The sequence below is a fragment of the Trichocoleus sp. DQ-U1 genome (genome assembly GCF_039961925.1).
GTDB lineage: Bacteria > Cyanobacteriota > Cyanobacteriia > Cyanobacteriales > FACHB-T130 > FACHB-T130.
This window is the reverse complement of the sequence record NZ_JAMPKB010000010.1, coordinates 57,672-114,003: the sequence shown is the minus strand read 5'-3', so window position 1 is coordinate 114,003 and position 56,332 is coordinate 57,672. Positions and strand designations below refer to the sequence as shown.

Here is a 56,332-nt window from a genome sequence, read left to right as displayed (position 1 = left end):
AAATCCCGGCGCTGGCACTGCTCAACGGCACCATCCGCCTATTACCGGGAACGGTGGGGAAAAAAGAGTCTTTAAAAGCAGAAAGTTTCGAGGCGGGGTTGTTAGATTATCCTCAATACACCCGTCCTGCTGACTTTCGCGGGTGGAAGGTGCCGGATGTTTTACTATCGGGGAATCATGCGGAGATTGAACGCTGGCGGCGAGACAGACAAATCGAGAGAACGCGCGATCGCCGTCCCGATTTATTTGCTGCTTGGTTGCAAGATTCCAGTTCTAACCAAAAACCAAAAACCATGAATCAGAATGAGCTTGAAAATGATATCGTCACCGTTAGCACACTACAGATAGCGCTAACAGCCCAAGCTGGTACGATTCAATCAAAATTGTCTGAATTAAGTCTTACGGCTAATACTCAAACCCAGGAAGGGTTGATGCAGCTACTACAAGCATCTGTGCAAGCACTGCTAGAAAATTCCGAATGCTGGACTCATCTGTTGGGGAGTTCACAGACAGTTTCTAGTCGGGAGGAAGCTGAAACAGTCTTCAACAAACTTTCGTTACAAGAACGTAGCAAATTTACGGCTGAAACCCTCTCTAACGTAGATGGCAAAGTTACCCAGCAACAAGTTGAACTCGATCCAGATGAAGAACAACCTGCATACATCGTCGTAACATTGCTAATCGGCACGGCTGACGATCAGCCGTTATTTGAAAACCTCAATTCTGCACATACTGTAAAGCTTGCTTTAGAGAAAGTTACAGCCATCAGCCTCGACTATCTAATGGTGTTTGAACTACTCTGGAGTCCTCAGGTAGAAACTGATGCACTTACTCAAGAGGAACTTTTGAGCGAGTACCGTGACCTGGTAGCGATCGCTTAATCTCAAGTTTTACAACTGACTGCTTGCAGGCTAAAAAGCTTAAATTATGGAGAAAATCAGCCGGGTTTAGTTTGTTCCAAATTATGATTTTCTCAGGTTGAAGTGGAGTCGTCCCGGTGTTAAAAAAGCTTTTCAAATATGTACTGGTAGGTGTAGTGCTGGTGCTGGGCTACCACGCGATCGCTTCTGCCATTAGTGCGGCATCGACTCGTCAGCCTGTGTGGTCAGTAAACCTACACGCTAGTACGGCACCAATCGCAACAGAGAACCGATTGCTGGTGCCAACGGGGAATACAAAGCCCTCAGCACTTCAATCACTCGATCCGGCAACCGGGAAGGTGCAATGGCTCAGTCAGCAGCCGATTGGCAGGGTGTTTGCTATAGAGGGTAATACTATCTATGCCAGCGATTTCGGGCTACTGCCACTAGTTGACGATCCCAAAAACCTGGTGACGCTTGATGCCAACACAGGCAAGACAAAAGCAGTATTGCCACTTGACAATTCAGACTTTGCGGGAGCAATTGGAGTATTTCAGGGAGCCTTCATTCTCAACAGTTATGTCAAACAGGGAGTAGAGAGCGATCGCAACGAAATTTCTGCCCGTACTCCAGATAAACTGCTCTGGAAGTTTGTCACCCCCAAAGACAGTATGGTTTCTACCTTTGAGAGTGTGGACTCCAAATCGCCTGTGGTTCAAAATGGGGTAGTGTTTTTGCCCATCTTAGTTAATCCCAGTACACCGCAAAGAGGATACCAACTCACCGGATTGGATGCCGCTACCGGAAAAGTCCTCTGGACTTGGAACACCTCAGCCGAGCTAACGGATGTCACAGTTTTAGGAGACACTGTATATCCGGCAGTGTATAGCAAAGACCGTGCAGGAAAGGAACCCGGTTGGGTCAAGGCACTCGATTTAAAAACGGGCAAGGAACGCTGGACTCATACGATGCGGGGCGGTGAAGCCAAGCTAGCGAGCGATCGCGAAGTCTTCATCTGGGATGGTGATGCCAAGACGAGTACGCGATTTGTCGTTTTGGATTGGCAGACTGGGGCTATGCTTCGGCAATTTACCTTATCTCGCCAGGATCGGCAAGAACCCAGACCCATCGCTCTGGCAGACAATATTATTTACACGGCTGATATGGAAATCGAAGGTGTCAGCGCTCTTGGTTTCTATGGTTCAGCAAAGAACCATAGTCGGGTGAATGCCTTCGATGCCACAAGCGGACAGGTGCTTTGGCACACCCCGACACTCCGTGAAAGCCATATTTATCGATTTGTTCTGAATGGCGATCGCTTGTTCTTAAGCAGTAACGGGCTAGAAAACAATGTCCAGAGTGTTGTGCAGTCCTTTTCTACTCGCTAGAACCGCTGACGCAAACTCCAGACCAGAAACCCGCCTGAGATCGCAGCGTAAAGCACAACGCTGACAGATGCGATCGCCCAAAAGAATGGATTCCAAGCACTCTGGCTGACATCAATCCCCATCGGGCCGATAAACCTTTGCAGCACATCGATACCGATACTACTTGCGATCGCGCCAGCACCACTGATTATCACCCACCAACCTGCTTGCGGCACTTTTGTTCTCAGCACCAGCCACTGTGCTACCCCCAGCAAGATGCCGTAGATGCCATCAAACAAAAACTGAGGCAGCACAGACATCGTGGGCATCATGCCACCTATCAAGCCGGAAGCTGGGGGCATAAGAGTCACTGCCCATAGCCCGTTAATTACCGCCAAGGCGATCGCACTTCCCAAACTGGTTGCCAGCACCCAGGAGCGAATAGATGGGAGCCACTGCTTTAAAACCAGCCATTGAGCAGTTCCGCCTAAAGCACCGCCGATCAGTCTAAACACGATGAGGATCAACAAAAGGCTAGTGCTACCCCCAGTGAATCCTCCCCCTGTCGCTGATGCAACCGCTCCGGCAACTCCGTCCACAATGATTTGCAGCAGTTTAGCCACGACGCAGGCAACTAACCATTGCCACAAAAGTTTCTTCCATGCCAAAGATTTGTCGATCGTCACGCTCAATCACTCTTTAAGTCATTTATTCTGTCAAATGTGGCTTATTTTAAGGGCAGATTATTGGCGACAAACCCCCATTTGCCGTCGTGATAAACAGCTGCCAGACCTTCAGAAAACTTTGTCGCTACATCAAATTGAGGGGTAATCATAAACTTGCCAGTTTTATCAATAAAACCCCATTTACCACCCTGAGCAGCGGGTGCCAGCCCCTGAACAAATTGGTCTGTCTCTTCAAACTGCGGTGAAATAAGGATTTTCCCTGTTTTATCGATGTAACCCCATTTACCCGCCTGATTGATGGCTGCCAGTCCTTCAGAGAAATTTATCGCTTGGTCAAACTGAGGAGAGATAATCATCTTTCCTGCTTTATCAACATAGCCCCATTTTCCCTGTTTTTGGACAGCAGCTAATCCTTCAGAAAAAGGAGTACAGTCATTAAACTGGAGTGGGATAGCAACCTTACCTTTACTGTCAATATAGCCACATTTCTTGACTTGTCTGACGGCTGCTAAACCCTGAGAATATGCGACTGTCGCCTCAAATTTGGGTGGAACAATAAACTTGCCAGTTTTATTAATAAAGCCCCATTTCTTGCCCTGCTGAACCTCTGCCAATCCCTCAGAAAAAGGCATAGCGGGTAAAATCTGGGCATCAAACTGAGGAGGAATAATAAACTTGCCAGTTTTGTCAATGTAGCCAGTTTTGCCACCCTGCCGGACGGCTGCCAGCCCTTCGGAAAATCCACTACAACGCTCAAACTGTAACGGGATGGCAACTTTACCTGTTTTACTGAGATAGCCACATTTGCCAGTAAAACCGCCCAGTTGAACATCTACCAGTCCCTGAGAAAACGAGCCAACAATATCAGGTGCTTCCTCTCCTTCGCCATTGTCAGGTCCAACCCTAAATTTGAGAGGAATGATGAACTTACCAGTTTTGTCGATAAAGCCCTTTTTGCCCTGTTGTTCAACCTTAGCCAGCCCATCAGCAAATGGGTAGACATCATCAAACTGAGGAGCGATCGCCAGATTCAGAGTTGCTTTGGTTACAAACATCTGCTCATCTGTTACATCGGCGGAAGCTTTTTGAGTTTGAGGACACAGACTTATAGCCAGTAGCAAGAATCCACCAGATAGGACAGCTCCACTTAAGGGATGTATAGATGTTTTGTTCACAAGCAAAATCTCTCAATGTTGCAGATGATGGATTGAAGAATCATCGTTGTTTTTTACCTTGATTTTTCCCTTGAGTAGATGCTAATTGTTTCTCTGCCTGTTGCAGACTCTGACGCGCATCTGCATCGTTAGGGCTGAGTTTTAGACCTTGCTTAAAAGCTGCGATCGCTTCCGGTAACTTTTTCTGTTTCATCAAAGCTATTCCCAAAAGGCAATAGATGTCACCATTTTTATCTTTCTTTTTAGATTTCCATTCAATCCCTTTACGGTAAGTAGCAACTGCCTCATCTAATTTGTTTTGTTTAACTAGAACCTGTCCCAACCCTTGATAAGCATCTGTATAGGAAGGATAGAGTTCAATCGCTTTGCGGTAAGCCGCGCTCGCCTCATCTAATCGGTTTTGTTCAGCCAGTATCCACCCCAGCCCTTCGTAAGGTGGATGGTAATTAGGTACAACCTGAATTGACTTTTGGTAGGCAGCAATCGCTTCTTCTGGTTTTTTCTGTATAGCCAAAGCATCGCCTAAACGCAGGTATGTCAGGTTGGCCTTTGGGTCTAACTCAATCGATTGGCGATAAGCTGCTACTGCCTCATTTGTTTTTTCTTGTGCCAGCAAGGCGTTACCTAAGTGGTAGTATGCATCGTCATTCTTCGGTTCTAGTTCAAGCGTTTTGCGAAAACTTGCCTCTGCTGCGACCCATTGACGTTCGTAAGTGAGAGCAAGCCCCAACCATAGATGATTCTTAGCTTTTGTAGGTTGCTGTTTGGCAGCTTTGCGACAAGGTGCGATCGCTTTTGCACTTTCTCCTTGTTCCACTAACGCAAAACACAGACCAAAGTGGGCATCAACCAACGTTGGGTCAAGTTGCAGAGCTTTGTTATAAGCTAATACAGCTTCGCTGAGCATCTTCGGTTTGGTGAATAGCCACTCCCATGCCAAAGATTGTTGTTGTAACTGGCTAGCGATCCGAATACCTTTACCTGAACTTTCCCAGAATGTCATGTAGGCATTGCCAAGGTTAAGAAAGGCTTGAGGATCTGTAGGCATCGCTTGAGTCTTTTGGCGATAGGCAGCAATCTTTTTTTGATCTGCTTGCACCTGCCTCAAGGTCTGGTAGTCTCTGAGAAAAAACCAGCCGTAGTAAGCTCCTACCGCTAGACCCAAACCAAGAATAGAGAAAATAAAAATTTTCCGAGGTTGCTTTATTTTAAAAATCATAATTATTTTTTAATATTTACTGACTCTAATCCGATTATCCGAAAAAGTTCAGGAATTGGTAAGATAATAGGTGAAAATTATTTTTGATGTATAGATTTAATAGATTATTAAGTATTCTTTGATTTTAATGAACTAAACTAAAAAATAATTTATTTTTCCTAAGCGTGAGCTTTTTCTCGACTCATTGAAAATTTTGCCGCCGGGTTTTATTCACATAATAATCTCCGCTTTATTGTAAGTGTCCACTCACCCAGAATTCTGATATCTAGCCATTAATCTAGCACTCCGAACCTAAATTAATTCTAAAATCTTCTTTTAATGAATTAATGTAAAGATATCCGCAGATTGACTGCAACCTTATCACCTCGACAATAGCGGCAAGGAAAAGCTAGCGTAGAGGAGAAGAATGGAACGGCGAAAATGCTACGAAACGTAAAACTTCAGTTGCTTTGGGCTACAGTCCTGAGTTTCACGGTAGTCAACAGTGTGAATATTCATCTGCCCATTGGCAATCAAGAAACCGGGCTGAAGATTGGCAATGAAGCCGAGGCTAGAAGTAGTGGTGGACGAAGCGGTGGCGGCTCTTTTCGCTCTTCACCGTCACGTTCTAGTTCCAGCCCCAGTCGCTCCAGTAGCGGTAGTAGCTCCTCTCCCAGAAACTCTACACCGTCGCAGTCCAGTAGGGGCAGTACAGGTGGGCGAGCAGGCGGCGGCTCTTTTCAAAGAACCACTCCCCCGCCGTCCTCAGTGAGAACTCAACCGACGCGCCCGAACTCGTCTTGGAATGAACCTTACTATAGACAACCGGGAAGCACTGTCATCGTGCCGGTTCCCGTTGCACCGCCGCCCGTCTATACCTATCCCAACAGCGTTCCGCCGAATTATTATCCCAATAACGTTCCGGCGAATCAATCAACCTACCCTCAAACTGCGCCGGGAACTGCAAATTCTGTTCCTGCTCAAGTACCAACCAATTCTGGCTATTCTTCTACCGCTAGTAACTCATCGAGTGACTTTCCTTGGCTTTTCTTATTGATGTTGTTGGCAGTTGGGAGTATTGGGCTTTGGGCTTATTTCATCTTTTTGAAGAAGAAGGGTGGGAGTGCGGCTCAAGAGCTAGAGAATGATACGGTTACGGTCAGCAAGATACAGGTGGCATTGCTGGCTCAAGCTCGAAGTATTCAATCTCAGCTGACGGAACTGAGCCTGAATGTGGATACCGACACTTCTGAAGGGTTGATGCAGCTGCTACAAGAATCAGCTTTGGCACTATTGCGATCGCCCGAAAATTGGACTCATGTATTAGCGACTTCGCAGACGGTGAAAAGTCGAGAGGACGCCGAGGCAATTTTCAACCAAGTTTCTATACAAGAACGCAGCAAATTTAGTGCGGAAACCCTTACAAATGTGGGTGGTAGAGTCAGACAACAAAAACCCGCGATGCCTGACTTGGATGATGGCCCAGCAGCTTATATTGTGGTCACGTTGCTCGTCGGAACAGCGGATGACAAGCCGTTATTTGAAGAAATTCGCACCGCTGAAGCTTTGAAGTCAGCTTTAGAGAAAGTAGCGTCCATCTCCCCTGACTACCTGATGGTGTTTGAACTGCTATGGAGTCCCCAAGCGGAAACCGATAGCCTTACCTACGATGAGCTATTAACTGAATACACGGATATGGCGCAGATATAGTCGCAGCGTTTAGTCCTACCGCTTGCAAAAGTCCTTCGATGCCCTCAGACTGTAAGTTTGGGGCTATACAAACAAAGCCTGCCGACCCAGGCTTCAAGCCGAAATAATTTTATAGTCTCGCGTTGCGCGGACTTCGTTTGTGTAGCTGCGGCTTCGAGTCGCCAAGCCAAGTATTTTTGCTGAAATTTTGCTGAAAACGGATAAATGGCTAAGATTCGCATCGGAAACGGTTACGATATTCACCGCTTAGTTACTGGGCGTCCTTTAATTCTGGGAGGAGTGAAGATTGAGCATGAATTAGGATTGCTGGGGCACAGCGATGCCGATGTGCTGACTCATGCGATTATGGATGCGATGCTCGGTGCCCTGAGTTTAGGCGATATTGGTCATTATTTTCCCCCGACAGATCCCCAGTGGGCAGGGGCTGATAGTCTGGAACTGCTCAAGCAGGTGCATCAGCTAATTCGGGAACGAGGTTGGCAAATTGAGAATATTGACTCAGTAGTAGTGGCAGAACGTCCGAAACTGAAGCCGCATATTGAGAAGATGCGCGATCGCTTATCCGATGTCCTAGAATTAAAACCCGATCAAGTAGGCATCAAAGCCACTACAAATGAAAAGTTAGACTCAGTTGGGCGCGAAGAGGGAATCGCAGCTTATGCTGTAGCCTTACTGGTAGCTTCTGATTAACTTGGCTCAAAGCTATCGAGTCAAAAGGTTGAAAATGTCTAGGATAGGAATGAACGAGAGGCGGATAAGACAGAGACTCTCAACGCGCTGGGAGCATTAAGGCAATGGAAGCTGGAAGATTTGAACTGGCTCAGGGCGATCGCACTTTGCAATATCGTCCTGATATTATTGCCCGCAACTGTAAAGGGCAAACGGTTTTAGTCGTTGAAGTCGCAGCTACTAAACTTAAAAAGAGTAAAGCCAAAAAACAATGGGCGATCGAGTACCTCAAGTCGTACCTGCAAATTGGGAACCCGAAAATTCCCTTTGCTATGCTGGCTGATCTTGAAAACATTGAAATTTTTCAATGGGACGGTGCTAATTTATCGGAACCCGTTATTCTACTTAAGACTGCTGCGGTGCTTAGCCATTATGACCGCGAATTTAGCAGTAAACGGATATTTGAGCGATACTTGACGACGCTCGTGCAAGCGTGGGTGCGAGACTTAGCCTATCATTGGAAGTCAGAAACCCCGCCAGCATCAAAAGAATTGGCAGCTATCGGTTTATTGCCGGTGCTGGAAGATGCAGAGACTTACTTTGAAGGTGGCGCTTCTTGGTGATACTTTACGTTGAGACTAATTTCTTGATGAGCATTGCCACAGGACGCGACTCCCAAGCGAATACTTTGCTACAGAATCCGACCGCATCAGTCCAGATAGCGATACCAAGTATTTGCTGTATGGAATCTCTCTCAGCGTTAGAGGACGAAATAAAGCGCCGCAATCGTTTCATGAATGAACTGAATAATCAAATCAGCCAGTTACGTCGAGATGTCACCTCATCCCACGCCAAGTCTCTCCTTTCCCATTTAGAACAGTCCCTAATTGAGAATGAGGCGTTACTAAATGATGTCGAAAATCGTCTCTTCCAAGTCCTCGATCATCTCAACACCAAAGCAGAGATGATTCCATTAACTGGCGATATGCTTCAGGAAAGCTTGGATACACGTTTGATCGAAAAAGACCCTACGGATAACTTGATTTTGCACTGCATTCTTAATCATGCACGCCTGCATCCCACAGATAGGAAAGTGTTTCTCAGCGCCAATGTCAAAGAATTTAAACTGCTGCAAGTACAAGCGGCTTTGCAGAATGCTGGTGTGGTTAAGTATTTAACTTGCACACAAGATTTCTTCGGTTGGCTACAGACTCCCTAAGTTTTAATTAATACTCTTACAGACAAAAATTATGAAATTCTCTGCTACTATTCCCCTAATCTGGGGTCGTTTGTTAGCTCTCATACTGGCGATGATAAGCGCGATCGCGCTCCATAGCTGTAGCCTGAATCAATTTAATACAAAAGCCGCTCAGGTGCCGCAGTTGGTGGACAGTATTCTGCAAGATCCAAAAACTTTTAACTATGTTCTAAGTCAAGAATCACCCAACGTTTTTAGCTTAATTTACGAAGGGTTAATTACTGAAAACGGCAATGGTGAACTTGAACCCGCCTTAGCTGAATCTTGGGAAGTCGCCCCAGACAAAAAGCGAATTGTTTTTACCATGCGGGAGGGCTTGAAATGGTCTGATGGTCAACCACTGACCGTTGATGATGTCATCTTTACTTACAATGAACTCTATTTCAACGAAAAAATTCCTACTGATATTAGAGACATTCTAAAGATTGGCAAAGATCGCCTGCTGCCTACTGTCCGTAAACTTGATGAACGACGGGTTGAATTTACAGTTCCAGAACCTTTCGCCCCGTTTTTGCGCTACACCGGACTTGCAATTTTACCTGCTCATGCGCTGCGAGAATCCATTGTCACTACAGATTCAGATGGAAAACCCAAGTTTCTGTCTAGCTGGGGAATCGACACCGATCCCAAAAAAATTATTGTCAATGGAATGTATCAGCTAGAAAACTATCAAACTAGCGAGCGGGTGACATTTCGACGAAATCCCTATTACTGGCGCAAGGATACTCAGGGTAATCAACAGCCATATATCGATCGCATTGTCTGGCAAATTGTCGAAAATACCGACACATCTTTTATCCAATATCGTTCTGGCGGTTTAGATACTCTGGGGATCGCGCCGGAATATTATTCTCTCCTTAAGCAAGAAGAAAACCGGGGAAAATTTAAAATTTACACGGGTGGCCCCGAACTCAGTACGACTTTTTTGGTTTTCAATTTAAATAAAGCCAAAAATTCTCAAAATCAGCCTCTCGTAGACCCCATTAAGTCTCGCTGGTTCAATCAGCTTGAGTTCCGCCAAGCGGTTGCTCACGCCATCGACCGTCAGAAAATGCTGAACAATCTCTATCGAGGGCTGGGAGAACCGCAAAACTCACCGATTTATAAGCAAAGTCCTTACTATTTATCCCCAGAGCAAGGTCTCAAAGTCTACGAATATAATCCAGAAAAGGCGAAAGAATTGCTGCGAAAAGCTGGATTTAAATATAACCCACAGGGTCAACTTTTCGATGCAGATGGCAATCGAGTTCGTTTTAGTATGCTGACCAATTCAGGGAATAAGCTGCGGGAAGCTATCGGCGCTCAGATTAAAGAAGACCTTGGCGCAGTTGGGATTCAGGTAGACTTTAATGCGATTAACTTCAATACGTTGATTGAAAAAGTTTATACCCAACGGAAATGGGATAGCTATATTGGCAAAATTGGCGGTGGCGGCATTGAGCCAAATGGCGGGGCAAACACTTGGACAACTAAAGGGGGTTTACACACTTTTAACCTAGGACCGCAAGCTGGAGAACCTCCGCTGAAGGGTTGGGAGGTTGATGACTGGGAATTGGCAATCGAAAACCTTTACATTAAAGGTGCCAGCGAACTTGATGAAAGTAAGCGGCGAGAAATATATGTCGAAAGCCAACGCATTACCCAGGAAAATTTACCCTTTATTTATCTGGTAAATCCGCTTTCAATGGAGGCAGTGCGCGATCGCGTTCAGGGCGTTAAATTCTCTGCCCTTGGTGGAGCCTTCTGGAATCTTTATGAACTCAAAGTCGCAGAAAACAAAAACATTCCGTAAACAAGGCAAAAAACAATTGGGCGCAGGGAAAAGAAAGATTAATTTCCTGCTTCCTCTTTTTCTATCTTTTTGCTTTTTGCTTTTTCCTTTTGCTTTATTCGGCTGTCACCCAACTTTACTCAAAACTCAGGCAACTGAGAAAGTATCCCAGTTGGTGACAGCCACATTAAGCGATCCCAAAACTTTTAATTGGGTACTTAATCAAGAATTTCCCCATGTTTTTCTATTCACTTACGAAGGATTAACGTCTGAAAATAGCGTTACGGGTGAAATTGAGCCTGCATTAGCTGAATCTTGGGAAATATCAGAGGATAAACGGCGAATCGTTTTTACTCTCCGAGAAGGATTGAAATGGTCGGATGGTCAGCCACTGACGGCGGATGATGTTGTCTTCACGTATGAAGATGTGGTTCTTAATAAAGAGATTCTTACCGATGCCAGAGATAGCCTAAAAATTGGCACATCTGGTGCTTTTCCGCAAGTCAGAAAGCTAGATGCACGGCGGGTTGAATTTATTCTGCCAGAACCGTTTGCTCCTTTTTTGCGAACTACAACTGGCTCAAAAAACGATGCGATCGTGATTTTGCCAAAACACGCCCTTAAGGACGCGGTAAAGTCGAAAAACTCAGAGGGAAAACCCAGGTTGATGTCTATCTGGGGAGTGGATACCAATCCAGCGGAAATAATTGTTCATGGCCCTTATAAAATAGAAAGTTACACCACTAGCGAACGGGTCGTATTTCGGCGTAACCCGTATTACTGGCGACGAGATGTACAAGGCAATCAGTTGCCTTACATCGATCGGATCGTGTGGCAAATTACGGAAAATATGGATACTCAGCTGCTTCAGTTCCGCTCTAGTGGTTTAGATACGACTGACGGGTGGGGACGATTGCGTCCAGAAGATTTTCCACTTTTAAAGCAAGAAGAAAAGCGCGGAAAATTTACAGTTTATACAGGTGGACCGCGATCCGGCACGACTTTTATTTCCTTTAATCTAAATAAAGGACGCCGGAACGGACGCCCTTTGATCGAGCCCGTTAAATCTCGCTGGTTCAATAATCTAGCATTCAGGCAAGCGGTTGCTTATGCCATCGATCGGCAAGCGATGATTAACAACACTTTGCGCGGTCTGGGTGAAATGCAAAATTCACCGATTTCTGTACAAAGTCCTTACTACATAACTCCGGCAGAAGGGCTGAAAGTCTACGAATATGATCCAGAAAAATCTAAGAAATTACTATTAAACGCAGGGTTTAAATATAATAACCAAGGTCAGTTGTTAGACGCGGATGGAAATCGCGTGCAGTTTACATTAATAACGAATGCTGAAAATCAAACCCGCGTGTCAATGGGAGCGCAAATTAAGCAAAGTTTGAGCCAAATTGGCATTCAAGTAGATTTCACCCCGATTGCCTTCAACACGCTTGTAGATAAACTCGCAAACACTCTAAATTGGGAATGTTATTTGCTCGGCTTTACTGGTGGCATCGAACCGCATAATGGTGCAAATGTCTGGTTGCCCGATGGCGGGTTACACAGCTTCAATCAGGATGCCGTATCGGGGTCAAAACCGATTCAGGGTCGAGAGGTGGCTGCTTGGGAGGCGGAAATTGGGCGTCTGTACATTAAAGCTGCTCAAGAATTAGATGAGGTCAAGCGTAAAGAAATCTATGCCCAAACTCAACGGATTACGCAGGAATATTTGCCGATGATTTATCTAGTCAACCCGCTGTCAATGTCAGCCGTGCGCGATCGCGTTACCGGGATCAAATACTCTTCTCTGGGCGGTGCCCTCTGGAATGTTTATGAGCTGAAAGTGACCGATTAAAGGCAAAATTTACATTGCCAATTCTTCTGTTTGCATTTTTATATTCTTAATTTGAAGCCGTGACTCAACCTGAAGCTTTGCAATCCTTATTAGCAGCGGTTGCCGCTGGTGACGTTAGCCCAGAAGCGGCGTTAGACAAACTCAAGCATTTTGCCTTTGAACCCGTGGGCGATTTTGCCAAAATTGACCATCACCGCACCTTGCGAACGGGTTTTCCAGAGGTAATTTGGGGGCCAGGAAAGACACCCGAACAGATTGCGGGGATTATGGAGGCGATGCGATCGCGCAACCCTATCGTTATGGCAACGCGGATTGAACCGGCAGTCTATGCCCAGTTGCAGGAAAAAGTAGCAGGTCTCCAATATTACGCTTCGGCGCGAATCTGCGCCATTGCACCTGCCACCCTAGAACCCCAGTATTCGGGCACCATTGGCATCCTCTGTGCCGGTACAGCAGACTTATCCGTCGCTGAGGAAGCAGCGGTTACGGCAGAACTCTGTGGCTTCCGGGTGCAGCGCCTCTGGGATGTCGGTGTCGCGGGTATCCACCGCCTGTTAAGTAACCGTCACGTCATTGAATCGGCGAATGTGCTAATCGTCGTTGCCGGGATGGAAGGTGCTTTACCCAGCGTCGTCGCTGGTTTGGCTGATTGTCCCGTGATTGCAGTTCCCACCAGTGTCGGCTATGGTGCGAGTTTCGGCGGACTTGCGCCACTCCTGACAATGCTAAACTCTTGTGCAGCAGGGGTGGGCGTAGTGAATATTGATAATGGCTTCGGTGCGGCTATCTTAGCTGGACAAATTTTGAGAACGGCGCACAAACTGAAATCATCTGAGCAGTAGATTGGTACTGCCCGCTCATGCTATGCGGGCGAGCAAATCACTTATATGCTGTTTAATGATGGAGAGATTTTGATGATATTTTTACCCATCAGCGAAACCCGATGCCTACCTCCAAGACAGAATCAAAGCAACTTCTAGAACGCTTAATTTTTGAAGATGAACGTCCTAAAGATTGGGTACAAGATGTTTGGGGATTGAGTCCCACTTTGGGAGAAAGTGCTGCAAAATTGTTAGAAGTTTTTGAAGCGTTGATTGAGTGCTGTCCTGAAGAGAAGTTAGAAAATTTATTGCAAACTTTGTATCAGGATTCGCTTGAGTAATTATTTTAATTAAGGACGCGATCGCACTTTTCCTGAGATAAAAGCGATCGCCATCAGGATGCGATCGCTTCTAGGGAACTTGCGGGCAATTTTCTTAAGACATTACCCACCTTACACCAGACCACAGCGCTTTAGGCTTAAGCAGCTTGGTTAGACTCATTCAAGGCAGAACGCTTATTTAGCGATAGCATCACGCGAGAAACTCCCGTGGACAGAACGCTGGCACCCACCAGGGTTCCAATTAACCAAGGGGCATTGAAGGGCCACTGGAACCAAATCATTGCGCCCAACACCAGCGTAATGATGCCGTCTGTCAGCACCCATGTCCAATTCTGTTGCGGACGCACCCGGAATGCCAGGATCAGGTTAAATACACCTTCGGTCAGCAAAAAGCTACCTAGCAACAGAGTCAGCGTCAGGACACCTGTTAAGGGGTAGAAAAATAGCATCACGCCTGTAGCAATGTAGAGGGCGCTCAACAGGAGTTTCCAAATGAAACCTCCTTGCTCGCGAGTTTGAAAGGCATAGACCGCCTTGGTCGCTCCCGCACTCGCTAAGATCAAAGCAATCCAAGTCTCAGCGACAATTGTCGAGACATTCGGTACAGCGATCGCAACTATCCCCAGAATAATCAAAAGAGCGCCCGTCAAGAGCGATCCATTAATACCTTTGTTCTTGTTGATGTCAGTAGAAACGTCGGTTGTCATACAAATTTTTTTTCTATGCACGAGTGGGCTATAGGTTCAGGCTAGAAAATTTCTCCAGAACTGGGTAGAACCTTAAGGTAGACCATCCTGCAACGCCAAGCTCTACCTCCTGATATAGTTTCCGATCGCATTTTTCCATGAATTTGTGGGAGCGATCGCTTATTCTGGCTCCTCTGGTACTTTAGACTTGATGGGAAACCTAGAATAAAAGGTAAAGCTTGTCTGATTCTGCTCTTGGAGGCTGCCGCAATGGTACAAATACCCTCTAAATCCCTCACCTTAGAAGAGTTTTTGAAACTCCCAGAGACCAAGCCTGCCAAAGAGTATATCAATGGTGAGGTGATTCAGAAACCAATGCCTAAAACTCGCCACTCCAGGGTTCAGGGAAAGTTGACGGGTACAATCAATGACGTTGTTGAGGAACAGCGGATTGCCTATGCTTTTCCGGAACTACGGTGTACATTTGGAGGACGGTCAGTTGTTCCTGATATTGCCGTTCTTCGCTGGAACCGAATTGAATTTGATGATGACGGCGAACCTGTAGATGATGTATTAATTGCTCCAGATTGGACGATTGAGATTTTATCTCCAGAACAAAGTTCAAATCGAGTAACGGGTAATATTTTGCACTGTCTCAAGCATGGTTCCCGGCTTGGATGGCTAATCGATCCGAGCGATCGCTCTGTACTAATTTTCCTACCTAACCAACAACCAGAATTATGTCAAGGAAGCGATCGCTTAGCTGTTTTAGACGGCATTGACCTGGAATTGACCGCAGAGCAAATTTTTGACTGGTTAAGAATGAGAAGTTAAACGGTTAGGTTTGTCGTGCGGAAGCGCTCGCACTTATCGAACTTGCCGCTAACTCCATTCAAGACTCACTGCATAACATCGGCATCCACTTGAATATTGTGAGAGTCCGCTGTTTGCCTTCCTTTTCTATGAATTATGAATGTTGACCAGTTATCAAGAAATCAACCTCGGTAATATTACGGTGGTCTAAGAGTTTACATTTAAAATACACTATGTGCAACAAGAATTAACTCAAAAATAAAAATAGTATGAATTCAGAAATAGAGCAGCTCCTGCAATGGATTGCCAATATTGGAATTAAAGGCTTCGGTTTTCTTCCTTCCGCAGAACAAGTAGCACAAAATCACTTAGCAAAAGCTAGTAGTGTAGAAGATGCAATTAACTCTGTAATTGCATGGCGTACTACTTCTGCTGCTGGAACAGGATTTATAACTGACTTAGGAGGAATTGCTACATTACCATTAAGTATCCCAGCTAGTTTAGCGATATCTTATGCATTAGGAGCAAATACTGCTGCTGCAATTGCAAAACTTCGTGGGTACGATATCAACTCGGATCAAGTAAGGACTATGGTACTGCTATCTTTGATCGGGGAAGCTGGAGAAGAAGTTCTACGTACAGCAGGTATCGCGATAGGAACTAAAGTTGCTAAAAATATAATTAATCAGATTCCTGGAAAAGTTCTAATTGAAATTAACAAAAAAGTTGGATTCCGGTTAATTACAAAAGCTGGAGAGAAGGGAGTGATTAACCTTAGGAAATTCGTACCTATAATTGGCGGAATTGTCGGAGCTACTTTTGACGCGGGATTTGTTAATGCTTGTGGGCAAAGTGCCAAGAGAGTATTTTGCTAAGAGCTGATTTGTAAAGTAAATCTTAAGCCGCTAATCGCCGAACCATCAGACGGATTAAGGAACCATAAATCATCGCTTCGCTCACTTCTGAATACGCCTCATAATCCTTGCTCAAGCGCCGAAATCGGTTCAGCCATCCGAAAGTCCGCTCCACAATCCACCGCTTGGGCAACTGCTCAAACGTCTGGGAGTTTCGTGCGAGCACTTCCACTCGCACCCCATCTCCACATACCTGCTCAACAGCATTGGCAAAGTTCTTGCCAGAATAGCCCCGCTCGACCCAAATTACTTCTAATTTGGACAATTTTTCCTTGGCTTCATCCAGCACAACCACCGCCCCTAATCGTTCTGAGGCGTTCGCTTCGGTTACTAATACTCCAATCAATAAGCCTTGAGAGTCCACGACGATATGGCGCTTACGTCCTTTAACCTTCTTGCCACCATCAAAACCGTAGACCTCCCCCTTTTTTCCGTCGTTTTGACGGATTGAGAATCGGCAATCGCAACGGTAGAGTGTTCCTCTCGACCTAATTGCGTTCGCAGTTCCTGGCGCACTTGGTCGTGAAGAAGTTGCCAGATACCTTTGCGTTGCCATTTGTGAAAGTAACCGTACACGGTGCTGTAGGGAGGCAGGTCATGGGGCAACATTTCCCATTGGCATCCGGTGCGTTGTACATAGAAAATGCCATTGAGAATTTCTCTAAAATTGACTTCCACCGGATGACCAAAGCCTTTGGGTTTGGGCAACAGCCGTTTCAATATCTCCCACTCGGCATCACTCAAATCGCTGGGATATGGTTTTCGTTGGGGATTGGCTATTTCAGGCAGGCGAGTCATCATGAGTGCAACTATTCAACCTGATCTAGCCTAAAATCTGCCTAAGGCGAATCCAGAAGCTTTTTAGATTCTCTTTATAAATCAGCTCTAACATTGGACAGATAACGAGCACGCTTGGGGCTAAATTATTCTGTAATTCCCTTCATTGCCCCTTCTACATTTTCCAACTGTGAAATTTTGAAATACGGCAGTAGTCTATAGAATAGACTCCCATAATCAGTTATTCTAACAACCAGCCAAATATTTCGCCTACCGTCAAGCGGAGTTCGCTAGCAAATGAAGGGACGGGAAGCTGCTGTTCTGGCTGGTCAAACACCTCTGGCTCTTGCTTGGGTTGATAAACAAATATAGTCTGTTCGTTTGGGTCAATCAGCCACCCTATTTGTGTTTCGTGTTTGAGAGAATGCAGAATTTTTTTTGTGACTTTCGTAGCACTTTGGTCAGGAGATAAGATTTCAATTATCCAATCAGGAGCTACTTGAAATACATTTGCTACACCGCCATTTTCCTTGCGGGGAATTCTCTCCCAGGTAAATACTGCTACATCTGGTACGATTGACCGTCCACCAAACGTACACCGCAGTTCTGGAAATGCTCGTGCAAGTTTTTGGGGCTTAACAACAGCATTAACAGCAATAATTAGTTCACCTTGGAGGGTACTATGTTCTCCCTGCGGCATTGGCTTTTGAATAATCTGACTATCAACGTACTCGCTGGCGGGTTCAGTTTCTGGTAGAGCCAAAAACTCTTCTAAAGTAAGAGGTTTAGCGGGTGTTTGTACCATTTGAGGTTACTCCCATTTATGCTGAATCCAAATATAGCTACGCAGGGTGAGCCTTACCTACCAAAACCATTGAGACTGATCGTTACCTATCCTCAACTTATCCGCCGTAACCAGCCAAATACTTGCTCAACTGTCAATTCTAATGGGATATCTTGGGGGACAGGCAAGCGATCGCTATCTCTCAGCAATGCCATCCGAGTATCTGACCACAGCACAATAATCACTCGTTCTGTCGGATCGATCAGCCACCCTAATTGAGTTCCTTCTTGCAGGCAAGTTTGAATTTTAGCAATCAATTTAGTGGTGCTTTGATCGGGTGAGAGAATCTCAATCATCCAATCAGGCGCACCTTCAACAGCGATATTCTCAGAAGGGACTCGGTCTTGGTGAATAACGGTAATATCAGGAACAACAGAATTACTACTTAAGATGCAGCGTAGCTCTGGAAAAGCTTCATAGGGTGAATCCGCTTGGTCAATTGCAGCCGTCAGCCGTTTCTGCAAGATGCTGTGGAAAGCTGTGGGCATAGATTTTTGATTGATTTGTCCGTCCATTAACTCCCAAGCTGGCGACTCCTCAATATTCGGCAGCTTCAGGAAGTCTTGCAGTGTGAGCCGTTGGGTAGTGGTAGCCATCAAGATTCGTAAGATTGCTTGTTACTTAGCGGTTAAAGCTAGGGTTGCGATAGGTATTGCCCACCGCAACCTTTGAAACTTATAGATTGAGTTTAACCAAGGCAGCGAGAATTGATGCTCAAAAGCGATCGCGTAACTTATGCCCCACAAGCGCGGCTTCTCTTGCCTACACTTTAAACTTCTCGGTAATCCGCTTCATCGCCTCATTCACATTTTCCCGGCTATTAAATGCCGAAATGCGGAAGTAACCTTCACCCGCAGCACCGAAACCAGAACCAGGAGTACCGACAACATTGCAGGTTTGCAGCAACTTATCGAAGAAATCCCAACTCGATAAACCATTGGGCGTTTTCACCCAAACGTAAGGCGCATTTATGCCGCCATACACCGCTAATCCGGCTGCTGTCAGTTGTTCGCGGATAATCTTGGCATTTTCCATGTAGAAGCTAACAAGCGCCTTCGTTTGCGCTTGTCCTTCCTCAGAATAAACCGCCTCTGCACCGCGTTGCACGATGTAGGAGACGCCATTAAACTTGGTAGACTGGCGGCGGTTCCACAGCTTCCACAGTTCCACATCAGAACCATCGGCGGCTTGTGCTTTCAGCGTTTTCGGCACAACTGTCAACGCACAGCGGGTTCCGGTAAAGCCTGCATTCTTGGAAAACGAGCGAAACTCGATCGCACAATCTCTTGCACCTTCAATCTCGTAGATGGAATGGGGAAGCTCTGGATCGGTTATAAAAGCTTCGTAAGCCGCATCGAAGAAAATGATTGAGCCATGAGCTTTCGCATAGTCTACCCACGCTTTTAGGTGTTCCTTGGTGGCGGTTGCTCCCGTAGGATTATTGGGGAAGCAGAGATAAATTAAGTCAACTTTCTGCGAGGGAATCTCGGCGGTGAAGTTGTTCTCTGCGGTGATGGGTATGTACACCAAGCCGCCAAACTCGCCTTTATCGTTAGCAGCGCCAGTGTGTCCCGCCATCACGTTGGTGTCTACATAGACGGGATAAACCGGATCGGTGACAGCGATCGCGTTATCGTCGCCGAAGATATCGAGAATGTTACCCGTGTCGCACTTAGAACCGTCAGAGATGAAGATTTCGGAAGCATCAACTTCGCATCCCCGCGCTTGGAAGTCGTGTGAGGCAATTTTCTCGCGCAACCAAGCATAACCCTGTTCTGGGCCATAGCCTTTGAAGGAACCGCGATCGCCCATATCTTCAACCGCTTTAATCATCGCCGTGCGACATGCTTCTGGTAGGGGTTCGGTGACATCGCCGATCCCCAGCCGTATAATTTTTGCGTCAGCATTTGCCTCTGCAAAGGCATTCACCCGTCGCGCAATTTCGGGAAACAGGTAGCCAGCTTTGAGTTTGAGATAGTTATCGTTAATCGTTGCCATGTTGAATCGCCACGAACGCCGTAAAATAGCTTACTGCCAATCGTCGCGTTACGATTCCACGGTTAATACTGTAGAGTGAATAAAGATTATAGATTGGGTCAGTGCCCTAGCGTGACTCCCCAACTACAGACAGCCAACTAGGATAAGCAAAAGAATCCTTAGCTTGCAACTTTGAACCTTGGTAAGTTTGGAATACTTGGCTGGCTACCGCTTGAAGATTATCCATCAACTTGTCATCTTCGCCTGTAGCTTCAAAAGCCAGACTCCACGAATCCTTGCCATTAATATCTAGCTGAGTGAGTTCAACAGCACAGTCTTGGTAAACACGCTGCGATCGCTCCTTCTTCACACTCATCCAAGACTCTTTTCCCACCACCTCTGCGGGAATAAAGCATTTTGAGGTGGGATCTCCACACGTCCACTTCGCCCATTTCTCTGCTTTCCCCTGCACCAAATCCCCAAAACGCAGCACTTCTAATTCGGCTTGACGCCACTTGATTTCCAGCTTTCCTTGCCGCAGTTTGATACCCAGGTAATCACAGTTAGGCAAGTATAAATACCAGTCTTCTCTGTTTTCTGGTGACTCCATCTGTCCACCGAGACTCTCTTGCTTGAACCAGCGTTCAATCTCTGTGGGGATTGTGCCGGGATAAAACCAACGTAGTTCCACCGTTATCAGCATCAGTTTATCCTACCCAAAATGTTTAGTTGCCGACTTTGAGGCTCCGTAACAGAGCAGAAATCTATTGCCATATTGATTGTAGAGAGTGGCAACAATTTCATAAAAGTATCTACCTTCAAAAAGCCTGTGTGGTTAGCAAATCTTGATTTGAAAAATTAGTTAGAGAGGAGAAAGGCTGAATTTATGTTTTTAATTATAGAATTATTCGGAAATGAAATTAATGCATTAAATTAATGCTTGATTCGCATTTGAAGCCAGGGTAAGAGTAGATTGAGGAAAATTTCTATTAGTCAAAATAAAGCAAACACAGCTTCTATAGGGATTTATCGGCAAATCTGGTATCTGACCTAAAGTCTAGGTAAACTAGCTTGTGAAGCTTAAAGGCATCCAAGTTTAGGAAACAAGGTTAGCTAGTGTGGGCTAAGCGTGTCGGGTAAAAATTCAGTAAAAGTGATTTAAATGATGTTATTAAGTGTTTTAGAGCAGGCTACGGTTGCAGCACAGCAAAAAAACTGGTCATTGCTAAACCAATGCTTGCAGCAACTGCCACTTAACAAAGCAGAGGGAAGGCAGGGAGAGTCGTTAACAGGAGAAGATTCTAACTCGCTTTACTTAGAGCAATTACTGAATCTGGCTTTAGATGTACTTGATGCAGGGGATTTTCAGGAACGGTGGGAAGTGGCGAAGGTGTTACCCAAATTAGGGGAAGGCGCGATCGCTCCTTTGATTTCCATTCTGAAAGACGAAGACGCCGACTTGGAGGAGCGCTGGTTTGCTGGTCGCATTCTGGGAGAATTTGACAATCCTGCCGTCATCACCGCCTTAGTAGAGCTGCTGAAAACATCTGAGGATGAAGAACTCACAGTGGCAGCAGCGGCTGCTTTAGCGCATATCGGCTCTCCGGCTGTGGAGGCTTTGACCGAACTATTAGCAGAGTCAGAGACACGACTGTTAGCCGTGCGATCGCTTGCTCAGATCCGCCGTTCCGAAACGATTGCGCCTCTCCTGAACGTGGTTCAAGATCCCCAATCTGCGATTCGAGCCGCTGCGATTGAAGCACTGGGTAGCTTTCACGACAGCCGGATTCCACCAGTATTGATGGATGCTTTGCAAGATCCCGCCGCGCAAGTGAGAAAAGAAGCGGTAATTGGCTTGGGGATGCGCTCCGATTTACTAGAACAATTGAATCTGGTAACTCAGCTACAACCCCTGCTATTTGACTTTAATTTGGAAGTTTGTCAGCAGAGTGCGATCGCCTTAGGACGACTGGGAACAGATGAAGCCGCCGCTGCCTTGTTTCAGGTACTTTCATCCCCGAATACGCCGCTTAGCTTGCAAGTACACATCGTGCGATCGCTCCCCCAAACAGCAGCCGCCTTGGAGTATTTGCAACAAGCCCTTTCTGTTGAGTCTCCGGTGCTATGGCAGGAAATTGTCACCGTTTTAGGGCGAGTGGATTCTCCAAAATTAGTCCCAACCGCCGCTAAAATCCTGGTGACAGCACTTGAATCAGAAAGCTCAACTGCTCAAGATCCCAAGGTTAAACAAGCGGTGGCAATGGCATGGGGACAGTTAGGAGATGCCATTGCGATCAACCAGTTAATTGAACTGTTAGCAGATCCCGATGCGGGGGTAAAACTGCACGCGATCGCTGCTCTCAAAAAATTTCCCATTGCTTACCAGCAATTACAGCAACTCGCTACCACCGAAAATCTGACCCCAGAATTAAAACAAGGAATCGCGATCGCTTTAAAAGAATGGACAGTGAATAGTTAATAGCTACTCGCTATTAACTATTAACACGGAAGCGTTACGGTAAAAGTTGTTCCTAACCCAACTTGGCTATCCACCGCTATCTTGCCTCCGTGTATTTCTACGCACCTTTTTACAATCGCCAGCCCTAAGCCAGTTCCAGGAATTTTGCCAACATTTTTGGCTCGATGAAATGTTTCAAAGAGTCGCGCTAAATCTGCTGGAGGAATGCCAATCCCTTCATCTCGAATTTGAAAATTTGCCTCACCATGCTGGCAATTCAATTCAAACTGAACAATGCCGCCTTGGGGGGAATATTTAATTGCATTTGATAACAAATTATTCAAGATTTGTCGCAGCAGTTTTTCATCCATAGAAACGATTGTCTCAAATTCGTTTTCAGTGACGGTTAAACATTCCAGATTAGAACCTTGAAGAGAGTAATTATCAGTATTTAAATTTTCAAGTTTGAATTGCGTTTGATTACTGACAAAATTTATCTCGTGCTGATTGCTAGCACTCAGTTGGATTTCTTCTACCAAATTACGGCAGAATTCTGTTAGATCGAGGGGGACTGGATTAAATTCTGATTTCCCGGCATCTGCTCTGCCGATTAAAAGCACATCTTCTAACAAATCGGTCATATTTCTCACGATGTCTTTAATCCGCAGCAAATATTTGCTTTTTTTCTCCTGAGACCATTCATTAGAGCAATGTTCTAACATATGGGCAGAAAGAGAAATTGAGGTCAGCGGATTGCGGAACTCGTGGGAAACCATTGACACAAAGCGAGATTTCAATTCACCCAATTGTCGCTCTTGTTCCAACGCCTTGTGAATTTCTTCTTCTGCTTGCTTGCGAACGGTGATGTTGCGAATAATGCTAGTAACGAGAAATCCTTGCGGGGTTTCGATGTGGCTGAGGCTGACATCTACGGGGAACTCAGTGCCATCCTTGCGTCGGGCAAATAGCTCAAACCCCACTCCCATCGGTGGGACTTGAGGTTCACAACAGGAATCAGTGCATTCTCGATCGTGTACGCGCCGGATGTAATCGGGTAGCAACATCTCCAGAGTATTCCCAAGCAATTCATCGCGCTCATAGCCAAACATTTTCTCAATTTGAGTGTTAACGAGAACGATGCGATCGCTTGCGCCAACAATCGCGATCGCGTCTGGTGCTGCTTCTAGAAATTGCCGGAATTTTTCTTCGCTTTGTCGGAGTTGGGCTTCTGCTTGCTGATGCTTGACAATTTCCTGTTGCGATCGCTCATTTGTCTCCTTTAACTCAGCATTGCGCTGTTTGAGATCCCACGAGAGTTGTCGCGTCCGCAACAACATCTCCACCCGCTTCTGCAACTCCATCTTCTCGATGGGGATGGTGACTAACTCATCAACACTCTTCCACGGGTGTCGAGTCATCAACCCCACATCCTGACGAGGAACGATCAACAGAAATGGCAGAAAAACTGGTAATTCAGCGGCTTTTCTCGCTTGTACCTCTTCCCAAAACTGCTTTAGGGCCACGCTATCTAAGACGCATAGGTCAAAAGCTGTGTTCAGGATTAAAGACTGAGGGCTAAGCGGTAAGGGTAGAACAGTACCCTGCCCGTGCTGAGTGCTGAGCAGCGCAGCCAGGGTAGGGAAACCCCGTTCCGGCTGAGAACTGAGAAGACGCCAATTTATCCCATTTTTACAAGACTGAGGATTGAGTAAAATTTCTCTGTTGTTCTCCTGCTCCTTAGCTCCTCGGCTCCCCGTCTCTTTTTCGTCAGGTAGCAATACTTCGTGATGCCCAGCAAGCCACTCTGAGAGCAGGCGGCGGTTTTCTTTTTGCTCTACAAGCAACAAAATCCGGCTCATACTTAATCTCTTAGTAGACTGCGAACGATCACTAGGAACTTTTTGACGACTAGCGGTTTAACTAATGTACTTTGCATTCCGTGAGCTAGGTTTTGCTGCTCAATCGCGACACTTTGCTTAGGCAAGAGTAGTAGAAAGGGTATTTGCCGATCCCGAATTCGTTCGCAGCATTTCCAAACACGCCGGTAAAAACCGTCTATGTCCACCAGCGCCAAACCGATTGCTTTTGACTGGCATAGGGCTAGATCGAGTGCCTCTAAAAGGTTAGCACTTTTGACACAATCCCCTTCTTTGCCGAGGAATTGAGCCACAAGTTCCAGGTAGCACGGGTTTCGCTCTGCCGCCAAAATAAACGGTCGCTCCTTCAAATTTCCCCCTTTGTTTTGGGTTCTCTCTAGTGCTATCGTAATTCAGTCATAAGTGCCGTGATATGGCTCACAATGGCTCAATATTCAGTTATTTGGATCTTGAGGTTAGCCTGAAATCGGATAAATTTTGAAGCGATCGCTTCCTTCCTCTTTTGCTACAGATAGCATCTTTTGCGCCTCAGCAATCAAGGCTTGTGGGGTGGAATTTCTCTCAGGAATTAACGTGGCAACCCCTAAACTGATAGTTACTCGGTCGCCAATCGGAGAATTCGCGTAGGAAATGTTTACATCTGCCACATTTAAACGCATTGCCTCTGCCACGACAATCGCCCCAGAGCGATTGGTATCGGGGAGAAGTGTCACAAATTCTTCACCCCCATATCGGGCGACAACGTCTCCACATCTTTTCACAGCAGCACTTAAAGCTTTTGCAACTTCTCTCAGACAATAATCGCCTCGCTGAAGTCCGTAGGTATCCTTAAAATCTTTAAAAAAATCAAGATTAATCATAATCAACGACAGAAACCTTGCCTCTCTTGCTGCACGTCTCCATTCCCGTTCTAAAATTTCTTCAAAATGATGGCGATTAGCAATTCCTGTCAGCGCGTCTCTAAAAACTAGGTCATCTACCTTTGGGTTAGACTTCTGTAAATCGGGTGCCGCTTTTAATAGCCGGTTGTCGCGGGCTTTCCCAAGCTCAAATTTAGCTCTGTGTTTCAAAATCGAACTAACTCGCGTCAGTAGTTCTGTTTTACCGATGGGTTTGATCCGATGATCGGCAGCACCAGCGATCAGTGTAAACTGCCAGTCCGTTGAGCCAGACTGGTTAGAAAGCATCAGAATGGGGATTGCCTCGTGCCGCAGCCATTCGCAAATCCGACTGTCTAGACTAGAGATATCTACGATAGCGAGACTGATTTGTGCAGAATGTCTCAAAGCTTGCTCAAACTCCTCCAAGCTGTCAGCGGTGAGGATTGGATATCCTTCCTGAATCAAGAGTTGTGCGATCAGTTGCAAGTTGTGGTGGTTTCGGCTGGCGACTAGGAGCGAGGTTTGTTTCTTCATGCTGATTCATCAGAGACTGCTAAGGGGTATCTTTTTCATCACTTATTTTGATGCGATGCCGTAGGCGATCGCTTCGCTGAGTATACGATTGGCGTATATCGTATTTATTTCCAAGGGTTTTCCCGTTCATGCTATGGTAAGACCCGCTTGTGCCACCCTGACTAAGCTGCTGTATCAAGCCCTACCAAAACAGTTAAGCAAATCCGCTAAATTCATTTCATCGGCTTTAAATGTAATTTAGGCTACATATCATGCGACTAGAGCAGTTGCAAGCCTTTCTAGCAGTTGCTGAAACCGGCAGTTTTCAGCAAGCGGCGCGAAAGTGTGGGTTCACTCAGTCCACTATTAGCAGGCAAATCCAGTCTCTGGAAACGGATCTCGGTATTTCCCTGTTTCATCGCACGGCTCAGGCAAAGCTAACAGTCGGAGGCGAACGCTTTTTGCCCCGCGCCCGCAAAATTTGTCAAGAGTGGCAACAAGCCACGCAAGAATTAGCAGACTTGTTGGCAGGAAAGCAACCCGAACTCTGTGTAGCGGCGATTCACTCGGTTTGCGCCCAATACTTGCCGTCCGTGTTGCAGCAGTTTTGCCGAGATTACCCGGCGGTGCAGCTGCGGGTAACATCGCTTGGAAGCGATCGCGCTCTCAAAGTCTTGCGAGACGGAATGGTTGATGTCGCGATCGTGATGAATAACCGCTTTTTAACGGCTAGCCCGGATATGGTGGTCGATGTCTTATACAATGAACGCATCGAAATCTTGATGGCGGCAAATCATCCTCTGACTAAGTACCAACAGGTGCCCTGGTCAGAACTCGTTCACTACCCGCAAGTGGTATTTAAGGATGGGTACGGGATGCAACGCTTGGTACAAGAGCGATTTTTGCGGCAAGGCGCTAATCTTCAGGCGGTGATGGAGTTAAATACGCTTGATGCCTTTCGCGGTGTCGTGCGGCAAGGAGAATTGATTGCCCTTTTGCCCCAGTCAGCTTTGGTAGATGCTCGCCAGGATGCAACGCTGGCGATTCGAGTCATTGATTCCACACCCGCGCCAGGGACGCCAAACTTAGCCGACTCGCTAGGAGATCCCAGCTTGTCTCGTCAGGTCGTGATGGTAACAACGCGCGATCGCTTGCTGATTCCCCCCATTCAGCACTTTTGCCAGATGGTACGCGAGTTAGTCCCGATGCAATTTGCAGGAGCGATTGGCAACACAATAATCTGTTCGGATGCTTCTATACCTGTTAACTAATGGTTAATGGCTATTGCAAAAAATCTTTTGGGAATTAGCCATTCGCAAAAACTGATAACAATTGACTACGACAAAATACTATGAGTAATGAGTTCAGGGAAATTCTGCGAAAAGTGGGTAGTGGCGTCCACACAGGCGAAAATATAAGTCGCTCCGAAGCTGAGGAAGCGACACGGATGATGCTCCTACAGGAAGCAACACCAGCGCAGATTGGAGCATTTATGATCGCCCATCGGATTAAGCGTCCCACCGGCGAAGAATTGGCAGGGATGCTAGACGCCTACGACGCACTAGGGCCAAAACTGCAACCCATCGGCTCAGAACGCCCGGTTATCGTTCTGGGGACGCCCTACGATGGGCGATCGCGCACGGCACCCGTATCACCACTGACAGCTTTAATCCTGGCAACTGCTGGACAGGCAGTGGTGATGCACGGGGGCGACCGGATGCCTACCAAGGAAGGTTTGCCACTGATTGAGATTTGGCAGGCGTTGGGTGTCAATTGGGCTGAGTTATCCCTCCCTGTCGTCCAGCAGGTGTTTGAGGCAACCCAACTCGGATTTGTTTATTTGCCCAAGCATTTCCCCCAAGCGGCGGGACTGGTTCCCTACCGCGACCAAATTGGCAAACGTCCACCCTTTGCAACGATGGAGTTAATGTGGTGTCCCTATGCAGGGGAAGCTCACGTTGTGGCGGGGTTTGTCCATCCTCCCACGGAAGGGATGTTTCAAGACTCTTCGGCATTGCGAGGCAACCCCCAGTATTTCACAGCGGTGAAAGGATTAGAAGGTAGCTGCGATTTACCGCGCGATCGCACGGCGATTATTGGAACTTGGCAACCCGGTTCGTCTCCGCAACGCCTCCTGCTTCATCCCCGTGACTACGGCTTTGAGGGAAAGGAAGTCGCCCTAGACTCCGCAACTGAATTGGTACAAGAAATGCAAGCCGTGCTGCAAGGTAACAAGAGCGAACTTATGCAAGCAGCTATCTGGAACGGTGGTTTTTACCTATGGCACTGCGGTCTCGCCCCAGATTTATCATCCGGTTTGACTCAGGCAGAAACTTTATTGGGTAGCGGTCAAGTTGCCCAGAAACTACAGGAGATTAGTCGGGTGATTTCTTCTTTAAGTTCTTCAGTCTTCAGCAGTCGGTAGAAGGAGGATTAGGAAAAAGTTTTGAGTTTTGAGTTTTGAGTTTTGAATTTAAGAACTCTTTTTTCACTCATTCCTCTTTTCCTAAAGTAACAAAAGAGGGATAAAAACTCTGATTACCAGAAAAAAGTTTTGAATTTTGAATTTAAGAACTTTTTTGTGGCTCAAAACTCTACACTCTCATGACCGATTACTCAACGGCTAAAATCATTCCTTCACGGGCGAGTAATCCATTCGGAAACGCCGACTGGATTTGTCCTTCAACTTGGTCGAGAAAGTCATCGCTGTAGTCTGGTTCGTAGCTAAACATCACCAATTTTTTGACGTTAGCCGCATCAGCGGCTTTAACGCAGGTTTGCCAGAAGGGATTTTCGCAGGGTTGAATCGCAAAGTCACCTGCATGAGAAGACTCACCGTTTGCCCCCAAACCTTGGTCTAGTTCCGGGGAAGTCGCATTGCAAATGAGTAAATCGGCTTCACGGGCTAAGTGCAGCAGATTTTCATCAAGGGCATTCGGATCGTTGTCTGCACCCGTAGCGTAAACAGCCGTGCGTCCCTGCCAGGTAACTCGGTAGCCTATTGTCCGCAGGGAATTGTTGGTTAAACAGGTTTCAATCGTGATATCGTCTACCGCGAGCGTCTCGCCGGGAGTTAGATCGTAGAACTGTAGTTCTGATTGCATCACCTGTATAGGGACTGGAAAATTCGGAGGCGTCATCTGGTCGCTGAGACTTTGTTGAATCGATGCTCCATCAGATCCTGCTGCCCCATAAATATGAAAACAATTGCCCTTAATAAAGGCAGGAACGAAAAAAGGAACGCCTTGAATGCGATCGCTTTGCGAGTCGGTAAAGAATACGTAAGCTTCCACCGGCATTTGACGCAGTAATTGATTACCCAGTAACCGCAAGCCGGTGCCGCCATCAAAAATTAATCGTTTGGAGCCTACCCGCATTTCCACACAGGGAGTATTGCCGCCGTAGCGAAGCGTCTCCTTGCCAGCGGCGGCAATTTTGCCCCGCACACCCCAAAACTGCACCACAAACTCTGCGTCAGCTTGGGTTGACTGACTTGCTGTGGGATTGGAGATTTGAGGATTTGGTGCCGCTGGTTCTTTTGAAGACATATATTCGCTCAAGAAGTTAGCTGCACGCTTAGCAGATCGTCGTAGCGGCGGACTTCTATTAACCGATTTTGCCCGTCTACGAGGACAACTTTAGGTTGATAAGTTTTCAGTTCTTCTGGGCTAAATTGCCCGTAGGTCATGATGATTAAGCGATCGCCCTTCATGCCCAAACGAGCCGCCGCACCATTGAGTTCGACTGCCCCTGAATTTGCCGGTGCCGCGATTGCATAAGTAATCAAGCGCTCTCCATTCGAGACATTCACGACTTGTACCTGTTCATAAGGTAGTATACCTGCGGCATCCAACAGGGTTCTATCAATACTGATACTCCCTACATAGTCAAGATTTGCCCTAGTAAGCGTGCAACTATGAATTTTTGATAGAAGAAGCGATCGCTGCATACAAGAAAGGTAATTAACACCATTGAGAAAGTGCAAGGCGCTGATTGCTTCTCCTGCTATGCCTGCACTTTCCTCATGTTGTATCTATCAGCACTAGGGTTCGGCGCATGAAAAGTTTTCTCAGCTAAAGCTGATTCTAACGTTCTCAAACCACTTCATCCCTCAATTTTTTCCTAGTTCGCTCACCTAGCGCTCGTAGACCTACCCTTTGCTGCCAGCTTTAATACATTGTTCCACCAGCGGCATCACTTTATCGACATCTTGCCAACCCAGAATTTCTGTGACCTTTTTCTCTAAGTTCTTGTAGGTCTTGAAAAATTCTGCGATTTCGTCTAGTCGGTGTGGCGCAAGGTCTTTGAGAGATTTGACTTGGGCATAGCGCGGATCTTTGTCGGGAACGCATAGAATTTTTTCGTCCCGATCTCCCCCGTCAATCATCTCTAACATTCCGATAGGTCGCGCTTGAATAACACACCCTGGAAATGTTGGCTCTTCCATTAACACCATGCCATCCAGGGGATCGCCATCATCTGCTAGGGTGTTGGGTACGAAGCCGTAGTCATAGGGGTACTGCACCGAAGAATAAAGCACCCGGTCTAGGGCAAAGGCTTGTAAGTCCTTATCGTACTCGTACTTATTTTTGCTACCAGCGGTAATTTCAACCAGGACGTTAATGAGACCTGGTTTGGGTTGAGCAGGAATGCGTGTTAAATCCAAAACGTTTCTCCAGTTTCTCCAAGCAACACAAAGTATTGGGGGTGCCCTGATGTCAGTTTGAAGGCTGTAGAGGCTTAACGTAGTTACTTTACAGCCGCTACGAATCGCACCCGTTGTTGAAGGAGGAATCAGAATATTCCTCCTTCATCCTTCATCCTTTCAGATAGCCCTTGTGAGCATTCTACGGGAAGAAGGTCAACACAGAATCTTCTGTTTACCCAGATTCCAGGATTACGCGATATCCATTTGTTGGATCTTGAAGGTCAGTCTTCGGGTATCGGGATTGAATAGCTGGTTTGCTGCTGCAAGCTTTGAGCGCCGCTTGGAGAGTAGTGCGCGATCGCAAACACAGGTAAGGTCAAAGTCAACAAAGCAATTGCAGTTCCTAGTAACTCTGCCCACCTTTGCGGAGGAGGTTGGTCAGAAGAGTTAGAGGACTGGCTACTTAATTCCATAAAAAGATAATTGCAAACTCAACACGATCAAATGAAACAGTGAAAAGAGGGGAAATTTTGAACCTCCTCTGTTCTTAATTCTAGCGAGTTCTTCTAAGCTGTCTGTCGTCTATTAAACAATCTCAACCTATAGATAGGTGCTATCAAACACGCTAATGGATGTCAACCGTCTTTGGGAATAGAAGATTAAAGCTTGAAAGGAGGAGAAATTTTAGGTTAGTTTAAACATTTAACTTGCAAGTTGTTAACTTGCAAGAATCGGGGCTGAATTCTAGTGCCCGACGAAGCTATGATGCATAAAAGAAGCTCACACCGGAAGACGGAGTGGTAGCCATGTACCTTCCCAGTGCCCTTGCCGACGAACTCAAGCTCTACCTAGAGCAACTGGCTGATAAGGGAGAGACACAAGCGCAAACCCTGTTGACTCAAATCGAACAAGTTGCAACTCCTAGCTCAACGCTGACAACGCTAACGGATATGGAGCAAGAAATGTCTTCCGTACCTCCAGAAGGGATGGGTTTGAGGTGTTGAACACTGATGCCAACAGCAAGACATTCCAATAGCAAGACGAAGCTTTGTTCCTTTTCCGTCAGTAGTAGGTGGTAACGATTTTTTCCCTATCCGCTACTCACTCCCCCATTATCGATTCTGATGTCTCAGCCTCCTCCCAAACCTCCTATAAGATCGACGGACGCCAAGTCAGCTAGAATTAAGCGCCTGCGATCGCTTACTTATATTCTGGATAATGCAATCGCGATTCCGGGAACTTCCTACCGCGTGGGCATCGATCCTCTACTTGGACTGCTCCCTGGAGGCGGGGATATACTAGGAAGTGCCTTGTCAGGCTATATCGTGCTGGAGGCAGCGCTGCTGGGTCTACCACGAGAAGCTTTGGTGCGGATGGTGCTAAATATTATTTTTGAGACTTTAGTTGGCACTGTGCCGGTGTTGGGGGATTTCTTTGACGCTACCTGGAAAGCGAATGCTAAAAACATGATGCTTCTAGAAGCTCATCTCGCTTCTCCTCGGCAGAGTCAAAAAGCAGATTGGTGGTTTATCATTCTGCTGTTGGGTGGGTTGATGCTCTTTGTGATTTGCATTGCTGCTTTCAGTCTTTTTATCCTGAATCTGCTGTGGCAAACGATAACTAAATAAAAATTAAAAATTAAAAACTTTAATTCGTTTCTCCTTTCCAATCTGAATATTTTTAATTCCTTGCAAGCAAAGTTTATTGGCTAATCCTTGAATTCGATTCTCAAGGGAATTGTACAACAGATGAGTAAGAAAGACTGGTGGGAAGCCACATTTCCAAACGGGCGTCAAACGATAACCATTTCTGATGCTAACGGGAATCCTGTAAAAATTGCTTATGGCGAAAAAGGTACAGGTAAACCGCTATTTTTAGTGCATGGAATGGCGAGCTGGAGCTACAATTGGCGTTACGCGATTGAGCCATTGTCACAACATTTTCGCGTTATCTGTTTCGATGCGAAAGGACACGGTTTTTCCGAGATGCCATCACACCCGGAAATACTCGGTCATCAATCGCTCGAACTAGAGCAGATCGTGCGAGCGTTATGCGATGAACCGGCTGTTGTGGTAGCCCTATCTTTGGGGGCATTAGTGACCCTCGCCACCGCCCAAGCGCATCCAGATTTGTTCGATCGATTAGTTGTAATTAATGTACCGATTTTCCTCAAACGATTGCCATTTTGGGGGATGCAGTTATTAGCAGATTTGCCGTTAGATTTAGTTAAGATAGCGGATCATCTGCGCGTGACTCAACTGTTTGCACCGCTACTGTGGCAAATTGTAGCCTTCGGGCGTCGGGAAGTTGTAGTGGATTGGACACGAATTACACCCGAAGAAGTTTACTGGATTACTTATCCGTATGTTGAATTTCCGAATGCTTTGACAAAAACTGCCGAGGATTTACAACACGCGGCGCAAGAAATACAGCGTTTGGTAAAGAATGAACCGAATTTAATTCGTAACGTACAAGATAACCTGAGTGCGATCGCGTGTCCGACTCTAATTCTCTGGGGCGATCAAGATCAATGGTTCCCAGTTGCTGATGGCAAAAAACTTCATGCCTGTATGCCCAGCTCTAAGTTTAAGATTATCCCCAACTGCGGTCATGATGCGGCGGGAAGTCACGCAGATGCGATCGCGTCCGAGATTCTTGAGTTTATGCGCGATACAGATTTTCTAAATTCAGAATCTTTGTATCGTTTTTAGCAGTAAAGTTACCCTAAGTGTTGTCCATCTAATTCCAAATTCCACTAGGTGCAGGGAGATCCCGCACCTACTAGCTTATATAAACAAAGTCCGCGCCGTCGCCAAAGGCAAGCGATGAGAGAGATGTGTCGCCGTATTGTTAGGTTGCGATCGCATTCCCGTCAGTTATGATAGTTTCTTCTCTGCTTGGAACCTCAGCCAGTTCTTAAATACGACCGATTTAAAATTCAACTGTTCAACCAAAAGGATGAGCCAAATTAATCCACCAGTAGTAGGCTGATTAGTAATAATTCGCTTATATTTTTAAATACACTTCGCACTCTAGTTTCAGAGGTAACTTCAGAAGTGATAAATATGTCCTTGTCTTTCATCATGCCGCTAGCGATTACCTTGCTAGCTGTTTATATCCTTCAAAATTCTGCTGACGAAATTTCCTATCTCGCCGCCGCAATTTCTCTTGTTGGTTTATTTGTAAGTTTGGTTGTAGCGCCTTGGCAAATTCAGGTATTGCTGCTATTGGTCGTACTGCTAAGCGCAAGACGACTTTTGCAGCAATGTCAGCCTGTAGTCGATGCTCAATTTGACACGCAATCTGAGCCTAAGATTGAGCCTCAACCTGAATTTCAGGAAGACGACAAGACTCAACTCAGCTATCGCGGGATTAACTACGAATCCACCCCTTCAACCGTTGAAGTAGCAGAAGTTGAAGTTACAGGAAAATACCGGGGTCAGGTTTGTAAAGTCCGTAAAACAGAAAATATTCCGGTGTCTCAACCGACATCGGGATTAAAATATCGAGGCGCTACCGTGATTTCTCAAGCTTCCCCTACACCTCCGGTTGAAGAATCAAAATAAATGCCAGAATCTTAGCCACAGATGCAACGGTAGCAATTGAGCGAATTTTGCTGCAAGTAACCTGCACTTAAAATATGCTGTTGCTCGGGTTGGATTAGGGCGATTGTTTAAACAGAAACTCTCCTCGCTGCAATTCGCAGACGACCTCTACAGATTTCTGGAGTACGCACAATTAATTTTCCAATGTTGGTGCTAGTTGACATATTTACCTCTATAAGACTTGACTTATATTTTAACGTTGCAAAGAGCGCGCTTTTGTGCTAGAAAGTCTGCGGCTACGGGTTGTGTCATAATAAGGCGATCGACCCCCATAGAGCGCTACTAATGGTGCAATCACCCGAATCTCCCAGCGAACTTGCTGCTGCCCTTCAGAACCCAGTCGATCTAAATTTCGATCTGCCCGATCCAGAGGATGAGCAGATTCCAGAGTTTGAGTTTCAGCAACTAGTAGAGAATGCTTGGCTGGTGTGCGATCGCTTCGACTTGCAGACAGAAATCTGGCGGGGGCGGATTTTGCGAATCGTGCGCGATCGAGAGAAACAAGGCGGTGACGGACGCGGTACCGGATTTCTCAATTGGCTGAAAGAACGGGAAATCAGTAAAAGTCAGGCATATTCCTTAATTCAACTGGCAAATAGTGCTGATACCCTCTTAGAAGAGGGACATCTTGACCCGGAGGCGATTCGTAGCTTCAGCAAACGCGCCTTCATCGAAACCTCTAAGGCTTCCCCAGAAATCCAACAACTGGTGACTGATGCGGCAAATAAAGGCGATCGCATTACCAGGCGCGAAGTGCGACAACTCTCCGACGAATGGACAGCCATGAATTCAGAATTGCTACCAGATGAAGTCAAGGAAAAGGCCGCTGCGGGTTCTCTTCCCCCCCGATTTCTGTCTCCTCTGGTGCGGGAAATGGAGAAATTACCTGAATCTCACATCAGCGCCCTGAAAGAGGAAGTCGCCGGGAACCCGGATGTCGATACGGTTAAACAGGTGACATCAGATGCCCGAAATTTATCTAAATACTTAGACGCCGCCGCCCAAGTCCAGGCAATTGAGCGCACCTCTATTGACGTGGAAATGGCATTAGAGGAAGCTTTGCGTCTGGGTTGTTTAAATACCGCTGCCGATATGGTGAAGCAGGCGGCGCAGCTGGAACAGACGATTGCCAAATTTTACATGACCTGGAAGCGGCTGGGCAGTCTGACCGATAGGTTGTATGTAGACACTGGCGCAAGTAGCCCTCATTTGCGATCGCTCCTTTCTTGTTTGGAACGCCTTGCGGGTGAAGTTGTGGAGGTGAGTTTGGATGATGAAGGCGATCGCACGATTCGCCTCAAAGTCATCGCAGATAACGCCTAAAACGCTCTCTTCAGAGGCGATTAATCGCGTTTCTCCAGAGATATCCCAAGATAGGTCAATTCGATCTTTTCTTGGGGCGGATCGATTTTTTAACTTTCCTCCAAATTGCTCGCGGATTCAAGTAAGCCCGATATTTGGTTGCGGCTTCTTTTCCGACTAGCACTAAACCCACCCAAAACGCAACTTCTCCCACAACCGCAAGAATCGGAACTAATATGGCTTTTTGGGCGATCGCTAGCGGTAGCAAGGGCACCACTAAGAGGATTGCCACCCAAGGCAGGAAAGAGAAAACAATTAAAAATATACCGAGTTTCTGCATACTCCTGATTGTGACAAACTGTAACAAGATTGACAGGATATATGCACAGTATCTTGTAGGGATATAGAAGACATCCCCTGCAAGCGTCAGATTAATTCTTAATCCCCGTCGCCGCAATCCCCCGAATGAACTGACGCTGTCCGACGAGAAACAGTAACACGACAGGTACGGTAGCGATCGCAACAGCCGCCATCAGCAAAGGCCAATTATTCGTAAATTGCTCCTGAAACTCTGCCAACGCTAGCTGCACCGTCCTCAATTCCGGTCGCGTTGTAAAAATCAGGGGCTTAAACAAATCGTTCCATTCCCCAATAAATGTGAACAGAAACAGCGTCACCAATGCCGGACGAGACAACGGTAGCATCACCCGCCACAGAATTTGTAGGCGGTTTGCCCCATCCAGCGCCGCTGCTTCCTCCAACTCCACTGGAATCGTTTGAAAATACTGCCGCAACAGAAAAATCCCAAATCCATTCGCCGCCGTAGGTAAAATCAGCGCCCAGTAAGTGTTGATCAAGTGTCCCCACTTTAAAACCAAAAAAATTGGAATTACCAACAGTTGAAAGGGAATTACCAGCGTAGCCAAGACAATCAGCAGAATTGCCTGACGCCCCTGAAACTTCAGCCGCGCCAACGCATAACCGGCGAGTGCAGCGGTGATCGTCTGAAACCCAGTTACAGCTAGCGCCACTAGGGTTGAATTGGCAAATGCTAACAGAAAGTTGCCGCGCCTCCAAGCTTCGCGGTAATTGGCAAAGCCGGGGTGAGATGGAAAGAAGCTTCCTCCAGGTGTCGCACCCACTTTGTCAAAAGAGGTAAGGAAGACGATGCCAAGCGGTAGTAGCACGACACAAGCGCCCAGCAACAGCAATAGCGGGATTGCAAACTGGGAAAGCTGAGTGGCTGACAATCGACCCTGTGGATTTTTCTTAGGCATGAATACTTACTTAAATTGACTGATCCCGTTTGGCTCCAGGATAGGTACAGTACAATTATTAGATTAAGTTACGTTACTATTCCACAGAAATTTAGGTCGGTCTAGGATCGACCTATTCGTGAGGAGCAGACAGGAGATTTATGCCGTCGCTTGAAACCAGCCTAGAAATTGACTTCCACAGTGAAACCTACAAGGACGCTTACAGCCGCATCAATGCGATTGTGATTGAAGGCGAACAAGAGGCTCATGAGAATTACATCAAGTTAGCAGAATTGCTGCCAGAAGATAAGGAGCAGTTGATCCGTTTATCCAAAATGGAGAGTCGTCACAAGAAAGGATTTGAAGCCTGCGGGCGGAATCTCGAAGTGACGCCAGATTTAGAATTTGCTCGCAAGTTCTTCTCCGGACTGCACCAAAATTTCCAAGATGCGGCAGCAGAAGGCGGGATTGTGACCTGTTTGCTGATTCAAGCATTAATTATCGAATGCTTTGCGATCGCTGCTTACAACATCTATATCCCCGTTGCTGATGACTTCGCCCGTAAAATTACTGAGGGTGTTGTTAAAGATGAATACAGCCATCTCAACTACGGCGAAGTTTGGCTGAAAAACCATTTCGAGGAATCCAAAGCAGAATTTGAAGCAGCTAATCGTCAGAACCTTCCCATCGTCTGGCGGATGCTCAACGAAGTCGAAAAGGATGCCAGTATTCTGGGAATGGACAAAGAATCTTTAGTTGAAGACTTCATGATTCAATACGGCGAAGCGCTGAGCAATATTGGCTTTACTACCCGCGATATCATGCGGATGTCAGCCTACGGGCTTGCCGCTGCATAGTTGCCTAGTATAACTTGTGGGGGATGTCAAGTCAGGTAGTGCAGAGTAAGAGTGGGGAATTGCCTGAAACCAAGTCATCTATTTGAGGACGGAGTCAATGAAGGCGCTTTTACTCTCCCCCACTTTTCCCCAGTCTTTCTGGTCATATGACCGTTTTATGGAAATCGCTGGACTCAAAGCAGTGATCCCTCCTTTGGGAATTATTACAGTTGCAGCACTGTTGCCAAAAGATTGGGAAATTAAGTTTTATGACCGCAATGTGAAGACTGAGACGGAGGCCGATTGGGAGTGGTGCGACATCGTTGTTCTATCGGCAATGCTGGCACAACGAGAAGATTTTCACTTCCTGATCAAAAAGGCAGTCGAGTTAGGAAAAAAAGTGGCAGTTGGAGGGCCTTATCCAACGTCCGTTCCTGAAGACGCTCTCGCCTCTGGAGCACATTATCTAATTTTGGATGAAGGGGAATTAACAGTACCGGACTTTCTGCAAGCGATCGCGCAGGGTCAAGAAAAAGGTGTTTTTCGCTCCATCGAAAAGCCGGATGTTACCCTAAGTCCCCTTCCTCGCTTTGATTTACTGAAGCGAGATGCCTACTTGATGATGGCAATTCAGTTTTCTCGCGGTTGCCCGTTTAACTGCGAATTCTGCGACATTATCAGCCTCTACGGTCGCAAACCGCGTACCAAAGAACCGGCTCAAGTGTTGGCAGAGTTGCAAAGCCTCTATGACTTAGGCTGGCGGGGTTCCTTATTCATCGTCGATGACAATTTTATTGGCAATCAGCGCAACGTCAAGCGCTTGCTAAGAGAATTGATTCCTTGGATGCAGGAACACAACTATCCCTTCACCTTCATGACCGAAGCCTCTGTTAATTTAGCAGAGGATGATGAACTACTACAGTTGATGAAAAAAGCCGGTTTTTACGCCGTCTTTCTCGGTATTGAAACCCCAGATCAAGACAGCCTGCAAGTCACTCGAAAGCTTCAAAATACCCGCAACCCGCTTTTAGAAGCGTGTCGCAAGATCAACGAAGCCGGAATGCTAATTTATGCAGGATTTATTCTCGGCTTCGATGGAGAACGCGCGGGTGCTGGCGATCGCATTCAAGCCTTTGTCGAACAAACCAGCATTCCTCAACCGATGCTAGGCATTCTGCAAGCCTTACCGAATACGGCTCTGTGGACTCGACTCCAAAAAGAGCAGCGTTTATTAGAAGGAGTTGGCATCACTGAGGTAGGCGATCAGAATTCCTTGATGAATTTTACGCCTAGCCGACCTTTAGCAGACATTGCCAGAGAGTATGTAGAAGGCTTCTGGACAATGTACGAACCCCAGAACTATCTCAGACGCTGTTTTAATCAATGCCTCAACATCGTTCCACCGCCAGGAAGAACGCAAAATATGTACTTTCCGGCTGGCAAAGGACTGCGGCTAGTCGCCCAGTTAATTTGGCATCAGGGCATTCGGCGACCTGAAATTCGCGGTCAATTTTGGCGACAGCTTTGGCTGATTTTACGCCAAAAGCCTCAATTCCTAAATATGTATCTCGGCCTGTGTGCAGCTGGAGAGCATTTCTGGGAGTACCGCCTTTTAGCCAGAGAACGGATTACCCAACAGCTAGGCTACGATCCGATCGCTGCGCCAGCATCACCCGAACAAAAACCCGCACTTGTAAACGTCTGATCCGAGCTTTTCGCTCGCTAGAAGGCAAGAAAACAGCCATTTATAAATGCAAATCAACCTGCCGCTCAGAAGAGCGGCAATTTTTTGTACTATTGTTAAGAGTATTTAACTATTTTTTCCCCTTCCACCTTCCTTTCCTATCCAGAGGCGTAGTTAGAACCATTCATGTTTGGTTTAATCGGTCACCTTACTAATTTGCAACACGCTCAATCTGTGGCTAGAGAGCTTGGCTACCCAGAATATGCCGATCAAGGGCTAGATTTTTGGTGTAGCGCTCCGCCTCAAATCGTCGATCACATCACTGTCACCAGCATTACCGGACAAAAAATCGAAGGTCGGTATGTGGAATCTTGCTTTGTACCAGAAATGCTGGCCAGTGGGAGAGGTAAGACAGCAGTCCGGAAAGTTCTCAACGCAATGGCTCATGCTCAAAAACATGGCATTAACATTAGTGCGTTGGGCGGCTTTTCCTCGATTATTTTTGAAGAATTCAACCTGCATGAAAGTAAGCAGGTTCGCAATATCAAACTGGAATTTGAGCGATTTACCACCGGCAATACCCATACGGCTTACATTATCTGTCGCCAATTGGAAGAAGTGTCGAAAGAGCTGGGCATCGATCTCAGTAAAGCAACTGTGGCGGTTTGTGGAGCCACAGGCGATATTGGCAGCGCTGTCTGTCGTTGGCTAGATGCTCGAACTGAGGTGCCAGAACTGTTGCTGATTGCCCGGAAGCAAGAGCGATTGCAAGCTTTGCAGGCGGAACTCGGCAGAGGCAAAATCATGGGATTGGAAGAGGCGCTGCCTTTGGCTGATATTGTAGTTTGGGTAGCCAGTATGCCCAAAGGGATGGAAATTGATCCCACGGTTTTGAAAAAACCTTGTTTGCTGATTGATGGGGGCTATCCGAAAAACCTGTCAACAAAAATCCAGCATCCAGGCGTCTATGTCGTCAATGGGGGGATTGTTGAACATTCCCTGGATATTGACTGGCGGATTATGAAAATCGTCAATTTGATGGAAGCTCCAGGACGCCAGTTATTCGCCTGTTTTGCCGAATCGATGCTGTTGGAATTTGAAAAGTGGCACACCAACTTTTCTTGGGGACGCAATCAAATTACCGTCGAGAAGATGGAGCAAATCGGTGAATCCTCCGTGAGGCATGGATTCCGACCTTTGTTGACTTATTAGTCAGGAGTCAGGAGTCAGTTGTCAGTTGATAGAAAAAGGCTAGTTATTTTTTGTCTAGTGTTACTTCTTTCTTTGACTCCTAACTCCTGACGGCTGACTACTGACAACTGACTGACTACTGAGCATTGTAAGGGCGACCCCCTATGCTCGTCGCTGCACTACTGACCACCGATCGCTGACTAGGAACTATGTCAACTTCTTCTGAGCGCAAGCCGTTACTTCTAGATTTTGAAAAGCCTCTGTCCGAACTAGAGGCACGAATTGACCAAATTCGCGAACTTGCAGAAGATCAGGACGTCGATGTCTCCGATCAGATTCGTCAGTTGGAGGCACGAGCAGTGCAACTTCGTGAGGAGATTTTCAATAGTTTATCCCCGTCCCAGCGGCTGCAACTGGCTCGGCATCCTCGGCGTCCCAGTACATTAGACTACATCCAGGCAATGAGCGATGAATGGATGGAACTACACGGCGATCGCGGTGGGAATGACGACCCAGCGTTAGTCGGCGGCGTAGCTCGTCTGGGTGGGCGTCCCGTTGTGATGCTGGGTCATCAAAAGGGCCGCGATACGAAGGATAATGTCGCCCGGAATTTTGGGATGCCTGCTCCAGGAGGCTACCGCAAGGCGATGCGGTTAATGGAACACGCCAATCGCTTTGGAATGCCGATTCTCACGTTTATCGATACGCCGGGAGCTTGGGCAGGTGTGGAAGCCGAGCAACGGGGACAAGGAGAAGCGATCGCCTATAATTTGCGGGAGATGTTCCGCCTGGATGTCCCGATCCTCTGCACCGTTATCGGGGAAGGTGGTTCTGGCGGTGCGTTGGGAATTGGCGTCGGCGATCGACTATTAATGTTTGAACACGCCGTTTATACCGTTGCGACCCCCGAAGCTTGTGCAGCAATTTTGTGGAAAGATGCTTCCAAAGCTCCCCAAGCAGCCACAGCACTAAAAATTACGGCTTGGGATTTGAAAAACTTAGGCATTCTCGATGTTCTGTTGCCCGAACCTGTTGGCGGCGCTCATGGCGAGCCGCTAAAAGCCGCTGCCATCTTAAAAGATGCTCTGTTGCAAAACTTAGAAGAACTCTCCCAGATGACCTCTCAACAGCGGCGGGAGCTACGTTATCAAAAGTTTCGGAGTATTGGCGTTTATACGGAAATCTCCGCCTAACGAGGGTTGACCTTAGAAGACGCTGTGACGAGTGGTATAATCAACAAGGTAACAAATTATTACAAGTTCTCAGTTGAGAGGAGTTGCCTTCTAAGAAATTAGCGATGAGCTGGCAAGCAATTAACGGCGACAGCGAATCGATCGTAGACAACGACTCAAACAATGAGAACTTTACGTAGTAAGCGTTCTCCTAGGCGATCGCTTAAGCTTATTTTGCTTTCCTACAGGGTAGCCAAACCAAGTAGGAAAAGTAAGCAAAGAGCTGATGGCTACCTAATCAAAAAATACGGGAAGAATTGATGACTTCTCCAATCGAACGGCGTGCCTTGATTACCGGGGCCAGTAGTGGGATTGGCAAGGCGACAGCTTTGGCATTTGCGAAAGCAGGATTCCATGTGGCTTTAGTCAGCCGCTCTGAGTCTAAATTAGAGGCTGTCGCTGAAGCTGCTCGGAAGACCGGGGTGACAGCGAAAGCGTATGCCCTGGATCTAGCCGATATTGAGCAGGTAAGAGAAAAGGTCGCCGCGATCGCTGACTCCTTTGGCTCGATTGATGTTCTGGTGAACAATGCCGGGATGGGCTACACCGGCGAGATTATGTCAACACCTTTATCCGAATGGCAACAAGTGATTGACCTAAATCTCACCAGCGTGTTTCAGTGTATCCAGGGAATTTTGCCCTCGATGCGCGATCGCGGCTCTGGGATAATTATTAATGTGGCATCTATTGCCGGTCAGCAACCTTTTCCTGGCTGGGGTGCCTACAACGTTAGCAAAGCGGCTCTGATTGCCTTATCGAAAACCCTCGCAGCAGAAGAACGTGCCAAAGGCATTCGCGTTGTAACGATCTCTCCAGGTGCTGTCAATACCCCAATTTGGGACACAGAAGCGGTTCAAGTCGAACTGAACCGTTCAGCCATGTTAACACCAGAAATCGTTGCCCAGTCGATTCTGCACATGGCTCTCGTGCCAGAACAGGCAGTGATTGAGGAATTAACCTTAATGCCGAACGCTGGGGTTTTATGAGTTGTAAGTTTTGAATGATGAATTAAACCTAAATTCATCACTCAACAGTCTCAAAAAATCCCTAACGAACTCATCACTCCGTTAACCACTCCAAACCCTAACAAAGACTGAATCATGACTACTGCTTCTTCCCACGGTTCTAATGGCTCTAACCCATCAGGCGATTTGAGCGCCAAAATTGCTCCGCCGCGACCTGACCGCAACACAATGAATGGTAGAGAACCCAATTTGCAGCCGCCTCCGGAAGAACTCAACGATGAGATGATGAGTGCTGTAAGGACGCTGCTACTGGGAGTGGGTGAAGACCCGGAACGGGAAGGCTTACTCAAAACGCCTAAGCGAGTAGCAGAAGCAATGCGCTTTCTCACCAGTGGCTATACTCAGTCGCTAGAAGACCTTGTCAACGGAGCTATCTTTGATGAGGGTCATAACGAGATGGTTCTTGTCCGGGATATCAATGTCTTTAGTCTTTGCGAACACCATATGCTGCCATTTATGGGTAAGGCGCACGTTGCCTATATCCCTAACCAAAAAGTGGTAGGTCTTAGCAAGCTTGCTCGGATTGTTGAGATGTATTCTCGCCGCTTGCAGGTACAGGAACGGCTGACGCGCCAGATTGCTGAAGCGGTGCAGACGATTCTTGAGCCGAAGGGAGTCGCTGTTGTCATGGAAGCTACCCATATGTGTATGGTAATGCGAGGCGTCCAGAAGCCCGGTTCTTGGACTGTTACCAGTGCGATGGTCGGCGTATTTCAGGACGAGCAAAAAACTCGTGAAGAGTTCCTTAATTTAATTCGTCACCAACCCGCTTTCTTTTAAGCGTTGTTGGCAGTAATAGCAGGGAGATTTCGCTCCTCATAAAGAGAAAACTCCTAATTTCTTAAAGTAGGGACACGGCAAGGCCGTGTCCCTATAACGGTTAATGAATTGGGTTTTTATACCATTTGGTTCATGAAGCGCTACATTAACAATTCCCCCACCCCCGATAAATTGGGAGGCTAAGAAGTCTAAATGTTGCAAACAAAAGAACAAAATGGTTTTACAATCAGCATCCCCCCATTTGCTGACGCACTTGAGAAAGAGCATACCAAGTCTTTTCACCAACAATTCCATCTACTAATAAACCGTTGCGTTTTTGGAAGAATCTAACAGCAGCATCGGTGCGCGGCCCAAATACACCGTTAATTTCATCATTAAAGTTACCGGCTACAAATAGCACCTGCTGAAGTGTGATTACTGCTTCACCTTTAGCTCCGCGCTTCAGCATGGGCATATTAACCGGAGCGCCTGTATAAAGTGCTTGCCAAGTCAACGGCCCGACAATACCATCTTCTTTGAGGAAAACCCAATTCTGAAAAACAATGACGGCATATTCTACTTCTTGATTAAAAATTCCGTGAATCGCTCCGAAATAAGCGCATCTATCAGTTAATATTTGTTGTAATTCTCTAACTACCGATCCAGAGCTGCCTAACCCTAGAACGGGTTTATTAAACTGAGCTTGATTGGTGAAGGTTTGATTGGATTCGTTAGCAAGCATGATGTGGATTCCTTTGGATTTGTTGGTGTTCTACATCTCCAAAGTACTTTTAAGAAAGTGCTTGTCACTTCGCACAGTCGGGTAAACTAACTGGATTGGTTTGCTCTCGTTCTATCTGTTCACCCGTTAGCAGGAGGCGATCGTGCCAAAAGAGCGAAGCTCCCTACAACTTGAACCGTGTTCCCCGCAGTTTCTCAAACAAATCCGCAACTCGATTTAAATCTTTATCTCCAGGCGATCGCTCGACACCACTCGATAAATCAATCCCGCTAGGATGCAATTGAGCGATCGCATCCAAAATATTGTCTGGTGTCAAGCCACCGGCAAGCAACCAGGGACAGCTAGGATTGAACTGTTGGAGGTTCTTCCAGTCCAACGTTTTGCCAGTACCTCCCAACATTTGGGGATGATAAGCGTCCAGCAACAAGGTATTCGCACACTCTGCATAGACATCTGCCTGAGTTAAATCCTCTAGAGTTTTCACTCTCAGGGCTTTGATGATTTCCACGCTGGGCAGCAATTGGCGCAACTGACGGCAAAATTCTGGTGTTTCTCCGCCATGTAACTGCACGCCTGTCAAGTTAGCGATGGCGACACATTGATAGATTTCTTCCAGCGTTGTGTTGGCAAAGACACCAATCCGCTCAACGTCAGGGGGTAAGCGTTCCATCACGGAGCGGATTTGAACTGCACTCACGTAGCGCGGGGAGGAGGACACGCAAATAAATCCTAGGGCGGTTGCTCCCAGTTGCGCGATCGCTTGCCCTTGATCTGGTTTGGTAATCCCGCAAATCTTGACTCGCATTAAATTTTTTCGATTTGTATCAAAAATTAATATAACTGTTAACTGTTAAAACAAATTCCGACTTTTTACTAAGAGGTTTCTATAATACTTTGGGTTTTGATATTTGTGTCCAAGCAGGAGACAAGAACTTGATTCACTTGACAATACTCGCCGCCGTACAATCTACCGTTCCCGCGACCCCATCGTGGACTCCAATGGTCGGATTGGTGATGATTCTGTGCAACCTGTTGGCGATCGCCATCGGTCGCTTCGCTATCCAGAAGCCAGGAGTAGGACCAGACCTGCCTCTCGCTAAACCCGCTTTGTTACGCAATTTTACAGTGCCTGAACTTCTAGCGACAATGAGCTTCGGTCACATTATTGGAACAGGCGTCATCCTAGGATTAACGAACGCGGGTGCCCTTTAAAGGGCGATTATTTCTGCTTTGGGTGACTTAAAAATTTAGCTCATCCATCAGGAAGAATCAACAGTTCCCTCCGCGTTTTATAATCCCTTCGTTGCTAATTTTATCAAAGCAGGAGAAAAGAAATTGATTGACTTAAGTTTACTTGCAAGTTTACTTGCAGCATTGCAGCAGACGGTTCCTCCAACACCAACAATCGGCCCTGGTGTATTCATTGTCATGACTGCTTTCAACATTCTGGGTCTTTTTCTTGCCCGCAATGCTGTCCAAAAGCCGGGAGTTGGCCCTAAACTGCCTTTCCCACTGCCTGGTTTTGGTAAGAACTTTAGCGTCGCTCAATTTATTGCAGGTTTGAGTTTTGGACACATCCTGGGAACAGGTGCCATCTTGGGACTGACCAATACGGGTCTCCTTTAGAAGCCATCGCTCGATAATAACTGTCTTTTCAGTGAAGTTAGTAGAGTGGGCGCTGCTCACCAATTACCCCAAAGGTCGGCAAGGCTCACTCTCCTACTTCACGCTTCATTTTCCATGCTTCTACAAGAGCCGTCGTATATCCTGGTAAGTGCAAGGATTTAGATGGGAAAGTTTGATGCAGGCAGCTTGGCGAGTTGGCTCTCTATTCGGAATTCCGCTATTTATAGATTATTCGTGGTTTTTTATTTTAGCTTTGATCGCCTTTGCGAATGCCCTGGATTTCTCACCCGCCTTGGGTCCAGTGCTAGGCGGGGGTGCGGGATTATTAATGGCTTTATTGCTGTTTGGTTCGGTTTTACTGCACGAACTGGGTCATAGTTTAGTCGCGCGATCGCAAGGAATCGAAGTGAATTCGATTACTTTATTTCTATTTGGCGGGATAGCAGCAATTGACCGGGAATCCAAAACCCCAGAAGCAGCCTTTCAAGTGGCGATCGCTGGACCTGCGGTTAGCTTAGTGCTGTACTCGCTATTTTACTTAGTGGCTCATGGACTGCCAATCTCCGGTATCGTGCAGGTCATGGCATTAGACTTGGCAAAGATTAACCTAGTCTTGGCATTATTCAACCTGATTCCCGGTCTCCCCTTAGATGGCGGACAAGTTGTGAAAGCAGCCGTGTGGAAGTTTACCGGAGACCGCTTTCAGGGCGTCCGTTGGGCAGCCAAAAGCGGTTTAATTTTAGGTTGGGGCGCGATCGCTGTCGGAGTGGCGATTATTGCTTTCAAGGATCAGTGGTTCAGTGGCTTCTGGATTTCCTTACTCGGCTGGTTTGGGATTCGCAACGCCCGTTCCTACGACCAGATGACCACCCTCCAAGAATCCTTGCTTCAGATCGTGGCGAAAGACGCCATGACCCAAGAATTTCGGGTGGTGGATGCGAACAAGACCTTGCGCCAGTTTGCCGATGAGTACATTTTGGAAGCTTCCCACTTTCCGGTTTACTTTGCGGCGAGTGAAGGTCGCTATCGCGGTTTAGTCTCTGTTGAAGATTTGCATTTCGTAGAGCGCGGTCTGTGGGAAACGCAAAATCTGCATAGTATTGTGCATCCCCTGACGGAAATTGCCACTGTTGAAGAGAAAATGCCTTTGGTAGAAGTGATTAACTGCATGGAAGCCAAGCAGTTAAATTGGATTACTGTCCTCTCACCGGCTGGGACAGTCGCCGGTATTATCGACCGGGGCGATGTTGTCCGCGCTGTTGCATCGAAGCTGAATTTACTGATTACGGAAGTAGAAATCAAGCGGGTTAAGGCAGAGGGCACCTATCCGCCGAGTTTGCAGTTACAAGCGATCGCAAAATCAACCACTGATTAATTGACACTAGAAAACGAGTCTGAATATGCTCATACAGCACTTCCAGATGCTCGCACGCTACAACACGCTGGCAAATCGCAGACTTTATGAAGTTTGCACTCGTTTGGATGATGTAGAACGTAAACGTACCAGACCCGCCTTCTTTAAAAGTATTCACGGGACGCTGAATCACATCATGATAGGCGATCGCATCTGGTTATCGCGGTTTGAGGGCAAAGAAGTTCCCTCAACCGGACTTGACGCAATTCTCTATGAGGATTTCGACAAGCTTACCAAAGCGCGTGTATTAGAAGATGAGCGCATCGAAGCCTTCTCAGATAGTTTAAACGACGAATTCTTGAGCGGTACGATCAAGTACCGCAATAACCAAGGAAATATTTATATCGATCCGGTTGATTTGTTGATCGCACACTTTTTTAATCACCAGACCCACCACCGAGGACAAATTCACGATCTGTTAACGCAGACTGAAATTACCCCGCCAGTTCTAGATATGCACCGAGTTATCCGACCTTAGAGTCACTCGCGTTAGCATTGTCCATCTTGATTCTGTAAGGCTGGATTCTCCGAGACTTTATTCGGTGAGGGAATCGCTAATTCTGGCTGCGCCAAAATTTCCTGCCACTCACTTTCAGAAAAAGGCTGCACCAGCATCTCAACACCAAAACAATCCTTAGCTGCTACCGTCAAAGCTTCTACAACTGTTAGAATTAGCGCCTCTCCCTGTTGTTTATTCGCTAGTTTAACCGGCGTTACCGCCTCGCCAAACACCTGTTCAAACAGCGTCGCATCTGGTGACAAACGTATCGACCCGTGCTGCAAGATGGTATTGCCTCGCCTCATCTGGGCACTCCCAATTAATTTAGAACCATCCGCTAAAACTAAATCGGCACCCGTCGAGGTGCCAAAACAATTGGGATTGTGAATGTAACCCCGTCCTGCCGACCCGTAGTGCAATTCTAGACCGAGCGATCGCCATCCCTGAATCAAAAACTCACAAATCTCTTGGTACGCTTGCAGGCGACTACCAGCAAGTCCTGACGTTACCACCATGTAGGTCAAATCGCCCTGGTGCAGCACTCCCCGTCCGCCAGTCGGACGTCGCACCAAATCCACTACACCCGCCGCAGCCAGCTGCTGCCAAGATGCAGGTAAGCGGTGTTGATGATATCCCAACGAAATTGCCAGTGGAGACCAGGTATAAAACCGTAAGGCTGGAGGATGCAAACCCAGATGGTGCTGCTCCAGTAACCATCGGTCGATTGCCATCTGGACGCGACCTGACGCTTCCAGCAGCGGAATCAAACGCCAGTAGCGGTTATTGGTCATTTGTCATTTGCCTAAAATCAATGACCAATGACCAATAACTAACTACCAAATTCAGCTTGTAAAGCTTCGTCGTTATTATCTGCAATCGTCGCGACAACGGTGACAGCGCGGGAAATTTCTCCAGGAGAAAGCTCGGCGACAGTGCGAGATGTCAGCACTGCCACTTGGTTCTCCACAATGCCAAAACGCGATTCAAACGTGTCCGACCAATTCATTTCCAAGAGTTTCCGCATCAACAGCGGTTCGTTCGTGGCAGGTAGCTTGAGAACATAAGACCAAACGGTGAAAGTATCCTCCTCGGTAATCCCCGTGAGTTGCACAAACACCTCAACGCTACCGTACTTAAATTTCCAAAGATAGCTGCTGTCTTCGCCACGGCTTACCATTGCCGTATCGTCCTGATCCAAGCTGGAGATAACGGTTTGAATTACATCAACATAGTTGACTACCGTTGCATCCTCAATCAGCTCATTGGTAACTAGATCCTCTGTTGACAGTCCTTGGGTGGAAACACTTTCCACAGCAGGCTGGTTGGTGGTCATAATACCTTCTGCTTATCGTTTTGCGGTTTGCCTAGACCAACTCTATCGCCTAGAGGCACATTTGGAGGACACCTCTAAAGATTAGTTTTTTATTTTCAAGTGTTAAGTAGTTTAATCATCGCTTATACAGCGATCGCCTTCAGCCGCTTCTTCTGATTCTCGTTACTAGGACAGCTCTATCCATCCTAGTAACGAGCCTTAGCCTCGATGCCCTCTGTTGCTACTTCTCGACACCGTGTTTCAAACCATGAGCTTGCGATCGCTTTGTTCTCCATCTAAAGCCGTTGTCTTTTCAGAACCCGGCTTATGAGCAATCAAATACTTGCTCATAAAGTGAACTTCACTCGAAATGTTCTCGAAGCCTGCTTTTTCCAACCGTTTCACCAAATCATCCGTGATGTAGTGTTTGTAGTATGGCTCGTGGAATGTTTCTGGGAAGTTTTCCATCAGTGGCACCAAGTCTGGAGCATCGCTGACCTGAATCGAGTCGCAGATAATAAAGACTCCACCCGGTTTCGTGACTCGGTAGCACTGCTCGATCACCTGCTGACGCACCGCTGCTGGAAGCTCATGGAAGAGAAACACGCAAGTAACCGCATGGAAATGCTCATCCACGTAAGGGATTTTCTCAGCATTCGCTTGGAGGAGTTGGGGCAATTCTCCAGGATTTTCAGATAACATCTGATTCGCCTTCCGCAAGTAAGCGGGTGACAAATCGATTCCAAACAGAGATGCTTCCGGCAAAGCGCCGCGGATTAATTTCAAAGTGCGCCCCGTTCCACTTGCCACATCCAGAATGCGAACTTGTCTGGGTGGAATAGAATCAAAAGCTTTCAGCCCTTGTTTCAATGGCGCGAGAATCCGCCGCCGCATCGCATCTGCCGTGCCACCAAAAAGAATTTCTACTTGCAAATCATAGAGATTCGCGGACCAGTCACTTAAGTAACCATCAGTTTGGTGGTGGAAGTTTTGCAGGTAGTAGCTTGGATAACCATCCGTGGAAATGTTTGGAGAAAAGTCTTGATGCCGCTTTTGGTTCGCCCGCTGATGCACTTGCAGCGTATCCAGCCAAACCATCGGATAATAGCGGAAAAAATCGCTCCATGAGTTATCAAACAGTAAGCTAGCGGGATATACACCTCGCTCAACATCCTGCCAATCGGCTTCGATAATCCGATCGTGCCTTTGTTTCAGTTTTTGTATAACCTCTGGCGGAATCGGCTTGGTTTTCACCTCCGGTGGAGGTGAAATTAAATTCAGCAACTGAGAATTTAATATTTTATGAGCTAAACCAAAGTAATTTTTGCCTTGCTGAAAAGTCTGATAGGTCAGCTTGGTTAAAGTCTCAGTAATAGTAGTTGCTGGGTCAAGGTTTGAGGTTGACTGCATAGAGGCTAACGATGGGTGCTGAAAACTGAGTACGACTATGAAAATGCTGCGCGGTTATATGTCTTTTTGTTAAGACATATTTCTTATGTTAACTCAGTTTCGACAACTGCCATCTGTCTCCAGTGGGACAAGAAAAAGCGCCACCCTTATGGGTGGCGGGCTAGGGATGAGTTGTTTTCCAGGAAGGGGATACCCCACCCCACAGCTTAGAACGCTTTAAGAAAGGCAAGCTCTAGATTTGGCAGGAATGCTTAGCAAAAACGTCAAGCTTTGTTCCTACACAATTTGCCTTCCCATGAGCGAGAAAAGAAATTAGCAATCATAGTAGAGAGCGAACTCGTAGGGATGGGGGCGCAGCCGCATCGGGTTGACTTCGTTATCGAGCTTGTATGAAATCCAAGTCTGGATGAAGTCTGGGGTGAACACGCCCGTCTCGGTCAAGAAAGCGTGATCGTTTTCCAACGCCTCCAGGGCACCTTCGAGCGATCCTGGGGTGGAAGGAACATTCGCCAGTTCCTCTGGGGTTAGGTCGTAAATATCCTTATCCAGGGATTCACCGGGGTCAATTTGGTTTTTGATACCATCTAGACCCGCACAGAGCATGGCAGCAAACGCCAAGTAGGGGTTAGAAGTCGCATCCGGACAACGGAACTCTAAGCGCTTCGCTTTAGGATTGGTACCAGATAGCGGAATCCGAATCGAGGCAGAACGGTTTCCTTGGGAGTAAGCCAAGTTCACGGGTGCTTCAAAACCGGGCACCAAGCGCTTGTAAGAATTGGTTGTGGGATTGGTCAAAGCCAACAGCGCCGGTGCGTGCTTGAGGATGCCACCGATGTAGTGCAACGCCATTTGGCTTAAGCCAGCATACTTATCGCCTGCGAATAGCGGCTGCCCATCCTTCCAAATCGACTGGTGGGTATGCATCCCAGAACCGTTGTCGTTAAACAGTGGCTTCGGCATGAAGGTGACTGTTTTGCCATATTTCTTGGCAACGTTCTTGATGACGTACTTGTAAGTCATCAGATAGTCAGCAGCTTGTACCAAAGTTGCGAAGCGGAAACCCAGTTCGCACTGTCCGCCGGTAGCAACTTCGTGGTGGTGCTTTTCAATCGGCACCCCGCACTTCGCCATCGTCAGCAGCATTTCTGTCCGCATATCCTGGGAGGTATCCGTCGGCGCGACTGGGAAATAACCCTCTTTGTAGCGAGGTTTATAACCGAGGTTGCCACCCTCTTCTTTTTTCCCAGAATTCCAACGTCCCTCGACGGAGTCTACGTGGTAATAGCCTTCATGCTGGTTTTGGTCAAAGCGGACATCATCAAAGATGAAGAACTCAGCTTCCGGGCCAATGAAGGCTGTATCGCCAATGCCGGTGGAAATTAGGTAGTCTACTGCCTTCTGAGCAATGGTGCGGGGGTCGCGGCTGTAAGGTTGGCCCGTCCGGGGTTCGATAATGCTACAGACGACGCTTAAAGTCGGCTCTGCCATAAATGGGTCGATCCAGGCAGTTGTCGGATCTAGCACCATTGCCATGTCTGATTCGTTGATGGCTTTCCAACCCCGGATACTAGAGCCATCGAAGGGTACGCCCTCGGTAAAGCTACTTTCGTCAATTTGGTCGTGATACATCGACAAATGCTGCCAGATACCCGGCATATCGATGAACTTGAGGTCAATGATCTGGATGTTTTTTTCTTTGACGTAAGTCAAAAATTCTTGCGGGGTCTGGAACATTACGACGGACTCCTTATTTTCTAAGCTGGCTCAGTCTGGAAAGCAGAAAAAACAGTAAGAGCGATCATCAGGGTTGGTGAATCGTCAAGTCAAGAGGGGGAGAACCTGGATTGAAAGCAAGCATTTTCAGGTGAGACTTCCCGATCCAGAAGTACAACTTTCCTGGCTGAAAATCTTTTGTCTCCTCTTTTGCCCATCTCAAGAACTCTCCCACTCAATTCCCAGTTGGCGCTTACGCGCCGCTACGCTAACAGTCTTCAGCCTTTTTTCAAGACGTAAGGCATCGATGTACTGGATCATCCTAGGGATAGGTGCCAGGAGATTTTGTATTCAGCTATACAGAATAAGGCAGTTGCCGTTTGACTTAAAGCGAGAAAAAGTTAAAAATTGTAGCGAGATTTACAAAAAAATCTTATAGGCGGCAACAATTTTACTAATCAGTAGCTTTGGCTACTTTTGTGCGGGGGGAAGCATGATGTTTAATTTAAATACGGATTTTGATCAAGATTTTGACGAACAAGAGGCGTTTGAGTATCGTCCTGGGACGAGAGTGGAGCTAAAGCAGCGTCCTGGGGTGGTTGATATTATTGCTGAATATGACCCGATGATGGTGCCGCCCATTTGGTTGCTCAACGATCCGCAGCCGCGATATCCAGAAGAACTGACATTACTGCCAGTGCCCATGAGAGGGGTTTGTTGGTTGAAGCCGGTGAGCCGTCGAAAAGCTGGCTCTACGGGTCGGTCACGGGATGGCAACCAGATGCGTCAGAAGGCTTACAGCAGCACCCCAGAAAAAATTGCCCGCTAAAAATTGCTGCGATCGCTCTCAACAATGTGGAGATGCTTGTGGAGATGGATATATGCTAATGAAAGTGTTTGTTGTTGTAAACTACACCCTAGAAACTGGGTATGCAACAGCACACTAAACAATAGAAAATTATCTATATAGCTTGTTGTTGGGAGAGCAATTTCATGCGCGACGCAGTCACAAACCTGATTAAAAATTACGATGTTACGGGTCGTTACCTGGATCGCAATGCCGTAGATTCCCTGAAATCTTATTTTGAAACCGGCACAGCACGAGTCCAAGCGGCTGCTGTGATTAACTCCAATGCAGCTTCGATTGTGAAGCAGGCGGGATCACGGCTGTTTGAAGAACTGCCCGAACTGATTCGACCAGGCGGAAATGCATATACGACTCGTCGCTATGCTGCTTGTCTGCGAGATATGGACTATTACCTGCGCTATGCCAGCTATGCGTTGGTTGCAGGTGATACGAATGTGCTGGATGAGCGGGTGCTGCAAGGTCTTCGGGAAACTTACAACTCTTTGGGAGTGCCGATTGGTCCGACCGTAATGGGCATCCAAATCATGAAGGACATTGTGAAAGAACAAGTGGCTGCGGCTGGAGTTGTAAATACAGCATTTGTAGATCAGCCCTTTGACCACATGACCCGCGATTTAAGCGAACAGGATGTCTAAGCAGCAGATAGCCACGAACAATTAGCCATTCGTCATTAGCTGGAGAGCGATCGCACTTTTTACCTTTTACTGGGATAAAGTGCGATCGCTTTTGTTTATGCTGCGCTGACGCTAATTTGAAGACACCAAAAGCCTATCTCGATGACAAACTCTCAACACTTAAGGGAACTAGATCGCCATGATTAGTAAATCCTAATAACATTGGCTCCTGCGGTCGGATAAACTTGCCTGTCAGTACACAGCGTTGTTCTTGCTGCGCTGTAGCGGGGACGCTAGAGAGGATATCAGACCTAGAGAATTGAGGTTTATAATCATCGGATTTCTGCTGCACGTAGTTCCAGAGGATATCTCGAATCAAAGCTTGATATCCCTGATGACCTGCGAGTTCTTTGAGTTCTTCCTTCAGTTCTCTCTCCAAGCGTATGCTGGTGACTTCCATTTCAGTGGTTGAGGTGCGAGGTAGGGTACGCATGATTTTTTCTCCTAAAATTTGTGGACAGATTAGTAATACAAGTGTAGTATATTGAAAGCCAGATTCAAGTTAAACCGTTCAAGAAGCCTTCCTGTGACACATATACCTGCTTTCTCCATCTCAGCCAGCGATTCCGACTCCTTAACGAGTTGGGAATCAGCCGGCGCGGGCGTGGAGTTTCTTTTTATGGGTGAATATGGTTGTCAGAGACGAGGTACGGAGATCGATCAAAATTTGGATCGCAATAATGGTGGGAGTCTGCGGTTTGCAGAACTCAAACTAAACAAACAAAGCGGGAGGTACAGGCTAAAAGTAGCCGTACCAACATAGGACGAGAAGACTCAAAAAGTTTTTCCAACCCCCGCTTCTAATTACCAGAGGCGGGGGTTAATTGTATGAGGAGCCAAGTCGTGACAAGCGCAACTGACGTGTTAGGTAGGTCGGTAGTCGTATTTTCCCAGAACTACTTGCCCATAAGCCGGGTCAATATTAAGCGAGCGATCGCTCTGTTGATCGGTGGGAAAGCCGAACCTTTGCAGTTTAGCGATGCACCTGGCTGGCAAGTGCGATCGCCCAGCGTGGTGATCGAGGTGCCAGAACAAATTCGCCTCACCATCACGAGTGCAGAGCGAGTTTGGAAGGTTCCCCCAGTGAACCGTCGGGAATTGCTGCGGAGAGACCACCACACCTGCCAATACTGCGGCAACACGAAACAGTTGACGATCGATCACGTCCTTCCCTTATCAAAGGGCGGGAAACACACCTGGGACAACGTAGTTATCGCCTGCGAAAGGTGCAACCAACGCAAAGGCGATCGCACCCCGACTCAAGCAGGAATGCCCCTTCGCACCCAGCCTAAAGCCCCCATGCACCCTGCTGTTGCCTTTGCCGAACAGTTCTGGCGCGAACAGCACGATCACCTGGATTTGTAAGGAGACACCAAGCAATGCTGAAATTAACTTACACAGAAAACGGCTTTTACTTGGAGTGTCTGGCTCAATCTCTGGAAGAGTGGGTGACACGGCGGGTAATTTTAGCGCTGCGAGTGGGTACCCCCATCTCAGTCGAACCCAGCACCGCTTCCTTCTTACTTCCGGCTAGCTTGCCAGAAATCGGACGGTTGGTAGAGGAAGCGCAGCAGGAAGGTTCTGAAATTATTGGCTTGTGTGCTTGCGATGCCGAGTACGTCGAAGTCAGCCTGCACGGTAGCTGGGTGGACGGAGGCTCGAAAAATGGAGAGGGCGTTTTTGTGACTGCAATGAGCGATCGCGCTGAATTCTTCCTCTTCAAGCTTTGGCAAGATGCACAAGCTTGCACCTCCTCCTTGAGGTAATCAAATCACTTTTGGGGTGGGTCGAAAAACCCACCCTTTTTCTTAGTATTTGTGTGGACATTTGCCGGATAATACATCAAACTATTGGTATGTCATAGCGGGATACCACACTGAGATTGATTAAACATTAGTTATGTCAGCCAGCAGCAATACCAAAGAAAGCAGAATTGATTTGAGACTGAGCCAAGAGCAAAAAAAGACGCTTGAAAAGGCAGCTGCACTGATGGGACTCAGTGTAAGTTCTTATGTGCTTTGCCACTCACTTGATGCTGCCAGAAAGGACATTGCCTTTCATGAAACACTGGTTTTGTCAGATAGAGATCGGGATCTCTTTTTGTCGATACTAGAGAATCCGCCTGAACCGAACGAAGCTTTAAAATCGGCGATGTGTGAATATCAGGAGTACGAAAAGTAATACTTTGTGGAATGGATTTTTCACCCTCTCGATAGCAGTGTAAGGAAGGATGCTTTCGACTGCGGAGTTCCAAAGTTAAACGATTACCTGAAGCAATACGCTGGACAAAACGATAGAAAAGGCATTGCGAAAGCCTTTGTTGCTATTCCCAAAGAAGATGGTAATGAAGTTGTTGGCTATTACACCATCAGTATGTCTAGCATTACGTTTGACTCGCTTCCAGAGCAACTAAGAAAAAGATTACCCCGTTATCCTGTTCCCGCTATGTTAATCGGACAACTTGCCGTTGACACCTCAATGCAAGGGAGAGGATTGGGAAAAAGATTACTAATGGATGCTCTTAGTAAAGCAGTTCGCCTTGCAGATGAAGTAGGGATTTTTGCAGTTAGAGTTGATGCTCTGGATGATGAGTCAAAGCAATTTTATCTGAAATACGGTTTCGTTCCCTTAATTGATTATGAATCCTCGCTTTTCCTACCAATGGCAACAATATTAAAGAGTCGTAAATAGCAGGTAGTTTCGTCGCTGTGGTCAAGCAGATTTATTGTTAAATGGCGAACTAGGAGCTTCACCCACTTGATTCTTCCTCTTCAAGCTTTGGCAAGATGTACAAGCTTGTACCTTCTCCTTGAACTAACTGTAGGGGCGCACGGCTGTGCGCCCTTTTCTTGAGAAGCGATCGCATATCTTGCAGCCTTGGCGATTAGAAATCGCGGCTATACAAACGAAGTCCGCCTGCGCGGACTTTTGAAACCTGCGGAGGCAGGTTTTGTGTGTGTAGGCGCGAATTCTATTCGCCAGCTTCACTAGAACACTTACCAAACGATGCAATCAAACAGGAGCGATCGCTAGCCTTGAATAAATTTAAGCGCAGCACCGTTCATGCAGTAGCGTTTGCCAGTTGGGC

At 46.9% G+C, this 56,332-nt stretch carries 62 protein-coding genes and 1 pseudogene (2 of these 63 only partly in view); 37 read left to right on the top strand and 26 right to left on the bottom strand.

Annotation, left to right across the window (positions count from 1 at the left end):
* From trmD to NDI34_RS06710, 3 genes and pseudogenes are all read left to right on the top strand, one after another.
* Positions 1–266 (top strand): annotated as a pseudogene (trmD, locus tag NDI34_RS06720) (tRNA (guanosine(37)-N1)-methyltransferase TrmD); its annotated part reaches 418 nt to the left of the window's first position; the annotation flags it as partial.
* Between the two features lie 27 nt (positions 267–293).
* Positions 294–881 (top strand): DUF1517 domain-containing protein, encoded by a 588-nt coding sequence (locus NDI34_RS06715; RefSeq protein ID WP_348232231.1) that lies wholly within the window; start codon positions 294–296, stop codon positions 879–881.
* A 116-nt stretch (positions 882–997) separates the two neighbouring features.
* Entirely contained in the window at positions 998–2,248 is a 1,251-nt protein-coding gene (locus NDI34_RS06710) for a PQQ-binding-like beta-propeller repeat protein (RefSeq protein ID WP_348232223.1), read from the top strand.
* Here NDI34_RS06710 and NDI34_RS06705 read toward each other — a convergent pair.
* Genes NDI34_RS06705 through NDI34_RS06695 form a run of 3 tightly spaced genes read right to left on the bottom strand, consistent with a single transcriptional unit; the run spans position 2,245 to position 5,307 of the window.
* The gene (locus NDI34_RS06705) at positions 2,245–2,913 is read right to left on the bottom strand and encodes a hypothetical protein (RefSeq protein ID WP_348232222.1); all 669 of its coding nucleotides are present in this window, start codon (positions 2,911–2,913) and stop codon (positions 2,245–2,247) included. The two genes, NDI34_RS06710 and NDI34_RS06705, sit on opposite strands and share 4 nt — an antisense overlap.
* Positions 2,914–2,954: 41 nt before the next feature.
* Positions 2,955–4,088: a WG repeat-containing protein gene (locus NDI34_RS06700; protein WP_348232221.1), complete on the bottom strand. Its 1,134-nt coding sequence runs from the start codon at positions 4,086–4,088 to the stop codon at positions 2,955–2,957.
* A 40-nt stretch (positions 4,089–4,128) separates the two neighbouring features.
* Positions 4,129–5,307: a tetratricopeptide repeat protein gene (locus NDI34_RS06695; protein WP_348232220.1), complete on the bottom strand. Its 1,179-nt coding sequence runs from the start codon at positions 5,305–5,307 to the stop codon at positions 4,129–4,131.
* Positions 5,308–5,727: 420 nt separating this feature from the next.
* On the opposite strand from NDI34_RS06695, the gene NDI34_RS06690 reads away from it, so the two are divergent.
* The 8 genes from NDI34_RS06690 to NDI34_RS06655 all read left to right on the top strand — a co-directional run bounded on the left by NDI34_RS06690 (position 5,728) and on the right by NDI34_RS06655 (position 13,708).
* Positions 5,728–6,996: a DUF1517 domain-containing protein gene (locus tag NDI34_RS06690; protein WP_348232219.1), complete on the top strand. Its 1,269-nt coding sequence runs from the start codon at positions 5,728–5,730 to the stop codon at positions 6,994–6,996.
* Between the two features lie 204 nt (positions 6,997–7,200).
* Positions 7,201–7,686, top strand: a complete 486-nt coding sequence (gene ispF / locus NDI34_RS06685) for a 2-C-methyl-D-erythritol 2,4-cyclodiphosphate synthase (protein ID WP_190412330.1) — start codon at positions 7,201–7,203, stop codon at positions 7,684–7,686.
* A gap of 104 nt (positions 7,687–7,790) precedes the next feature.
* The gene (locus tag NDI34_RS06680; protein ID WP_348232218.1) at positions 7,791–8,288 is read left to right on the top strand and encodes a hypothetical protein; all 498 of its coding nucleotides are present in this window, start codon (positions 7,791–7,793) and stop codon (positions 8,286–8,288) included.
* Positions 8,285–8,884, top strand: a complete 600-nt coding sequence (locus NDI34_RS06675; protein WP_190434540.1) for a PIN domain-containing protein — start codon at positions 8,285–8,287, stop codon at positions 8,882–8,884. The genes NDI34_RS06680 and NDI34_RS06675 overlap by 4 nt, the downstream gene beginning before the upstream one ends.
* A gap of 31 nt (positions 8,885–8,915) precedes the next feature.
* The gene (locus tag NDI34_RS06670) at positions 8,916–10,715 is read left to right on the top strand and encodes an ABC transporter substrate-binding protein (protein ID WP_348232217.1); all 1,800 of its coding nucleotides are present in this window, start codon (positions 8,916–8,918) and stop codon (positions 10,713–10,715) included.
* A complete protein-coding gene (locus NDI34_RS06665) occupies positions 10,678–12,546 on the top strand; it encodes an ABC transporter substrate-binding protein (protein WP_348232216.1) in 1,869 nt (622 codons plus the stop codon). The genes NDI34_RS06670 and NDI34_RS06665 overlap by 38 nt, the downstream gene beginning before the upstream one ends.
* Before the next feature lie 59 nt (positions 12,547–12,605).
* Positions 12,606–13,388, top strand: a complete 783-nt coding sequence (gene larB, locus NDI34_RS06660; RefSeq protein ID WP_190434342.1) for a nickel pincer cofactor biosynthesis protein LarB — start codon at positions 12,606–12,608, stop codon at positions 13,386–13,388.
* Positions 13,389–13,489: 101 nt separating this feature from the next.
* Positions 13,490–13,708 carry a hypothetical protein gene (locus NDI34_RS06655; RefSeq protein WP_190434334.1) on the top strand — a complete coding sequence of 73 codons (219 nt, stop codon included), beginning with the start codon at positions 13,490–13,492 and terminating at the stop codon, positions 13,706–13,708.
* A gap of 137 nt (positions 13,709–13,845) precedes the next feature.
* Here NDI34_RS06655 and NDI34_RS06650 read toward each other — a convergent pair whose 3' ends face one another.
* The gene (locus tag NDI34_RS06650; RefSeq protein ID WP_190536333.1) at positions 13,846–14,415 is read right to left on the bottom strand and encodes an HdeD family acid-resistance protein; all 570 of its coding nucleotides are present in this window, start codon (positions 14,413–14,415) and stop codon (positions 13,846–13,848) included.
* 249 nt (positions 14,416–14,664) lie between these two features.
* On the opposite strand from NDI34_RS06650, the gene NDI34_RS06645 reads away from it, so the two are divergent.
* Positions 14,665–15,228: a Uma2 family endonuclease gene (locus NDI34_RS06645; RefSeq protein ID WP_190412337.1), complete on the top strand. Its 564-nt coding sequence runs from the start codon at positions 14,665–14,667 to the stop codon at positions 15,226–15,228.
* A 248-nt stretch (positions 15,229–15,476) separates the two neighbouring features.
* Positions 15,477–16,082, top strand: coding sequence for an EcsC family protein (locus NDI34_RS06640; protein WP_348232215.1), 606 nt, complete (start codon positions 15,477–15,479; stop codon positions 16,080–16,082).
* Between the two features lie 22 nt (positions 16,083–16,104).
* On the opposite strand, the gene NDI34_RS06635 is transcribed toward NDI34_RS06640, so the two are convergent.
* The 5 genes from NDI34_RS06635 to NDI34_RS06615 all read right to left on the bottom strand — a co-directional run bounded on the left by NDI34_RS06635 (position 16,105) and on the right by NDI34_RS06615 (position 20,422).
* Positions 16,105–16,919, bottom strand: a protein-coding gene (locus NDI34_RS06635; protein ID WP_190987173.1) for an IS5 family transposase whose coding sequence is annotated in 2 segments (ribosomal slippage) — positions 16,105–16,553 and positions 16,553–16,919 — 816 coding nt in all. Because the reading frame shifts where the segments join, the coding sequence is not laid out codon by codon here.
* A gap of 220 nt (positions 16,920–17,139) precedes the next feature.
* The gene (locus NDI34_RS06630) at positions 17,140–17,703 is read right to left on the bottom strand and encodes a Uma2 family endonuclease (protein ID WP_190987171.1); all 564 of its coding nucleotides are present in this window, start codon (positions 17,701–17,703) and stop codon (positions 17,140–17,142) included.
* Between the two features lie 92 nt (positions 17,704–17,795).
* Positions 17,796–18,338, bottom strand: a complete 543-nt coding sequence (locus NDI34_RS06625; protein ID WP_348232214.1) for a Uma2 family endonuclease — start codon at positions 18,336–18,338, stop codon at positions 17,796–17,798.
* A gap of 166 nt (positions 18,339–18,504) precedes the next feature.
* A complete protein-coding gene (locus NDI34_RS06620; protein ID WP_348232213.1) occupies positions 18,505–19,740 on the bottom strand; it encodes an LL-diaminopimelate aminotransferase in 1,236 nt (411 codons plus the stop codon).
* A gap of 106 nt (positions 19,741–19,846) precedes the next feature.
* Entirely contained in the window at positions 19,847–20,422 is a 576-nt protein-coding gene (locus tag NDI34_RS06615; RefSeq protein ID WP_348232212.1) for a hypothetical protein, read from the bottom strand.
* A gap of 459 nt (positions 20,423–20,881) precedes the next feature.
* On the opposite strand from NDI34_RS06615, the gene NDI34_RS06610 reads away from it, so the two are divergent.
* Positions 20,882–22,198: a HEAT repeat domain-containing protein gene (locus NDI34_RS06610; RefSeq protein ID WP_348232211.1), complete on the top strand. Its 1,317-nt coding sequence runs from the start codon at positions 20,882–20,884 to the stop codon at positions 22,196–22,198.
* A gap of 20 nt (positions 22,199–22,218) precedes the next feature.
* Here NDI34_RS06610 and NDI34_RS06605 read toward each other — a convergent pair whose 3' ends face one another.
* From NDI34_RS06605 to NDI34_RS06595, 3 genes are all read right to left on the bottom strand, one after another.
* On the bottom strand, positions 22,219–24,036 hold the full coding sequence (locus NDI34_RS06605) for an ATP-binding protein (RefSeq protein ID WP_348232210.1): 1,818 nt from the start codon (positions 24,034–24,036) through the stop codon (positions 22,219–22,221).
* Between the two features lie 2 nt (positions 24,037–24,038).
* Positions 24,039–24,404 (bottom strand): response regulator, encoded by a 366-nt coding sequence (locus tag NDI34_RS06600; RefSeq protein WP_190528729.1) that lies wholly within the window; start codon positions 24,402–24,404, stop codon positions 24,039–24,041.
* A 105-nt stretch (positions 24,405–24,509) separates the two neighbouring features.
* On the bottom strand, positions 24,510–25,469 hold the full coding sequence (locus NDI34_RS06595; RefSeq protein WP_348232209.1) for a diguanylate cyclase: 960 nt from the start codon (positions 25,467–25,469) through the stop codon (positions 24,510–24,512).
* Between the two features lie 251 nt (positions 25,470–25,720).
* On the opposite strand from NDI34_RS06595, the gene NDI34_RS06590 reads away from it, so the two are divergent.
* Both NDI34_RS06590 and NDI34_RS06585 read left to right on the top strand, forming a co-directional pair.
* Positions 25,721–26,719, top strand: coding sequence for a LysR family transcriptional regulator (locus tag NDI34_RS06590; RefSeq protein ID WP_190434311.1), 999 nt, complete (start codon positions 25,721–25,723; stop codon positions 26,717–26,719).
* Between the two features lie 80 nt (positions 26,720–26,799).
* Positions 26,800–27,873 carry an anthranilate phosphoribosyltransferase family protein gene (locus NDI34_RS06585; protein WP_348232208.1) on the top strand — a complete coding sequence of 358 codons (1,074 nt, stop codon included), beginning with the start codon at positions 26,800–26,802 and terminating at the stop codon, positions 27,871–27,873.
* 187 nt (positions 27,874–28,060) lie between these two features.
* Here NDI34_RS06585 and NDI34_RS06580 read toward each other — a convergent pair whose 3' ends face one another.
* The 4 genes from NDI34_RS06580 to NDI34_RS06565 form a co-directional block, all read right to left on the bottom strand.
* A complete protein-coding gene (locus tag NDI34_RS06580) occupies positions 28,061–28,996 on the bottom strand; it encodes an MBL fold metallo-hydrolase (protein WP_190412348.1) in 936 nt (311 codons plus the stop codon).
* 8 nt (positions 28,997–29,004) lie between these two features.
* A complete protein-coding gene (gene panD / locus NDI34_RS06575; RefSeq protein ID WP_190412855.1) occupies positions 29,005–29,397 on the bottom strand; it encodes an aspartate 1-decarboxylase in 393 nt (130 codons plus the stop codon).
* A 201-nt stretch (positions 29,398–29,598) separates the two neighbouring features.
* On the bottom strand, positions 29,599–30,114 hold the full coding sequence (locus NDI34_RS06570) for an inorganic diphosphatase (protein ID WP_190412349.1): 516 nt from the start codon (positions 30,112–30,114) through the stop codon (positions 29,599–29,601).
* Positions 30,115–30,377: 263 nt separating this feature from the next.
* Entirely contained in the window at positions 30,378–30,569 is a 192-nt protein-coding gene (locus NDI34_RS06565) for a hypothetical protein (RefSeq protein ID WP_190412350.1), read from the bottom strand.
* A gap of 333 nt (positions 30,570–30,902) precedes the next feature.
* Here NDI34_RS06565 and NDI34_RS06560 point away from each other — a divergent pair, with 333 nt between their 5' ends.
* The 5 genes from NDI34_RS06560 (at position 30,903) to NDI34_RS06540 (ending at position 35,024) form a co-directional block, all read left to right on the top strand.
* Complete coding sequence (locus NDI34_RS06560) at positions 30,903–31,100, top strand: hypothetical protein (protein WP_190434305.1); 198 nt, start codon at positions 30,903–30,905, stop codon at positions 31,098–31,100.
* 120 nt (positions 31,101–31,220) lie between these two features.
* Positions 31,221–31,724, top strand: coding sequence for a DUF4112 domain-containing protein (locus tag NDI34_RS06555; protein ID WP_190412352.1), 504 nt, complete (start codon positions 31,221–31,223; stop codon positions 31,722–31,724).
* A 120-nt stretch (positions 31,725–31,844) separates the two neighbouring features.
* The gene (locus NDI34_RS06550; RefSeq protein WP_190412353.1) at positions 31,845–32,807 is read left to right on the top strand and encodes an alpha/beta hydrolase; all 963 of its coding nucleotides are present in this window, start codon (positions 31,845–31,847) and stop codon (positions 32,805–32,807) included.
* 354 nt (positions 32,808–33,161) lie between these two features.
* Positions 33,162–33,662: a DUF4278 domain-containing protein gene (locus NDI34_RS06545; RefSeq protein ID WP_348232207.1), complete on the top strand. Its 501-nt coding sequence runs from the start codon at positions 33,162–33,164 to the stop codon at positions 33,660–33,662.
* A gap of 324 nt (positions 33,663–33,986) precedes the next feature.
* On the top strand, positions 33,987–35,024 hold the full coding sequence (locus tag NDI34_RS06540) for a hypothetical protein (RefSeq protein ID WP_348232206.1): 1,038 nt from the start codon (positions 33,987–33,989) through the stop codon (positions 35,022–35,024).
* A gap of 55 nt (positions 35,025–35,079) precedes the next feature.
* Here the strand turns inward: NDI34_RS06540 and NDI34_RS06535 are convergent, their stop codons facing one another.
* Together NDI34_RS06535 and NDI34_RS06530 are read right to left on the bottom strand one after the other, a co-directional pair.
* A complete protein-coding gene (locus tag NDI34_RS06535) occupies positions 35,080–35,343 on the bottom strand; it encodes a transporter suffix domain-containing protein (protein WP_348232205.1) in 264 nt (87 codons plus the stop codon).
* Positions 35,344–35,434: 91 nt separating this feature from the next.
* Positions 35,435–36,280: a carbohydrate ABC transporter permease gene (locus NDI34_RS06530; protein WP_190412358.1), complete on the bottom strand. Its 846-nt coding sequence runs from the start codon at positions 36,278–36,280 to the stop codon at positions 35,435–35,437.
* Between the two features lie 140 nt (positions 36,281–36,420).
* Here NDI34_RS06530 and NDI34_RS06525 point away from each other — a divergent pair, with 140 nt between their 5' ends.
* The 6 genes from NDI34_RS06525 to folE all read left to right on the top strand — a co-directional run bounded on the left by NDI34_RS06525 (position 36,421) and on the right by folE (position 43,007).
* Complete coding sequence (locus NDI34_RS06525) at positions 36,421–37,116, top strand: aldehyde oxygenase (deformylating) (protein WP_190430702.1); 696 nt, start codon at positions 36,421–36,423, stop codon at positions 37,114–37,116.
* A gap of 97 nt (positions 37,117–37,213) precedes the next feature.
* On the top strand, positions 37,214–38,800 hold the full coding sequence (locus NDI34_RS06520; protein ID WP_348232204.1) for a B12-binding domain-containing radical SAM protein: 1,587 nt from the start codon (positions 37,214–37,216) through the stop codon (positions 38,798–38,800).
* A gap of 165 nt (positions 38,801–38,965) precedes the next feature.
* Entirely contained in the window at positions 38,966–39,991 is a 1,026-nt protein-coding gene (locus tag NDI34_RS06515) for a long-chain acyl-[acyl-carrier-protein] reductase (protein ID WP_190412361.1), read from the top strand.
* A 188-nt stretch (positions 39,992–40,179) separates the two neighbouring features.
* Positions 40,180–41,163 carry an acetyl-CoA carboxylase carboxyl transferase subunit alpha gene (gene accA / locus NDI34_RS06510; protein WP_190434300.1) on the top strand — a complete coding sequence of 328 codons (984 nt, stop codon included), beginning with the start codon at positions 40,180–40,182 and terminating at the stop codon, positions 41,161–41,163.
* A 299-nt stretch (positions 41,164–41,462) separates the two neighbouring features.
* A complete protein-coding gene (locus tag NDI34_RS06505; protein ID WP_348232203.1) occupies positions 41,463–42,188 on the top strand; it encodes an SDR family oxidoreductase in 726 nt (241 codons plus the stop codon).
* Positions 42,189–42,302: 114 nt separating this feature from the next.
* Complete coding sequence (folE, locus tag NDI34_RS06500) at positions 42,303–43,007, top strand: GTP cyclohydrolase I FolE (protein ID WP_190412364.1); 705 nt, start codon at positions 42,303–42,305, stop codon at positions 43,005–43,007.
* Positions 43,008–43,233: 226 nt separating this feature from the next.
* On the opposite strand, the gene NDI34_RS06495 is transcribed toward folE, so the two are convergent.
* On the bottom strand, positions 43,234–43,728 hold the full coding sequence (locus NDI34_RS06495) for a peptidoglycan-binding protein (protein WP_348232202.1): 495 nt from the start codon (positions 43,726–43,728) through the stop codon (positions 43,234–43,236).
* A 163-nt stretch (positions 43,729–43,891) separates the two neighbouring features.
* Complete coding sequence (locus NDI34_RS06490; RefSeq protein WP_348232201.1) at positions 43,892–44,533, bottom strand: phosphoribosylanthranilate isomerase; 642 nt, start codon at positions 44,531–44,533, stop codon at positions 43,892–43,894.
* Between the two features lie 128 nt (positions 44,534–44,661).
* Between NDI34_RS06490 and psaK (NDI34_RS06485) the strand changes: the two genes are divergently transcribed.
* The 4 genes from psaK (NDI34_RS06485) to NDI34_RS06470 all read left to right on the top strand — a co-directional run bounded on the left by psaK (NDI34_RS06485) (position 44,662) and on the right by NDI34_RS06470 (position 47,246).
* Positions 44,662–44,940: a photosystem I reaction center subunit PsaK gene (gene psaK, locus NDI34_RS06485; RefSeq protein ID WP_190412367.1), complete on the top strand. Its 279-nt coding sequence runs from the start codon at positions 44,662–44,664 to the stop codon at positions 44,938–44,940.
* Between the two features lie 123 nt (positions 44,941–45,063).
* A complete protein-coding gene (gene psaK / locus NDI34_RS06480) occupies positions 45,064–45,354 on the top strand; it encodes a photosystem I reaction center subunit PsaK (RefSeq protein WP_348232200.1) in 291 nt (96 codons plus the stop codon).
* 175 nt (positions 45,355–45,529) lie between these two features.
* Positions 45,530–46,729 (top strand): site-2 protease family protein, encoded by a 1,200-nt coding sequence (locus NDI34_RS06475; protein ID WP_348232199.1) that lies wholly within the window; start codon positions 45,530–45,532, stop codon positions 46,727–46,729.
* A 25-nt stretch (positions 46,730–46,754) separates the two neighbouring features.
* Entirely contained in the window at positions 46,755–47,246 is a 492-nt protein-coding gene (locus NDI34_RS06470; RefSeq protein ID WP_190536318.1) for a DinB family protein, read from the top strand.
* Between the two features lie 11 nt (positions 47,247–47,257).
* Here NDI34_RS06470 and NDI34_RS06465 read toward each other — a convergent pair whose 3' ends face one another.
* From NDI34_RS06465 to glnA, 4 genes are all read right to left on the bottom strand, one after another.
* Positions 47,258–48,058, bottom strand: coding sequence for a biotin/lipoate A/B protein ligase family protein (locus NDI34_RS06465; protein WP_348232198.1), 801 nt, complete (start codon positions 48,056–48,058; stop codon positions 47,258–47,260).
* Positions 48,059–48,096: 38 nt separating this feature from the next.
* Positions 48,097–48,600 (bottom strand): YbjN domain-containing protein, encoded by a 504-nt coding sequence (locus NDI34_RS06460; protein ID WP_190430709.1) that lies wholly within the window; start codon positions 48,598–48,600, stop codon positions 48,097–48,099.
* Between the two features lie 240 nt (positions 48,601–48,840).
* Positions 48,841–49,953, bottom strand: coding sequence for a methyltransferase domain-containing protein (locus tag NDI34_RS06455; protein WP_348232230.1), 1,113 nt, complete (start codon positions 49,951–49,953; stop codon positions 48,841–48,843).
* A gap of 348 nt (positions 49,954–50,301) precedes the next feature.
* The gene (gene glnA, locus NDI34_RS06450) at positions 50,302–51,723 is read right to left on the bottom strand and encodes a type I glutamate--ammonia ligase (protein WP_190412373.1); all 1,422 of its coding nucleotides are present in this window, start codon (positions 51,721–51,723) and stop codon (positions 50,302–50,304) included.
* 472 nt (positions 51,724–52,195) lie between these two features.
* Here glnA and NDI34_RS06445 point away from each other — a divergent pair, with 472 nt between their 5' ends.
* On the top strand, positions 52,196–52,531 hold the full coding sequence (locus tag NDI34_RS06445; protein ID WP_242033985.1) for a hypothetical protein: 336 nt from the start codon (positions 52,196–52,198) through the stop codon (positions 52,529–52,531).
* A gap of 164 nt (positions 52,532–52,695) precedes the next feature.
* Positions 52,696–53,205, top strand: coding sequence for an allophycocyanin subunit beta (gene apcB / locus NDI34_RS06440; RefSeq protein WP_190412374.1), 510 nt, complete (start codon positions 52,696–52,698; stop codon positions 53,203–53,205).
* A gap of 133 nt (positions 53,206–53,338) precedes the next feature.
* Here apcB and NDI34_RS06435 read toward each other — a convergent pair whose 3' ends face one another.
* Complete coding sequence (locus NDI34_RS06435; RefSeq protein WP_190412375.1) at positions 53,339–53,677, bottom strand: hypothetical protein; 339 nt, start codon at positions 53,675–53,677, stop codon at positions 53,339–53,341.
* Between the two features lie 410 nt (positions 53,678–54,087).
* Here NDI34_RS06435 and NDI34_RS06430 point away from each other — a divergent pair, with 410 nt between their 5' ends.
* The 4 genes from NDI34_RS06430 to NDI34_RS06415 all read left to right on the top strand — a co-directional run bounded on the left by NDI34_RS06430 (position 54,088) and on the right by NDI34_RS06415 (position 55,935).
* Positions 54,088–54,609 (top strand): HNH endonuclease, encoded by a 522-nt coding sequence (locus NDI34_RS06430; protein ID WP_190412857.1) that lies wholly within the window; start codon positions 54,088–54,090, stop codon positions 54,607–54,609.
* 14 nt (positions 54,610–54,623) lie between these two features.
* A complete protein-coding gene (locus NDI34_RS06425; protein ID WP_190412376.1) occupies positions 54,624–55,010 on the top strand; it encodes an alr0857 family protein in 387 nt (128 codons plus the stop codon).
* A 133-nt stretch (positions 55,011–55,143) separates the two neighbouring features.
* Positions 55,144–55,425, top strand: coding sequence for a DUF1778 domain-containing protein (locus tag NDI34_RS06420; RefSeq protein ID WP_190430711.1), 282 nt, complete (start codon positions 55,144–55,146; stop codon positions 55,423–55,425).
* A gap of 6 nt (positions 55,426–55,431) precedes the next feature.
* Complete coding sequence (locus NDI34_RS06415; protein WP_348232197.1) at positions 55,432–55,935, top strand: GNAT family N-acetyltransferase; 504 nt, start codon at positions 55,432–55,434, stop codon at positions 55,933–55,935.
* A 338-nt stretch (positions 55,936–56,273) separates the two neighbouring features.
* Here the strand turns inward: NDI34_RS06415 and msrB are convergent, their stop codons facing one another.
* On the bottom strand, positions 56,274–56,332 hold the 3' portion of the coding sequence (gene msrB / locus NDI34_RS06410) for a peptide-methionine (R)-S-oxide reductase MsrB (RefSeq protein ID WP_190412380.1). The gene runs 436 nt beyond the window's last position; the window shows 59 of its 495 coding nt (coding positions 437–495); its start codon lies beyond the right edge, outside the window — the gene reads right to left on this strand; it ends in the stop codon at positions 56,274–56,276.

Bases quoted from the DNA above. Each gene is read 5' to 3' on its own strand.
- NDI34_RS06715 (WP_348232231.1), top strand. From the start codon at position 294: ATGAATCAGAATGAGCTTGAAAATGATATCGTCACCGTTAGCACACTA.
- NDI34_RS06695 (WP_348232220.1), bottom strand. From the start codon at position 5,307: ATGATTTTTAAAATAAAGCAACCTCGGAAAATTTTTATTTTCTCTATT.
- NDI34_RS06690 (WP_348232219.1), top strand. From the start codon at position 5,728: ATGCTACGAAACGTAAAACTTCAGTTGCTTTGGGCTACAGTCCTGAGT.
- ispF (WP_190412330.1), top strand. From the start codon at position 7,201: ATGGCTAAGATTCGCATCGGAAACGGTTACGATATTCACCGCTTAGTT.
- NDI34_RS06680 (WP_348232218.1), top strand. From the start codon at position 7,791: ATGGAAGCTGGAAGATTTGAACTGGCTCAGGGCGATCGCACTTTGCAA.
- NDI34_RS06670 (WP_348232217.1), top strand. From the start codon at position 8,916: ATGAAATTCTCTGCTACTATTCCCCTAATCTGGGGTCGTTTGTTAGCT.
- NDI34_RS06665 (WP_348232216.1), top strand. From the start codon at position 10,678: ATGAACTCAAAGTCGCAGAAAACAAAAACATTCCGTAAACAAGGCAAA.
- NDI34_RS06655 (WP_190434334.1), top strand. From the start codon at position 13,490: ATGCCTACCTCCAAGACAGAATCAAAGCAACTTCTAGAACGCTTAATT.
- NDI34_RS06650 (WP_190536333.1), bottom strand. From the start codon at position 14,415: ATGACAACCGACGTTTCTACTGACATCAACAAGAACAAAGGTATTAAT.
- NDI34_RS06645 (WP_190412337.1), top strand. From the start codon at position 14,665: ATGGTACAAATACCCTCTAAATCCCTCACCTTAGAAGAGTTTTTGAAA.
- NDI34_RS06640 (WP_348232215.1), top strand. From the start codon at position 15,477: ATGAATTCAGAAATAGAGCAGCTCCTGCAATGGATTGCCAATATTGGA.
- NDI34_RS06630 (WP_190987171.1), bottom strand. From the start codon at position 17,703: ATGGTACAAACACCCGCTAAACCTCTTACTTTAGAAGAGTTTTTGGCT.
- NDI34_RS06625 (WP_348232214.1), bottom strand. From the start codon at position 18,338: ATGGCTACCACTACCCAACGGCTCACACTGCAAGACTTCCTGAAGCTG.
- NDI34_RS06620 (WP_348232213.1), bottom strand. From the start codon at position 19,740: ATGGCAACGATTAACGATAACTATCTCAAACTCAAAGCTGGCTACCTG.
- NDI34_RS06615 (WP_348232212.1), bottom strand. From the start codon at position 20,422: ATGCTGATAACGGTGGAACTACGTTGGTTTTATCCCGGCACAATCCCC.
- NDI34_RS06610 (WP_348232211.1), top strand. From the start codon at position 20,882: ATGATGTTATTAAGTGTTTTAGAGCAGGCTACGGTTGCAGCACAGCAA.
- NDI34_RS06605 (WP_348232210.1), bottom strand. From the start codon at position 24,036: ATGAGCCGGATTTTGTTGCTTGTAGAGCAAAAAGAAAACCGCCGCCTG.
- NDI34_RS06595 (WP_348232209.1), bottom strand. From the start codon at position 25,469: ATGAAGAAACAAACCTCGCTCCTAGTCGCCAGCCGAAACCACCACAAC.
- NDI34_RS06590 (WP_190434311.1), top strand. From the start codon at position 25,721: ATGCGACTAGAGCAGTTGCAAGCCTTTCTAGCAGTTGCTGAAACCGGC.
- NDI34_RS06585 (WP_348232208.1), top strand. From the start codon at position 26,800: ATGAGTAATGAGTTCAGGGAAATTCTGCGAAAAGTGGGTAGTGGCGTC.
- NDI34_RS06580 (WP_190412348.1), bottom strand. From the start codon at position 28,996: ATGTCTTCAAAAGAACCAGCGGCACCAAATCCTCAAATCTCCAATCCC.
- panD (WP_190412855.1), bottom strand. From the start codon at position 29,397: ATGCAGCGATCGCTTCTTCTATCAAAAATTCATAGTTGCACGCTTACT.
- NDI34_RS06565 (WP_190412350.1), bottom strand. From the start codon at position 30,569: ATGGAATTAAGTAGCCAGTCCTCTAACTCTTCTGACCAACCTCCTCCG.
- NDI34_RS06560 (WP_190434305.1), top strand. From the start codon at position 30,903: ATGTACCTTCCCAGTGCCCTTGCCGACGAACTCAAGCTCTACCTAGAG.
- NDI34_RS06555 (WP_190412352.1), top strand. From the start codon at position 31,221: ATGTCTCAGCCTCCTCCCAAACCTCCTATAAGATCGACGGACGCCAAG.
- NDI34_RS06550 (WP_190412353.1), top strand. From the start codon at position 31,845: ATGAGTAAGAAAGACTGGTGGGAAGCCACATTTCCAAACGGGCGTCAA.
- NDI34_RS06545 (WP_348232207.1), top strand. From the start codon at position 33,162: ATGTCCTTGTCTTTCATCATGCCGCTAGCGATTACCTTGCTAGCTGTT.
- NDI34_RS06540 (WP_348232206.1), top strand. From the start codon at position 33,987: ATGGTGCAATCACCCGAATCTCCCAGCGAACTTGCTGCTGCCCTTCAG.
- NDI34_RS06535 (WP_348232205.1), bottom strand. From the start codon at position 35,343: ATGCAGAAACTCGGTATATTTTTAATTGTTTTCTCTTTCCTGCCTTGG.
- NDI34_RS06530 (WP_190412358.1), bottom strand. From the start codon at position 36,280: ATGCCTAAGAAAAATCCACAGGGTCGATTGTCAGCCACTCAGCTTTCC.
- NDI34_RS06525 (WP_190430702.1), top strand. From the start codon at position 36,421: ATGCCGTCGCTTGAAACCAGCCTAGAAATTGACTTCCACAGTGAAACC.
- NDI34_RS06520 (WP_348232204.1), top strand. From the start codon at position 37,214: ATGAAGGCGCTTTTACTCTCCCCCACTTTTCCCCAGTCTTTCTGGTCA.
- NDI34_RS06515 (WP_190412361.1), top strand. From the start codon at position 38,966: ATGTTTGGTTTAATCGGTCACCTTACTAATTTGCAACACGCTCAATCT.
- accA (WP_190434300.1), top strand. From the start codon at position 40,180: ATGTCAACTTCTTCTGAGCGCAAGCCGTTACTTCTAGATTTTGAAAAG.
- NDI34_RS06505 (WP_348232203.1), top strand. From the start codon at position 41,463: ATGACTTCTCCAATCGAACGGCGTGCCTTGATTACCGGGGCCAGTAGT.
- folE (WP_190412364.1), top strand. From the start codon at position 42,303: ATGACTACTGCTTCTTCCCACGGTTCTAATGGCTCTAACCCATCAGGC.
- NDI34_RS06495 (WP_348232202.1), bottom strand. From the start codon at position 43,728: ATGCTTGCTAACGAATCCAATCAAACCTTCACCAATCAAGCTCAGTTT.
- NDI34_RS06490 (WP_348232201.1), bottom strand. From the start codon at position 44,533: ATGCGAGTCAAGATTTGCGGGATTACCAAACCAGATCAAGGGCAAGCG.
- NDI34_RS06475 (WP_348232199.1), top strand. From the start codon at position 45,530: ATGCAGGCAGCTTGGCGAGTTGGCTCTCTATTCGGAATTCCGCTATTT.
- NDI34_RS06470 (WP_190536318.1), top strand. From the start codon at position 46,755: ATGCTCATACAGCACTTCCAGATGCTCGCACGCTACAACACGCTGGCA.
- NDI34_RS06465 (WP_348232198.1), bottom strand. From the start codon at position 48,058: ATGACCAATAACCGCTACTGGCGTTTGATTCCGCTGCTGGAAGCGTCA.
- NDI34_RS06460 (WP_190430709.1), bottom strand. From the start codon at position 48,600: ATGACCACCAACCAGCCTGCTGTGGAAAGTGTTTCCACCCAAGGACTG.
- glnA (WP_190412373.1), bottom strand. From the start codon at position 51,723: ATGTTCCAGACCCCGCAAGAATTTTTGACTTACGTCAAAGAAAAAAAC.
- NDI34_RS06445 (WP_242033985.1), top strand. From the start codon at position 52,196: ATGATGTTTAATTTAAATACGGATTTTGATCAAGATTTTGACGAACAA.
- apcB (WP_190412374.1), top strand. From the start codon at position 52,696: ATGCGCGACGCAGTCACAAACCTGATTAAAAATTACGATGTTACGGGT.
- NDI34_RS06435 (WP_190412375.1), bottom strand. From the start codon at position 53,677: ATGCGTACCCTACCTCGCACCTCAACCACTGAAATGGAAGTCACCAGC.
- NDI34_RS06425 (WP_190412376.1), top strand. From the start codon at position 54,624: ATGCTGAAATTAACTTACACAGAAAACGGCTTTTACTTGGAGTGTCTG.
- NDI34_RS06420 (WP_190430711.1), top strand. From the start codon at position 55,144: ATGTCAGCCAGCAGCAATACCAAAGAAAGCAGAATTGATTTGAGACTG.